At 46.8% G+C, this 57,671-nt stretch carries 53 protein-coding genes, 5 tRNA genes and 2 pseudogenes (1 of these 60 running past the window's edge); 27 read left to right on the forward strand and 33 right to left on the reverse strand.

Annotated features, from left to right (window positions below):
- Positions 1–787 precede the first annotated feature (787 nt).
- The 3 genes from Q0Z70_RS04015 to Q0Z70_RS04025 are packed head-to-tail and all read right to left on the reverse strand — an operon-like array spanning position 788 to position 5,420.
- On the reverse strand, positions 788–2,173 hold the full coding sequence (locus Q0Z70_RS04015; RefSeq protein WP_298072843.1) for a glycoside hydrolase family 57 protein: 1,386 nt from the start codon (positions 2,171–2,173) through the stop codon (positions 788–790).
- A gap of 17 nt (positions 2,174–2,190) precedes the next feature.
- Positions 2,191–3,459: a glycosyltransferase family 4 protein gene (locus Q0Z70_RS04020; protein ID WP_298072844.1), complete on the reverse strand. Its 1,269-nt coding sequence runs from the start codon at positions 3,457–3,459 to the stop codon at positions 2,191–2,193.
- Positions 3,456–5,420: a glycogen debranching enzyme N-terminal domain-containing protein gene (locus Q0Z70_RS04025; RefSeq protein WP_298072845.1), complete on the reverse strand. Its 1,965-nt coding sequence runs from the start codon at positions 5,418–5,420 to the stop codon at positions 3,456–3,458. Before Q0Z70_RS04025 ends, Q0Z70_RS04020 begins: the two co-directional genes overlap by 4 nt.
- A gap of 205 nt (positions 5,421–5,625) precedes the next feature.
- Here Q0Z70_RS04025 and Q0Z70_RS04030 point away from each other — a divergent pair, with 205 nt between their 5' ends.
- Complete coding sequence (locus tag Q0Z70_RS04030) at positions 5,626–6,324, forward strand: rhomboid family intramembrane serine protease (protein WP_298072846.1); 699 nt, start codon at positions 5,626–5,628, stop codon at positions 6,322–6,324.
- 140 nt (positions 6,325–6,464) lie between these two features.
- On the opposite strand, the gene ispF is transcribed toward Q0Z70_RS04030, so the two are convergent.
- Genes ispF through Q0Z70_RS04045 form a run of 3 tightly spaced genes read right to left on the reverse strand, consistent with a single transcriptional unit; the run spans position 6,465 to position 8,236 of the window.
- Complete coding sequence (ispF, locus tag Q0Z70_RS04035) at positions 6,465–6,944, reverse strand: 2-C-methyl-D-erythritol 2,4-cyclodiphosphate synthase (protein ID WP_298072847.1); 480 nt, start codon at positions 6,942–6,944, stop codon at positions 6,465–6,467.
- Between the two features lie 18 nt (positions 6,945–6,962).
- Positions 6,963–7,580 (reverse strand): fumarylacetoacetate hydrolase family protein, encoded by a 618-nt coding sequence (locus Q0Z70_RS04040; protein ID WP_298072848.1) that lies wholly within the window; start codon positions 7,578–7,580, stop codon positions 6,963–6,965.
- Positions 7,580–8,236 carry a redox-sensing transcriptional repressor Rex gene (locus Q0Z70_RS04045; protein WP_298072849.1) on the reverse strand — a complete coding sequence of 219 codons (657 nt, stop codon included), beginning with the start codon at positions 8,234–8,236 and terminating at the stop codon, positions 7,580–7,582. Before Q0Z70_RS04045 ends, Q0Z70_RS04040 begins: the two co-directional genes overlap by 1 nt.
- 158 nt (positions 8,237–8,394) lie before the next feature.
- Here Q0Z70_RS04045 and Q0Z70_RS04050 point away from each other — a divergent pair, with 158 nt between their 5' ends.
- From Q0Z70_RS04050 to Q0Z70_RS04065, 4 genes are all read left to right on the forward strand, one after another.
- Positions 8,395–8,754, forward strand: a complete 360-nt coding sequence (locus Q0Z70_RS04050) for a translation initiation factor (protein WP_298072850.1) — start codon at positions 8,395–8,397, stop codon at positions 8,752–8,754.
- Positions 8,755–8,876: 122 nt separating this feature from the next.
- On the forward strand, positions 8,877–9,755 hold the full coding sequence (locus tag Q0Z70_RS04055) for a lysophospholipid acyltransferase family protein (RefSeq protein ID WP_298072851.1): 879 nt from the start codon (positions 8,877–8,879) through the stop codon (positions 9,753–9,755).
- Positions 9,756–9,788: 33 nt separating this feature from the next.
- On the forward strand, positions 9,789–10,811 hold the full coding sequence (locus Q0Z70_RS04060) for a stealth family protein (protein ID WP_298072852.1): 1,023 nt from the start codon (positions 9,789–9,791) through the stop codon (positions 10,809–10,811).
- Positions 10,808–11,689 (forward strand): glycosyltransferase family 92 protein, encoded by an 882-nt coding sequence (locus Q0Z70_RS04065; protein WP_298072853.1) that lies wholly within the window; start codon positions 10,808–10,810, stop codon positions 11,687–11,689. Before Q0Z70_RS04060 ends, Q0Z70_RS04065 begins: the two co-directional genes overlap by 4 nt.
- Positions 11,690–11,693: 4 nt before the next feature.
- On the opposite strand, the gene Q0Z70_RS04070 is transcribed toward Q0Z70_RS04065, so the two are convergent.
- The 3 genes from Q0Z70_RS04070 to Q0Z70_RS04080 are packed head-to-tail and all read right to left on the reverse strand — an operon-like array spanning position 11,694 to position 14,574.
- A complete protein-coding gene (locus Q0Z70_RS04070; RefSeq protein WP_298072854.1) occupies positions 11,694–12,626 on the reverse strand; it encodes a stealth family protein in 933 nt (310 codons plus the stop codon).
- A gap of 34 nt (positions 12,627–12,660) precedes the next feature.
- A complete protein-coding gene (locus tag Q0Z70_RS04075) occupies positions 12,661–13,806 on the reverse strand; it encodes a glycosyltransferase family 4 protein (protein ID WP_298072855.1) in 1,146 nt (381 codons plus the stop codon).
- A gap of 24 nt (positions 13,807–13,830) precedes the next feature.
- Complete coding sequence (locus tag Q0Z70_RS04080; protein ID WP_298072856.1) at positions 13,831–14,574, reverse strand: glycosyltransferase; 744 nt, start codon at positions 14,572–14,574, stop codon at positions 13,831–13,833.
- Between the two features lie 344 nt (positions 14,575–14,918).
- Between Q0Z70_RS04080 and Q0Z70_RS04085 the strand changes: the two genes are divergently transcribed.
- Entirely contained in the window at positions 14,919–15,608 is a 690-nt protein-coding gene (locus Q0Z70_RS04085; protein WP_298072857.1) for a transposase, read from the forward strand.
- Between the two features lie 235 nt (positions 15,609–15,843).
- Here Q0Z70_RS04085 and Q0Z70_RS04090 read toward each other — a convergent pair whose 3' ends face one another.
- Positions 15,844–16,101 (reverse strand): hypothetical protein, encoded by a 258-nt coding sequence (locus Q0Z70_RS04090; RefSeq protein ID WP_298072858.1) that lies wholly within the window; start codon positions 16,099–16,101, stop codon positions 15,844–15,846.
- Between the two features lie 62 nt (positions 16,102–16,163).
- On the opposite strand from Q0Z70_RS04090, the pseudogene Q0Z70_RS04095 reads away from it, so the two are divergent.
- Positions 16,164–16,490: pseudogene (locus Q0Z70_RS04095) on the forward strand (transposase); the annotation flags it as partial.
- 209 nt (positions 16,491–16,699) lie between these two features.
- On the opposite strand, the pseudogene Q0Z70_RS04100 reads toward Q0Z70_RS04095, so the two are convergent.
- The 8 genes and pseudogenes from Q0Z70_RS04100 to prmC all read right to left on the reverse strand — a co-directional run.
- A pseudogene (locus Q0Z70_RS04100) lies at positions 16,700–16,981 on the reverse strand (transposase); the annotation flags it as partial.
- Between the two features lie 333 nt (positions 16,982–17,314).
- Positions 17,315–17,399: transfer RNA gene (locus Q0Z70_RS04105), tRNA-Leu, on the reverse strand.
- Between the two features lie 10 nt (positions 17,400–17,409).
- Positions 17,410–17,484, reverse strand: a tRNA-Gly gene (locus Q0Z70_RS04110).
- Positions 17,485–17,635: 151 nt separating this feature from the next.
- Complete coding sequence (gene argH / locus Q0Z70_RS04115; RefSeq protein WP_298072859.1) at positions 17,636–18,979, reverse strand: argininosuccinate lyase; 1,344 nt, start codon at positions 18,977–18,979, stop codon at positions 17,636–17,638.
- Between the two features lie 24 nt (positions 18,980–19,003).
- A complete protein-coding gene (locus tag Q0Z70_RS04120; protein WP_298072860.1) occupies positions 19,004–19,414 on the reverse strand; it encodes an SRPBCC family protein in 411 nt (136 codons plus the stop codon).
- A gap of 92 nt (positions 19,415–19,506) precedes the next feature.
- Complete coding sequence (pyrE, locus tag Q0Z70_RS04125; RefSeq protein WP_298072861.1) at positions 19,507–20,145, reverse strand: orotate phosphoribosyltransferase; 639 nt, start codon at positions 20,143–20,145, stop codon at positions 19,507–19,509.
- A gap of 88 nt (positions 20,146–20,233) precedes the next feature.
- Positions 20,234–20,710 (reverse strand): regulatory protein RecX, encoded by a 477-nt coding sequence (locus tag Q0Z70_RS04130; protein ID WP_298072862.1) that lies wholly within the window; start codon positions 20,708–20,710, stop codon positions 20,234–20,236.
- Positions 20,711–20,712: 2 nt separating this feature from the next.
- Positions 20,713–21,552, reverse strand: coding sequence for a peptide chain release factor N(5)-glutamine methyltransferase (prmC, locus tag Q0Z70_RS04135; protein ID WP_298072896.1), 840 nt, complete (start codon positions 21,550–21,552; stop codon positions 20,713–20,715).
- 85 nt (positions 21,553–21,637) lie between these two features.
- On the opposite strand from prmC, the gene ribD reads away from it, so the two are divergent.
- From ribD to murI, 7 genes are all read left to right on the forward strand, one after another.
- Positions 21,638–22,663: a bifunctional diaminohydroxyphosphoribosylaminopyrimidine deaminase/5-amino-6-(5-phosphoribosylamino)uracil reductase RibD gene (gene ribD / locus Q0Z70_RS04140; RefSeq protein WP_298072863.1), complete on the forward strand. Its 1,026-nt coding sequence runs from the start codon at positions 21,638–21,640 to the stop codon at positions 22,661–22,663.
- Between the two features lie 126 nt (positions 22,664–22,789).
- Positions 22,790–24,106, forward strand: coding sequence for a DUF6242 domain-containing protein (locus Q0Z70_RS04145; protein WP_298072864.1), 1,317 nt, complete (start codon positions 22,790–22,792; stop codon positions 24,104–24,106).
- 21 nt (positions 24,107–24,127) lie between these two features.
- Positions 24,128–24,862: an isoprenyl transferase gene (locus Q0Z70_RS04150; RefSeq protein WP_298072865.1), complete on the forward strand. Its 735-nt coding sequence runs from the start codon at positions 24,128–24,130 to the stop codon at positions 24,860–24,862.
- A gap of 40 nt (positions 24,863–24,902) precedes the next feature.
- Complete coding sequence (bamA, locus tag Q0Z70_RS04155) at positions 24,903–27,527, forward strand: outer membrane protein assembly factor BamA (protein WP_298072866.1); 2,625 nt, start codon at positions 24,903–24,905, stop codon at positions 27,525–27,527.
- A 27-nt stretch (positions 27,528–27,554) separates the two neighbouring features.
- Entirely contained in the window at positions 27,555–28,070 is a 516-nt protein-coding gene (locus Q0Z70_RS04160) for an OmpH family outer membrane protein (RefSeq protein WP_298072867.1), read from the forward strand.
- A 61-nt stretch (positions 28,071–28,131) separates the two neighbouring features.
- Positions 28,132–28,638 (forward strand): OmpH family outer membrane protein, encoded by a 507-nt coding sequence (locus Q0Z70_RS04165; protein ID WP_298072868.1) that lies wholly within the window; start codon positions 28,132–28,134, stop codon positions 28,636–28,638.
- A 147-nt stretch (positions 28,639–28,785) separates the two neighbouring features.
- Positions 28,786–29,631 (forward strand): glutamate racemase, encoded by an 846-nt coding sequence (gene murI, locus Q0Z70_RS04170; protein ID WP_298072869.1) that lies wholly within the window; start codon positions 28,786–28,788, stop codon positions 29,629–29,631.
- 41 nt (positions 29,632–29,672) lie between these two features.
- Here murI and Q0Z70_RS04175 read toward each other — a convergent pair whose 3' ends face one another.
- On the reverse strand, positions 29,673–30,641 hold the full coding sequence (locus Q0Z70_RS04175; protein ID WP_298072870.1) for a M23 family metallopeptidase: 969 nt from the start codon (positions 30,639–30,641) through the stop codon (positions 29,673–29,675).
- A gap of 211 nt (positions 30,642–30,852) precedes the next feature.
- Between Q0Z70_RS04175 and alaS the strand changes: the two genes are divergently transcribed.
- From alaS to Q0Z70_RS04190, 3 genes are all read left to right on the forward strand, one after another.
- Positions 30,853–33,471 carry an alanine--tRNA ligase gene (alaS, locus tag Q0Z70_RS04180; protein ID WP_298072871.1) on the forward strand — a complete coding sequence of 873 codons (2,619 nt, stop codon included), beginning with the start codon at positions 30,853–30,855 and terminating at the stop codon, positions 33,469–33,471.
- 334 nt (positions 33,472–33,805) lie between these two features.
- Complete coding sequence (locus tag Q0Z70_RS04185) at positions 33,806–33,982, forward strand: hypothetical protein (RefSeq protein WP_298072872.1); 177 nt, start codon at positions 33,806–33,808, stop codon at positions 33,980–33,982.
- A gap of 124 nt (positions 33,983–34,106) precedes the next feature.
- Positions 34,107–34,183, forward strand: a tRNA-Met gene (locus Q0Z70_RS04190).
- Positions 34,184–34,431: 248 nt separating this feature from the next.
- Here Q0Z70_RS04190 and Q0Z70_RS04195 read toward each other — a convergent pair.
- The 10 genes from Q0Z70_RS04195 to Q0Z70_RS04240 all read right to left on the reverse strand — a co-directional run bounded on the left by Q0Z70_RS04195 (position 34,432) and on the right by Q0Z70_RS04240 (position 45,550).
- Positions 34,432–35,094 carry a hypothetical protein gene (locus Q0Z70_RS04195; RefSeq protein ID WP_298072873.1) on the reverse strand — a complete coding sequence of 221 codons (663 nt, stop codon included), beginning with the start codon at positions 35,092–35,094 and terminating at the stop codon, positions 34,432–34,434.
- A 42-nt stretch (positions 35,095–35,136) separates the two neighbouring features.
- On the reverse strand, positions 35,137–35,559 hold the full coding sequence (locus tag Q0Z70_RS04200; protein ID WP_298072874.1) for a hypothetical protein: 423 nt from the start codon (positions 35,557–35,559) through the stop codon (positions 35,137–35,139).
- Positions 35,560–36,168: 609 nt separating this feature from the next.
- Positions 36,169–37,806 (reverse strand): fumarate hydratase, encoded by a 1,638-nt coding sequence (locus Q0Z70_RS04205; protein ID WP_298072875.1) that lies wholly within the window; start codon positions 37,804–37,806, stop codon positions 36,169–36,171.
- Between the two features lie 123 nt (positions 37,807–37,929).
- A complete protein-coding gene (locus tag Q0Z70_RS04210) occupies positions 37,930–39,921 on the reverse strand; it encodes a DUF4954 family protein (protein ID WP_298072876.1) in 1,992 nt (663 codons plus the stop codon).
- 131 nt (positions 39,922–40,052) lie between these two features.
- Positions 40,053–41,315, reverse strand: a complete 1,263-nt coding sequence (hflX, locus tag Q0Z70_RS04215; protein WP_298072877.1) for a GTPase HflX — start codon at positions 41,313–41,315, stop codon at positions 40,053–40,055.
- A gap of 612 nt (positions 41,316–41,927) precedes the next feature.
- The gene (locus Q0Z70_RS04220; protein WP_298072878.1) at positions 41,928–42,581 is read right to left on the reverse strand and encodes a MarC family protein; all 654 of its coding nucleotides are present in this window, start codon (positions 42,579–42,581) and stop codon (positions 41,928–41,930) included.
- Positions 42,582–42,631: 50 nt separating this feature from the next.
- Positions 42,632–43,330 carry a YjjG family noncanonical pyrimidine nucleotidase gene (locus Q0Z70_RS04225; protein WP_298072879.1) on the reverse strand — a complete coding sequence of 233 codons (699 nt, stop codon included), beginning with the start codon at positions 43,328–43,330 and terminating at the stop codon, positions 42,632–42,634.
- A gap of 129 nt (positions 43,331–43,459) precedes the next feature.
- Entirely contained in the window at positions 43,460–44,320 is an 861-nt protein-coding gene (locus tag Q0Z70_RS04230; protein WP_298072880.1) for a hypothetical protein, read from the reverse strand.
- Between the two features lie 17 nt (positions 44,321–44,337).
- Entirely contained in the window at positions 44,338–45,024 is a 687-nt protein-coding gene (rsmI, locus tag Q0Z70_RS04235; RefSeq protein ID WP_298072881.1) for a 16S rRNA (cytidine(1402)-2'-O)-methyltransferase, read from the reverse strand.
- Between the two features lie 7 nt (positions 45,025–45,031).
- A complete protein-coding gene (locus tag Q0Z70_RS04240; RefSeq protein ID WP_298072882.1) occupies positions 45,032–45,550 on the reverse strand; it encodes a hypothetical protein in 519 nt (172 codons plus the stop codon).
- Between the two features lie 107 nt (positions 45,551–45,657).
- Here Q0Z70_RS04240 and Q0Z70_RS04245 point away from each other — a divergent pair, with 107 nt between their 5' ends.
- The 3 genes from Q0Z70_RS04245 to Q0Z70_RS04255 all read left to right on the forward strand — a co-directional run bounded on the left by Q0Z70_RS04245 (position 45,658) and on the right by Q0Z70_RS04255 (position 47,545).
- Positions 45,658–46,254, forward strand: a complete 597-nt coding sequence (locus Q0Z70_RS04245; protein ID WP_298072883.1) for a thymidine kinase — start codon at positions 45,658–45,660, stop codon at positions 46,252–46,254.
- An 18-nt stretch (positions 46,255–46,272) separates the two neighbouring features.
- Complete coding sequence (locus Q0Z70_RS04250) at positions 46,273–47,403, forward strand: AI-2E family transporter (protein ID WP_298072884.1); 1,131 nt, start codon at positions 46,273–46,275, stop codon at positions 47,401–47,403.
- 69 nt (positions 47,404–47,472) lie between these two features.
- Positions 47,473–47,545 (forward strand) — tRNA-Lys (locus Q0Z70_RS04255).
- Positions 47,546–47,612: 67 nt separating this feature from the next.
- On the opposite strand, the gene Q0Z70_RS04260 is transcribed toward Q0Z70_RS04255, so the two are convergent.
- Positions 47,613–47,683, reverse strand: a tRNA-Gln gene (locus tag Q0Z70_RS04260).
- 224 nt (positions 47,684–47,907) lie between these two features.
- Here Q0Z70_RS04260 and rsfS point away from each other — a divergent pair.
- Genes rsfS through Q0Z70_RS04275 form a run of 3 tightly spaced genes read left to right on the forward strand, consistent with a single transcriptional unit; the run spans position 47,908 to position 51,237 of the window.
- Positions 47,908–48,267 (forward strand): ribosome silencing factor, encoded by a 360-nt coding sequence (gene rsfS / locus Q0Z70_RS04265; RefSeq protein WP_298072885.1) that lies wholly within the window; start codon positions 47,908–47,910, stop codon positions 48,265–48,267.
- Positions 48,268–48,276: 9 nt separating this feature from the next.
- On the forward strand, positions 48,277–50,385 hold the full coding sequence (gene ftsH / locus Q0Z70_RS04270; RefSeq protein WP_298072886.1) for an ATP-dependent zinc metalloprotease FtsH: 2,109 nt from the start codon (positions 48,277–48,279) through the stop codon (positions 50,383–50,385).
- Positions 50,386–50,397: 12 nt separating this feature from the next.
- A complete protein-coding gene (locus Q0Z70_RS04275) occupies positions 50,398–51,237 on the forward strand; it encodes a phosphatidate cytidylyltransferase (RefSeq protein ID WP_298072887.1) in 840 nt (279 codons plus the stop codon).
- Between the two features lie 100 nt (positions 51,238–51,337).
- Here Q0Z70_RS04275 and Q0Z70_RS04280 read toward each other — a convergent pair whose 3' ends face one another.
- The 3 genes from Q0Z70_RS04280 to surE form a co-directional block, all read right to left on the reverse strand.
- Positions 51,338–52,099, reverse strand: coding sequence for a NigD-like protein (locus Q0Z70_RS04280; RefSeq protein WP_298072888.1), 762 nt, complete (start codon positions 52,097–52,099; stop codon positions 51,338–51,340).
- A gap of 97 nt (positions 52,100–52,196) precedes the next feature.
- Positions 52,197–53,354 carry a lipid-A-disaccharide synthase gene (gene lpxB / locus Q0Z70_RS04285; protein ID WP_298072889.1) on the reverse strand — a complete coding sequence of 386 codons (1,158 nt, stop codon included), beginning with the start codon at positions 53,352–53,354 and terminating at the stop codon, positions 52,197–52,199.
- A 4-nt stretch (positions 53,355–53,358) separates the two neighbouring features.
- Positions 53,359–54,123, reverse strand: a complete 765-nt coding sequence (gene surE / locus Q0Z70_RS04290; protein WP_298072890.1) for a 5'/3'-nucleotidase SurE — start codon at positions 54,121–54,123, stop codon at positions 53,359–53,361.
- Positions 54,124–54,678: 555 nt separating this feature from the next.
- Between surE and Q0Z70_RS04295 the strand changes: the two genes are divergently transcribed.
- The 4 genes in view from Q0Z70_RS04295 to Q0Z70_RS04310 are tightly spaced (at most 38 nt apart) and all read left to right on the forward strand, a layout consistent with a single transcriptional unit that may run on beyond the window.
- Positions 54,679–55,443 carry an AAA family ATPase gene (locus tag Q0Z70_RS04295; RefSeq protein ID WP_298072891.1) on the forward strand — a complete coding sequence of 255 codons (765 nt, stop codon included), beginning with the start codon at positions 54,679–54,681 and terminating at the stop codon, positions 55,441–55,443.
- Between the two features lie 20 nt (positions 55,444–55,463).
- Positions 55,464–56,354: a ParB/RepB/Spo0J family partition protein gene (locus Q0Z70_RS04300; protein WP_298072892.1), complete on the forward strand. Its 891-nt coding sequence runs from the start codon at positions 55,464–55,466 to the stop codon at positions 56,352–56,354.
- Positions 56,351–57,190, forward strand: a complete 840-nt coding sequence (locus tag Q0Z70_RS04305) for a DUF5683 domain-containing protein (RefSeq protein ID WP_298072893.1) — start codon at positions 56,351–56,353, stop codon at positions 57,188–57,190. The genes Q0Z70_RS04300 and Q0Z70_RS04305 overlap by 4 nt, the downstream gene beginning before the upstream one ends.
- A gap of 38 nt (positions 57,191–57,228) precedes the next feature.
- Positions 57,229–57,671, forward strand: the 5' portion of a protein-coding gene (locus tag Q0Z70_RS04310; RefSeq protein WP_298072894.1) for a lytic transglycosylase domain-containing protein. Its footprint extends 838 nt past the window's final position; only the first 443 of its 1,281 coding nucleotides appear in the window; the start codon lies at positions 57,229–57,231; its stop codon lies off the right edge, out of view.

The following is a 57,671-nucleotide window of genomic DNA, read 5'->3' on the forward strand; positions in this document are numbered from 1 at the left end:
GACTAACCTTGCTGAACTGTAATAAATAATTTATTTTTGTCCAATAACTGTAACGGTTATTCAGGACTAGTCAAATCACTTTGGAAATAATCCGGGAGGGGGGGGCTCAAAATAGTCCTGTCAACAAAATCGCCTGATTATCAATGGATATTGTTGACAGGACTGAGTCTTTGGTAAACATTTCCGTGAAAAAATAAAAAATACCTTGCCTTTAAAGGCAGCCTATTTTTTATTGTATTTCATAAAGTTTTCACAGCTGCTGTCACTGTCGTCGTAACTTACTGATAATGAAGCGATATTGTTGACAGGACTGTTATACCCGTGCCAAAACCTCGTTTTTCTTCCTCTTTTTTTCACGGGCAATTCATTCCGTCCTGACGCCGTGTTTGCTGACCCTCTGACGAAGTGCTTCGTCCCCTCTTCAGAAAGCACTGCATGACACCCTCACGCAGCACTGCGTCGGAACTTCAGGAAGTGCTGCATGGCAGCGGAAGGAAATAGACATTTCATTGTCGATTCATTGTCAGCTATCCCAGTCTGTTGTTACATTGAAAAGAAACCCGCCATTGAAGTGAACTTTATCAAGGACGGGCAACTTGCTGTCTTTTGATTTTATGTCGAATTCTCGTTACTTTAGTATTCTAAAGAGTAGCTTTGGAACGCTAAACATCTACATGACAGCCGTAAAGTGACACTCGGTATGCGGCCTTCCTCCGGTTGATAAAAAAGACGGTCAGTGTTTGCACACCGACCGTTCTTTATTCAGTTTGTCACGCAAGCCCCATTCTTAGGCTTCCGTTTTCTTTGTAGCTTTCTTTGCCGTAGCGGCTTTTATGGCAGGCTTCTTGGGAGCCGCTTTTTTCACAGGTTTTTCTTCTACAACCTTACCCAGCTTAGCATGAGCTTCTTCGAGTTCTTTGTTCAGTCCCTCGATTTCGTCTCCCTGATTTTTGATTGTAGTCAATAAAGCATTCAGTTCCTCGTTGTCGATGTCTACCGGATACAAGGAATCCACACGTTTGATAAAGTCACCCAAAATATTCATGTAGTTGGTGAATGCATCATACGGAGACTCGTATATGCCGCGATAAAGGGAAAGGCTGGAGCGCTTCGTCGTCATAAAGCGGAAGTTATTACTGGCCTGAAGATAGTCCCAGTCCTGCTTAATGCGACGATCATCACAAAGGTGTACACGTTCGGCCACACTATACAGCTTGTTGAATGCCTCACGCTGCATCACATTACCCAACCAGCAGCTGGTGTCTCTTTCTTCGTCGACCCATGACAAGGGATAAGATACATCGAGCTGAGATACGGATTTCAGCTTCGTCACAACCTCCGTCGGCGTAGAGAATGTGATACCCTTTTCCTTTGCACAAGCCGGCAACGCCTTGAGGAACTCCAGAATATTGGAAGACAACGGCTGATACTTACCCAACGCACAAAGTTCCATGAAGATATTGATGACCTGCTCTTCTTGTGGCAAAGAGTCGATCCAAGAGATATACTTATCAGCAAACAGCGGATATTCGCTCCAATCTGAGTTAGAGAAACGAAGGCTGATATCGTCCGAGAGTTTGAAATCGCGCAACAGAAGCTTCAGGTTCGGGTTCATGCTGCAGTGGTAGAGATAGTGCGGACTCTTCCAGCCCAAGATGTGCTTGGCACCCTCGGTCAACATGCCCTTGAAACCCATATCGGCTACCATAGCACCGATTTCATCGTTATAGATCAAGCTTGAATTGCGGAACACTTTAGGAGTCTTACCAAACATCTGTTTCATCTTGGCACTTTGGCGAAGCACTTCTTCACGGAAGCACTCTTCGTTGGCCAAAGAAGAAAGGCCGTGCGAATAAGGTTCGGCCAGGAACTCACAACAACCGGTATCATTGAGCTGATGCAACAAGTCGATAACATACGGAGTGTACATTTCCAACTGCTCCAAAGCTACACCTGAAATAGACAAAGCTACCTTAAAAGCACCGCCGGAATTCTTCGCCATGTCGATCAAGGTACTCAACGCGGGAATATATGAATGCTCAGCCACATCGCTGATGCTGGTCTCATTGGCATAGTCATCGTAGTAATAATGATCAGTGCCGATATCAAAGAAACGATAACGTTTCAACTGAATGATCTGATGTATTTCAAAATAAAGACAAATCGTTCTCATTTCCTATTCTTGTTTTGTTATTTACCATAGTTTCTTAATACATTCTCATAAAGGGCACGGATGCGCAAGCCTACCTTTTCCCAAGTGATTCCATCGACCTCTTTCTTGCCTTCTTCCTGAAGATAATGAAAAAGAGAGTGGTTCGTACAGATGGAATAAATGGCATCGGCCATAGCATGGATGTCCCAATAGTCAACTTTGATGACCTTGTCCAAAATCTCACCACAACCCGACTGCTTGGAGATAATGGAAGGCGTGCCACACTGCATTGCCTCCAACGGAGCAATGCCAAAAGGCTCCGACACAGACGGCATCACAAATACATCGCTGTTCTTATAAACTTCATATACCTGTCTTCCTTTCATAAAACCCGGAAAATGAAATCTGTCCGCAATACCACGTTCTGCAGCCAAATTAATCATTGCGTTCAGCATATCACCCGAACCAGCCATAACGAATCGGATGTTACGGGTACGTTTCAACACCATGGCTGCCGCTTCCACGAAATATTCCGGCCCTTTCTGCATAGTAATACGTCCCAGGAAAGTGACGATCTTCTCTTTTGAATGATCGGGACGTGGGATGTCCTCTAAATCCTGAGAAAGAGGATATACCGCATTGTGCATGGCAAATACTTTACGCGGATCCTGATGGTATTCATTAATAACCGTGCGGCGAGTCAATTCGGACACGCACATAATACAGTCGGCATAGTCCATACCGTTCTTCTCAATGGAATAGACCGTCGGATTCACTTTACCACGAGAGCGGTCGAAATCCGTAGCATGTACATGGATGCACAATGGACGTCCACTTACCATCTTGGCGTGTACGCCAGCCGGATAAGTCAGCCAGTCGTGCGCATGAATAATGTCAAACTGCTCCTTACGGGCTATCACACCGGCTATAATGGAAAAATTGTTGATTTCTTCATGCAGATTGCCCGGATATCCTCCTGCAAACTCCATACATCCCAAGTCATTGACATGCATATAAGAGAAATCTGCATAAATATGGTCACGATAAGCATAATATTCTTCCGGCGTCATCTGTCCGTAAAGGCGAGACTTCAGGTAATCGTAGTTCACATCCCGCCATACGACCGGAACCTGATTCATACCCACAATCTTGAGGAAACGTTCTTCCTCGCCTGAAGGCTTAGGCATGCAGAACGTCGTTTCAACGTCCCCCTGCAAACTCAATCCTTTGGTTATTCCATAGGAAGCAACCGCCAGACCACCGTAGATTTTGGGAGGAAATTCCCATCCAAACATTAACACTTTCATTTGCGTTCCTCCTCTTTCTGTATTTGTTCATACTTATACAACAAACTCAATATACGCAGAATTTCGGCCACATTCATAGCAAACGAAATAGCACCGCGCCCCACAAAAGGCGGGTTACCGTCGAACAACTCCGGCAAGGTGCTGATACAGTGGCGTTCCATTTCGTCGTCCATACCAATAAGGTGTCTTTCGACAAACGAAATGCCACTCAACTTGTGGACGCGCAGATAAGCTTCCATATAGAAGCCCAGCAACCACGGCCATGCCGTTCCTTGATGATAAGCATAGTCACGCTGCATCTGAGGGCCTACATAATTCGGATTGTACCCGCCACTTTTGGGACTCAGTGTACGAAGGCCCTTGGGAGTAAGCAATTCTTTGGTTACAATATCCAGTACCTGACGCTTTTGTACGCGGTCCAACGGAGAGTAGTCGAAAGCAACCGTGAAGATCATGTTCGGACGAACGCTCCAGTCCATCATGTAACCGTCTACATAGTCGAACAAATAACCATATTCATTACGGAAAACCTCGATAAACGATTTCCCAGTCACTTCAGCCTGTTCATCAAGTGCATTAGCCAAAACCTCATTCCCACCTTCGCGAACCATATCGGCTACGAAGCGCAAAGCATTGTACCAAAGAGCATTGATCTCAACTACATATCCTGTACGCGGAACTACCGGCAGACCATTGGCCGTAGAATTCATCCAAGTTACCGGATGTTCCGTGCCATTGGTATAAAGCAGCCCGTTATCGTGCAGGAACAGGTTGTCATGCCTACGGCCTCGGATGTATTCCAACAAATCTTCCAAAAGCTGGCCGTACATCTGACGACAACGCTCACGCGAAGTAAACTTGGCATATTGTTGTAACGTCCAGATGGCCCATAACAAGACATCGGGATGTTCCATTTCATAAATCTTGTACGTAGAGGTCTCCCCAATCATATATTGACGCAATGCTTTTTCGGCCGTCTTCATCACATCTTCGAATTCATCCTGCTCGTCAATAGCCAACGTCAGACCTGGTAAAGCAATGAACAAATCACGGGCACGACATTTAAACCAAGGATAGCCTGCCAATACATAGTGCTCGCCTCCTTGTTTGTTGTGGAACTGATGAGCGGAGTTTTTCAGACAATGGAAGAAGCTGTCACGCGGAGTACGGTCAGCCACTTCCGTTTCAAATACTTGTTTCAACTTGCGGGTATCTGTTTCAGATATACCGGCAGAAAAGACAATACTCTCGCCTTTCTTAATATCCACTTCAAAATAACCGGGTACGTAAAGGTCTTCATTGAAATCGTAGCCACGTTCCTGTTCTTTAGGATACTCAATTCCCCTGTACCAATCAGGTTGGAAATGGAACTCGTTTTTCTTGTTCAACTGCATGAATAACTCTGGATAACCGGGATACATGCAGGTCTTGATACCATTCTCCACCAACTGATAGTCACGGCTGGCTTGGGAATTCTCATGCGTGTATTCGCGTACACTACGAAAAGCCAAGAAAGGCCGGAAGCGCAAGGTCGTAGCCGAATGGGCATCAACCAAAGTGTAACGTATCAGAATGCGGCTCTCGTGATGTACGAAAATCTTCTCCTTACGGAGAACAACACCTCCCACACGGTAAGTTGTCGCCGGGATATGCTCACAGTCGAACTCACGGATATATTTATGTCCGTTGGGACTGAAATGATTACCTTGATACTTGTGCAATCCCAGGTTAAACTCTGCACCATGCTGAATTACCGTTTCATCCAAAGAAGAGAGTAACACATGATTCTCATCATCCAAGTTGGGTACCGGAATTACCAACAAACCATGATATTTGCGTGTGTTACAATCCACAATCGTTGTACAATGATAGGCGCCTGATTTATTTGTACGGAGTATTTCACGAGGGAGCGACTCCTCCAAATTAATCATCAGCGTCTTGTCAAATCGTAAATAACTCATAGTTGTGCATTATTTAAATTAAAGATTAAAAAAATCGGTTTCACTATGCACTACAGCTATCTGCTATCTGTAGCCATGTCAAAAATACGAATTAATGTATATACCCAAAATAAAAAAAGCTTTTTTTTTCGATTTTCGAGCAAATAATCGTAGTATTGCATCCAATTAGCACATGCCACTTATCAAAAAGCTATTTGAGCGACTTATGAAACGAGATATACGAAGAATTTTCCTGGCTGCCGTAATTCCTCTTTTCTTCCTGTTCATCCTGTATATGTTAAAGATTTTAGAAGTAGGAATGGACTGGAATTTCACGCGCTTGGGTATCTATCCTATGGAAAAACGAGGACTCTTCGGCATCTTTGCCCATCCACTTGTGCACAGCAACTTCAAGCATCTGGCCGCCAATACACTTCCACTGTTTTTCCTGTCCTGGTGTTTGTTTTATTTCTATCGTAGTATCGCCCCATATATATTTTTCTTAATATGGATTGGCAGTGGTATTTTCACCTTCCTTTTCGGCAAGAGTGGATGGCACATCGGATCCAGCGGGCTCATCTATGGTCTGGCTTTCTTTTTGTTTTTCAGCGGCATTTTCCGTAAACACGCGCCTCTCATAGCCCTCTCGTTGTTGATTACATTCCTTTACGGCGGATTAGTATGGAATATGTTCCCCCAGTTTGCCAAGGTCACTACTTCATGGGAAGGCCACATGGGTGGAGCTATAGCAGGTATGCTGTGCGCCGTCGGCTTCATAAAATATGGTCCGCAACAGCCCGATCCCTTTGCCGACGAAGAAAACGAAGAAGGCACTATTGTCGATGAGACAAATTCAGACGAAAAAGAAAGGATTGATTCTACAAAGACAGAAAGGCCTGATAATAAAGATTTAAAAATAGAATAGCAATGTGCGTGCGATCATCAACAAGCACGATCTGAATTACAAAATGAGGCAACTATATGAATGCCCCCAAAATAAAAACGCCTTTCTCGGATTAGAGCATCGCTGCCATACGCTGATACAGGTATTCAAGCAATACATACTTAAAGTTTTTCCACCAGCACCGTCGCATAAGCCGAAATGCCTTCCTCGCGGCCAGTGAAACCCAGCTTCTCGGTTGTAGTAGCTTTGATAGACACGTCGTCCGCATCCACACCCATCACACGAGCCAAAGTCTGCTGCATCTCAGGGATATGCGCTTTCAACTTGGGGCGTTCAGCACAGACGGTGGCGTCAATGTTGCTTACCTTATAACCCTTTGTGAGAATTAGATCCACGGTCTTCTTCAGTAACACTTTACTATCAATGTTCTTGAACTCACCTGCCGTATCAGGGAAATGATAGCCAATGTCACGCATATTAGCGGCTCCCAACAAGGCATCGCAAATGGCATGTATCAACACATCAGCATCGCTGTGTCCCAAAAGCCCCATCTCGTGCTCCAAACGGATGCCACCCAACCACAATTCACGGCCTTCCACCAACCGGTGAACATCGAAACCGAAACCTACACGTATTTTCATTAAATCGTCTGTCTATTATTATCGGATATGGAAATCAAGCAGTTTTTTGCCGCCCAGATAGCCCTGCAGATGCTGCCCGATACTCACAGAACCTACGCCCATAGGCGTACCTGTAAAGAGCAGGTCGCCGATCTTCAACGTCATGAAACGACTTACGTAAGCAATGATGTCGTCCACACGGAACAGCATATCGGCAGTACATCCTTGTTGCACCGTTTTCCCATCAATATCGAGATGGAATTTCAACCGTTGCACATCGCTTTCGCCCTCGACTAACGGCACAAAATCACCAATAGCAGCCGAACCATCGAAACCCTTGCAGAGTTCCCATGGATTACCTGCCTCACGGAAGCGACGCTGCATATCGCGAGCGGTAAAGTCAATACCTACTGTCACTGCATCATAATAGCGGTGAGCGAAACGTGGCGCAATACATTTACCCAAACGACAGATGCGTACCACCACTTCAGTTTCATAATGTACCTCATTCGAAAAATCAGGAAGGAAAAAAGGTTTGCCGTTCTTCAGGATAGCCGAGTCGGGCTTCAGAAAAATCACCGGTTCCTTGTTTTCCTGTTTATGCCCCAGCTCCCGGTTGTGCAAGGCATAGTTCATTCCTACAGCTATAATCTTCATTACTTGATTTCGTTATAGTTAAGGCGGTTGAACATTACCGCCAGATGGGCATAAAGTGAAGTGTTCTGCACGACAATGGACTCTGGCACACGGATTCGGAAAGGCGTAAAGTTCCACACGGCCTTAATGCCGCCCTCCACCATATAATCCGTTATTTGCTGAGCTATCTCGATAGGTACCGTCAGTACCCCAATATTCACATCGTACTCCTGCATCTTCCGAGGAAAATCGTCGGTATGAAAGATAGGGATGCCATTCAGTTTCGACCCCACCAGCAAAGGATTGACATCAAAGGCTGCCACAATCTCAAGCCCAAAGTGACGTAGCCCTGAGTCATGAAGCAAGGCACCACCCAGACTTCCTACGCCAAACAGAAAAGCCTTGTGTAAATTAGTGAAACCCAAAAAATCTTCCAGCACAGCAATTAACGTATCTATCTCATACCCCACTCGCGTACGTCCCGAAATATTGACATACGAAAGATCCTTAGCTATCTGCGAGGCGTCAATATTAATTTCTTTAGATATTTGAGTTGAGGAGACAAAACGTTCTCCTTTCTGTTTCAGCAACTTGACATTAGAAAGATACCACGGAAGGCGTCGCAACGTCGGCTCCGGCACCCGCAAGGACTCTTTATTCTGCAACAAACTGCTCATCGTTTTCTATAAATTTATCAGATTGTAACGGACAAAAGTACTGTTTTTTTTCCAATGTCCGAGAGAATGCACAGAAAAGCTTAACATAAATTCTACGTCAGATTGGAAGTTTCATCTCAAAACCGTACTTTTGATGCGAACTTATAATCACCCTTATCATGGCAAAAAGCAGCAAACATAACGATTGGAAGGAGCGTTTGAATGTGGTCTACTCCACTAACCCTAATTTCCAATACGGAACAATGAATACAGATGAGACCGAGACCCTCTCTCCCAATCAACAAAAATTACGGGTACAACTTGATAGTAAGAACCGTAGTGGCAAAGTAGTGACCCTCATTACCGGCTTTGTGGGCACCGACGATGACTTAAAAGAATTAGGACGAATGTTAAAGAACAAATGTGGCGTAGGTGGCAGTGCCAAGGACGGCAAAGTCATCGTACAAGGCGACTTCAAACAAAAAATTATCGAATTACTGAAACAAGAAGGATACACACAAACAAAACCCGTGGGATAACAGTACCAACAATAACATGGAATCACCTTAATGGCGCATTCCATCACTTAAGTTTTTCCCATTCTGCATATTCTTCGTATATTTGCAACGTATTTTCAGTAAAGCAATAATGAACACATATTATGGTATATCGTTTGCTTCATTTTTTTCTAAAGCTACTGTCATACATTCCTTTCCGTATGCTTTACATCCTGTCAGACGGTTTGTTCTACCCGTTATATTACCTTGTTCGCTACCGTCGTAGGATTGTACGAAAGAACCTAACGGAATCTTTCCCAGAAAAGAGTTTGCCTGAAATCAGGCAGATAGAAAAAAAATTCTATCACTTTTTCATCGACATGATGCTCGAAAGTTGTAAACTGGCCTCCATTTCCTCTCAAGAATTAAAACATAGAATGCAGTTCACAAATACCGAAGCTGTAAATTCAATGTTGAGACAAGGTAAATCCATTTCTATCTACATAGGGCACTACGGAAATTGGGAATGGGTTTCTTCCATGCCCTTGTGGTTGGAAAAGAGTGCAACAGGTATCCAGATTTACCACAAGTTACGCAACAAAAACATGGAACGTCTGATGCTGCATATCCGTGAGCGTATGGGAGGTATCTGCGTTGAAATGTACAAGACAGCCCGCTACATCACCGAACTGGCCACCCACCACAAGGTTTGTATCATCGGATTTATAGCTGACCAGTCACCTAAGAAGAGGGAAGTACACCATTTTCTCCCCTTCTTGCATCACAAGACCCCCGTCCTAACAGGTTCGGAAAAAATCACAAAACACTACGGATTCGAATCCTTTTACCTAAATGTTAAAAGAATCCGGCGAGGATATTATGAAGCCGCTTTCATCCGTCTTCACGAACATCCACAATCACTACCCGATTTCGAATTGACAGCTCTCTATTTCCAGCAACTGGAGCAAACCATTCTGCAACAACCGGAACTATACTTGTGGACACACAAGCGTTTCAAGCATGCTGAGAAGCTGGACACATAAACATTGAATCATTTTTAAGAAGTTCTTATGAATATGGATATTGATTTTGTAATCACCTGGGTTGACATGAACGATCCAAAATGGCAAGCGGATTTTATGAAATACTCGGAGAACAAGGACAATACAAAGAACGGAGTCTCCGAAGCTCGCTTTCGCGATTACGGCCTCTTGAAATACTGGTTTCGCGGAGTGGAAAAGTTTGCTCCATGGGTTCGAAAGATACACTTCGTGACCAGCGGACAGAAACCCGAATGGCTCGACGAAAACAACCCGAAGCTCAATCTTGTAAGTCACAAGGATTATATTCCTAAACCATTCCTGCCTACTTATAATTCCGTGGTGATAGAACGATATCTGCATAAAATTCCCGATTTAGCAGAGCACTTTGTCTATTTCAATGACGACTTTTACATTACGAATACCATTGGAATAGAACGTTTCTTCAAGAATGGGTTGCCCTGCGACATTGCCACTTTCTTATACAATCCCTCATGGTCACAATGGTACAAAAGAATTAAGAACAACTTGAGAATCATCAACCGACACTTCGACAAAAAAGAGGTAATGGCTCGCTTCCACGACAAATGGTTCGATAAAAGCTATGGTTCAAAAGCTTGGTGGAACTATATTTTAAAACCCTATGGCAAATTTATTACCCTCCGTACACCACATAATGCACAGCCTTATCTGAAAACCACTTTTGAGGAAGTATGGGCCGTAGCCGAGAAAGAACTGACCGAAACATCCGTCAACCGATTCCGTGCTTTGACTGATTATACGCCGGAACTGTTCCGCACTTGGCAAATCTGTCGAGGGAACTTTGAACCTTACAACACGTACAGCGATACCAAAATGCTCCCCCTTATGATACACCCCAAACAAGCAGTAAAAGCGATTTATGAACAAACCTATTCACTGATTTGCCTGAACGACAACGTACATATCCGCAACTATGCACAAGTGATGGAGAATATCCGAAATGCTTTCGAACATATTTTGCCTGAGAAATCAAGCTTTGAACATGAATATTCCCAACCAATCATCGATCAACCATGAATAAAGTTCTTGCAGAAATTATAGCAGGAGTCATCCCTCACAAAATGACCCGGAACAGATGGCGCGGTCTTTTGCGTTACGGACTTTTCAATGCAATCAGACTGAAATATCGGATGAAGCATGATCATACCTCACCACAATATTACTTGGCGGTTTGTGCCATAGCTAAAAATGAAGGGCCTTATTTCAAGGAATGGATAGAATGGCATCACAAACAGGGCGTTGAAAAGTTTTACATCTACGATAATGAAAGTACAGATTGCACAAAAGAAGTACTTCTCCCCTATATTGAGTCGGGACTGGTAGAATACACCTACTTTCCGGGATATAGGCGACAGCTTGCCGCTTATGATGATTGCTTGGAAAGGCACCGTTTAGCTTCACGTTGGATAGCCTTCATTGATTTGGACGAATTCATTGTTCCCATACAAGACCCTACAATCCCCGCATTCCTACACCGGTTTGAGGACTTCCCCGCCGTCGAAATTAATTGGCTAATTTACGGTAGTAGTGGAGCTGAGAAGAAGATGCCCGGCACCATGATGGAGCGGTTCAAATGGCATTCGATTCCGAGCCATCTCTTAAATCGGCACGTAAAAAGCATAGTCAATCCACGACGAGTCTTTACGATGATTGGCTGCCATGAAGCCGCACAGATAAAGGGGAATGCGGCCGACTCACATGGCAATCCGATTAGAAAACACTTTCGGGAACGCGAACCACAACAAGACATTATCCGCATTAACCATTACGCGGTCAGGTCTTATGAAGAATTCAGGGAAAAACAGGTTCGAGGCAGAGCCAGCGGCACCCAAAAAACAGTTCCGAGGGAATATTTTGACAAGTATGACCTCAACGATATCCAAGAAAAAGCCTGAACCGCTATTGCTCAAACGGAGATTTCTCAGGGAAACGTTTCTCCAGAAAAACCGCAACTCTTCTCCGGTCATTGTCATTGGCATACTGAGAATCATTCATGCAGAACAGCATCGGATTATATTTCTCCAATTTTCCGTAATGTTTCAGATTGTCTATATGAAATCGAAAGGATGTTTTTTGAGTAATATAATGCAAATGTCCCCGTTTTTCAGCCAAAGCAGCATAATAAAACAGGCTTCTTTGAATATCGTTTGCACACCTTACGTGATTGGGATAGGTTTTCTCTATTGCATCTCTGAAAACATCCTCTACGTACCGTAAATCACTCCTCCGATACGCATCTATATTATGATGCGCCTTTCCACCATAGTAACGACCATATCTTTCTTCCACCAACTTAGCGGCATTGTGTATAATCAAGTTGTAGTTACTCAAACTTTTGTGCAATATACGTTCTTTACATAGCAGAATCCATTTTCTGAAAGGCCGGCGGTTGAATCGAATAATCGGCAGCCCATCTTGTGCAAAGAAATCTTCAGGGGAGACAGGCCTGTTGATAAACATATCGTCATTCGCATACAGAAAATATTCGGAAAGTCCCGGTATCTGACACAGGAAATGCTCAATCAGGGAAGAGTTGAAACAAGGCAAACAGGCAACTGGCATAATCTCTGTATGATCCACAATCCGCACTTTCGGATTGGAAGTGTCCAGCCATACCGGTGTCTGTCGGTCTGTAACGATAAACACCTTTCGTATCCAAGGCGCATACCGATAGACCGAGCGCAGACTGTACTTCAATTCATCATGATTGGCATACCGCCCTTCACAATTGACAGCCGAGCCTTCTTCCGTGCGACCGATAACAGCATTATGTTTTGCCCGCCACTCCGGGTCATTTCCATCCACCCAAAGATATACTAAATCTATATCCATCTGTTTGTATCCTCGATTTTATCAATTTTGTGCCTTAACCCATCCCGTTCTCTTCCATTATCTCCCGAAACCTGCGACTCCATGCTGACCAACTGAGTTTCTTCTTATAAAGGTGTAAACCACCTTCATGCAAAGCCTGCAATGCCTCAACATTGAGGTTACGCTTGATGCAATCCGCAAAGTCAGCGGCAGTGCTATGCAGGGGCAATTTATAACCGTTCATTCCATCGACAACGTAATCGCCCGTGCCGCCCGTATCATACGTAAAGATAGGCACGCCATAGGCTGATGCTTCACAATAGACAATCGCCGAACACTCTGCCTGCGTAGGTAGCAGAAAAAGAGTAGTCTTCTTCCAAAGTTGTACATAGCGGCGATATTCTTCCGGGTTATTCTTGTTGAGAAAACCAACGTAATCTATGTAGGGCAATCCCGCATACTTTGAAGGCAGATTTCTGATACCGGCAATCACCAACCGGGCTTTGACACCCTGTTCGTTAAGCAACCGAACGGTCTCAACAGCCACATCGCCTCCCTTGCGCTGCCACTCCACCCCTGAGAAAAAGATATTAACGGTTTCTCCAGCGGTGTAGCTCAGTTCGTTTGACATCAGGTCAATATCGTCAATGTTTGCCCCAAACTCTATCACATAGGTCTTTTGAGGATTATAATCGTAATCATTCACCACAGAAGCGGCTGCCCAATGCGATGAGCGCAAGTTTAGTGTGGCACAATGGATGCCCGCCCGTTCGCACTCTTCCCCATGTTCTATGGTCTTGAGGGAGAGCTTTTTCTTCCAATAATAGCCTACCATCAGCCGATGGGTCGTATCTGTATAGAAGATGATGGGAATATTTTTAGGAAGGTAAGGGAGCAGGCCTGAGTTGCAAGGTACAAACAGGTAGTCGCATCCCTTATACAGTTCCTTGTCAATACTGCGTGCACTGAGCTTGCAATAGTCCCGATTATATGCTATTTTGATATGCCGATACCGAAGTTTAGAGAAAACCCGATATAGAAGTTTCATCACTCCATTGGGGCGTGAACATATCCACTTTACCTCATAGCCGGCATTTTCGATTCCTTCCCGAATTTTGAAGATTGTACCACTCCATGCTTTACGATCAATAAACGGGTTTTTCTCAAATATAAACCCGATGATTTTCTTTCTCTTTTCCATCTCAAAATTCACGGCATTTCTTTTCTATTTGATTTGTTGACTGATTTCAGGATACAGCTTCAGAATGTTCGCCAGTACTGCAGCGTTCCGATCTGTTCCCGATTTGAAATTCGCAGTCTTCAAAGACAATTCACGCGGCTTATGCAATCCCCGTGGCTTATTGTACCCGAACGGAACAGGAACAATCGGAGTACCATTGGCCACCGCTGCCGCCCAAAACCAGATATCATCGGTCGTCGGGGCAATTTGGGTAAATAAATCTACGTTTAGCATATCAGATTTCAAAGAATGAGGTGGATACAACACTCCGCCCACACCGGTCTGTATATTCATAAAGCCGGAATGGATTCTCTTCAACACAAAGCTGTACCATCTATATTTGCTCCATTTGCGGTAAGGCAGACCCGGCTTCATACGTTTGGCACGGTGCGCCAATACGGCCTTGGGCAACTGTTCATGCAGACGCAACAAAGACCGCAACATGTGTTTGTGATATGCCACATCATCATCCACCGTCACAATTACCGCATCGGGGAAATCCGACAATGCAGGGATTAGTTTACGGTACGAACGGATATCCCGATCGTAATTCCGTATCTCAAAAATAGGATTCCGGTCAGCAAGTCCAAGCAACTCCTGCGGAATTCCACTTCCATCAAATTGTGAATAGGTAAGATAAAGCACAACCTTATCGGGAAGGACAGAACCGTCCAAAATAGATTGAATGGCCCGTACCGCATACGGTATCGCTGCCGGGAATGAAGTCATGGACACAACGACTTTTTGTTTTGGCCTGCTCGGATTCATATTCTTCTACCAATTAATTCTCCGCAAGGGAATGCGCAAAGATAATACAATAAACGAGAAACAGAGCTATCTACAGGAGGAATTATTCTCGTCAACCCAATTCCTTAACAGGCAAAAAAGAGGGTGACCCAAAAGCCATTCGAAATGGTTCAAAAGGTTACCCTCTTTTCATTGCATCCTGAAACTTCTTCAGGATATATAAATTAACGGTTATCCTCTTGAAGATAAAGAAGATAACCGTTGTTTTTATGGTAAATGTTTATTATATTTAAAGTGTGAAACAAAAAAACAATCAATCATTTACCATGAGTGCAAAGATAGTACATAAATCCTACAATCAAAACGACAGCCTTCTTTTTCCTCCGTCACTGGGCGAACTCATTCCTGAGAATCATCCCGTAAGGACGGTCAGCGCGATAATAGACAGACTGGACATCTCCGGCATAGAGTCGACCTACAAGGGCGGGGGCACGAGCAGCTTCCATCCGCGAATGCTGCTGAAGGTGATCGTGTGTTCCTACATGTGCAACGTCTACTCCGGTCGCAGGATGGAGAGCCTGTTGCACGAGAACGTGAATTACATGTGGCTGTCGGGGATGTCCAGTCCGGATTTCCTTACGATAAACCGCTTCCGCAGCGAGCGGCTGTGCGACGGTCGCTTTGAGGAGCTGTTCCCTCAAACGGTGGTTCTGGTGAACGGGGAGGGTCTGGTGTCGCTGAAGGTCCAGTACATAGACGGGACGAAGATAGAGTCAGCGGCGAACAAGTACACCTTCGTGTGGAAGGGCAGCGTCGAGAAGAACAAGGCGAGGCTGGAGGCGAAAGTTGACGCGGTACTGAAGACGGCGGAGTCTGTCCTCGCCGGCGAGGATGCGGAATGTACGAAAGAGGAGCCTTGCGTAGAGGGGCTTCCGAAACGAACCGGAAGGATACTCCGAAAGATGGACGGGCAGGGCATCAGCGACAGGAAGCTACGCAGGAGCGTGAAGAAGTGAAGGACGAGTCCCTTCCGAAGCTGAAGTCGTACGAGAGGCATCTGGAGACCATGGGAGAGAGGAACAGTTACAGCAAGACGGATCTGATACCACCTTTATGAGGATGAAGGAGGATGCGATGAGAAACGGACAGACCAAGCCGGGATACAACATGCAGATAGCGACGGAGAACCGGTTCATCACCAACTACGGCATCTACTGGAGGCCTACGGACTAGGGTACGATGATACCGTTTCTAGCCTCCTTCAGGGAGAGATACGGGACGCAGAGCGAAGAGGTCGTGGCTGACTCCGGATACGGCAGCGAGGAGAACTACGCGTACATGGCGGACAGCGGCATGGATGCGTATGTCAAGTACCCGATGTTCCACGCCGAGATAAGATGCAGGTATGCCGACAATGCCTTCCTCGTCCGGAACATGTACTACAATGCGGCGGAGGGCTACTATGTATGCCCCATGGGACAGCACATGGAGAGGTGCGGCACACGACACCCCGTTTCAGATCCCGGCTATAGGTCGGAAGTGGCCGTGTACAGGTTCTCAACTGCAAGGGATGCCCGTTCAGGGGAATGTGCTACAAAGGAAGGCCTGACAGGAGAACCGTGGAGGTTAACCACATGGCCAACGGGTTCAAGAGACAGGCAAGGGAGCTGCTCACCAGCGAACGCGGGATGATGCACCGCAGCAACCGTCCCGTCGAACCTGAGGCCGTCTTCGGGGACATCAAGTTCAACCACGGCTTCAAGCGGTTCCGCCTCAGGTTGAACAGGAAAGTAAGGGTCGAGTTCGGCCTCGTCGCGCTTGCCCACAATCTCAGGAAGTGCGCGGTGATCCGCACGGGCAGGACGAAGGAGCAGAATCCAGCTTTGGCAACCGCATAGGAGACCTGCGTGGGCCATCTACGGCCGCACATGACGGGGATAAGTCAAAAACACTCCACGGACAAAACAAAGAAATCGGCTGCAATCAAAAAAGTGCAACCGATTATCTCTCTGCCTAAAAAAAAGAGGCCGTCCTCAAACTTCACTTTTGGGTTGGCCTCCTTTTTATATCAAAACCTATAAGATAATTTAACGTGAGTTCGACGAATTCAAAACAATGCAAGCTGTGTGTCAATCGTTCTCATGACATTGATACACGGCTTCTTTGGAAAACAGCAATATGCGGCAATTGCACTCAAGAGGTTGACAATAAAATTATCAAAGGTTCCATGCCTTGAATGTTCCACTTGTGCTATATTTTTGAGTTCGTCATTGACGGTTTCGATAATGACCCGTTTCCTGAGAAGTAATTTGTCTGAAAGTGACATCAGTGCTCTTTTCATATTGCTTTTTAACTTGGTTATAAGTTGTATGCCGTCCACGAATAATCTGAATTAGTCAAGACTTAATCTGACAGTTTGTTTACTATCGGACAAAAACTGTCAGATTAAGTCTTGACTAATTCATGAACCTCGACAAATACCTCGATTTTTCGTTCAAGATGCGTAATAACCTATTTGAAATGTGGCAGTTACAAGGATTGGAAGGAAAAAGGCGATTGCAAAATCTCGTTTTTCCAGAAGGATTTGTGTACGACAAAAATAAGGACGATATTGAACCTATCAGAGTGAATGGGTTCTTTCTCTTAAATTATTCATTTTCAATAGATAACAGAGATAAAAAAGAAGAGACAAACCGCCAAAATGACGATTTGTCCCTTAGAGTACTCGAAGCGGGACTTGAACCCGCACAGCCGCAATGGCCAAGGGATTTTAAGTCCCTCGTGTCTACCGATTCCACCATTCGAGCATCCCATTGAAGCGGAAAACGAGACTTAAACTCGCGCTTCCAACCGTGGCAGAGTTGTGCGCTCTTGCCAACCGAGCTGTTCCGCAGAATTGTTTGGAAGAACGAAGCAAAGATAAGCAGTTTCAGCATTACAGCCAAACATTTACACAAAAAAGAAGGTTTTCTACAAGAAAATCACCGTCTGTAGAAAACCTTCGCGATACTGTTACTTTACAAGTACCACACAGGCATCACTTTCAACCGTGCCCCAGCAAGCTCTTTTCAGCCTGCTCCATCGCGGAAAAGTTAAAGCCCTCGATTACTTGCTCCATCAGCCGGGTTATGCGGTCGTTGCACAGATTGCCGATACTTCCCTCGTGCGTGTGGCGCACCTCCTTGCAGGGAGTGAAGCGGTGAGCCTCAATGTCGAGTCCCACCTTCTTGTAGGCGTCACGGAAAGGCATGCCTTCACGTGCCAGGCGGTTGACTTCTTCCACACTGAAGATGAGCGAATAGCGGTCGTCGTCGAGGATATGTTCGTTCACCTTGATTTCGTTCACGATGTAGGTGGTCATTTGCAAGCAGTCCTTCAGCTCCCGAAAAGCAGGAAGAAAGACTTCCTTGATGATCTGCAAGTCGCGAAAGTAGCCCGAAGGCAGATTATTCGCAATCATCATAATCTGCTGGGGCAGTGATTGGAGTTTGTTGCACTTGGCACGGATTAGTTCAAAGACATCGGGATTCTTCTTGTGGGGCATGATGCTGGAGCCGGTGGTACATTCGTCGGGCAGCTTAACGAAGCCGAAGTTCTGGCTATTGAACAGGCAGGCGTCGAAGGCCAGCTTAGACAGGGTTCCAGCGATGGTAGCCAACGCAAAAGCCACGTTACGTTCCATCTTGCCACGACCCATTTGGGCATAAACCACGTTGTAGTTCATCGAATCGAAGCCCAGCAAACGGGTGGTCATCGTGCGGTCGAGTGGAAAGGACGAGCCGTAGCCGGCAGCCGATCCAAGAGGATTGCGGTTGCACATGCGGAAAGCAGCTTGCAAGAACATCATGTCGTCCACGAGGCTCTCGGCATAGGCGCCGAACCACAGGCCGAAGGACGAAGGCATAGCTATCTGCAAATGGGTATAACCGGGCATGAGGACGTCCTTGTAGCGATCGCTCTGACGGATAAGCACGCCGAAAAGCTGTTCAACGGCTTCGGTGATGTCCCTAATCTGCTCCCGGGTAAAGAGTTTCAGGTCGAGCAGCACCTGGTCGTTGCGCGAACGGCCGCTATGAATCTTTTTGCCTACATCGCCCAACTTGCGGGTAAGCATGAGCTCTACCTGTGAATGAACGTCTTCGACGCCATCCTCGATAACGAACTCACCCCGTTCAGCCTGGGCGTAAATTTGCTTCAGTTCAGCCAAGAGCTGCTCCAATTCGTCTTTTTCAAGCAATCCGATACTCTGAAGCATGGAGATGTGAGCCATGGAGCCCAGCACGTCGTGCTTGGCCAAATAGAGGTCCATTTCGCGGTCGCGCCCCACAGTGAAGCGCTCGATATCCTTGTTTACCTGTACTGATTTTTCCCAAAGTTTCTGTGCCATATCATTCTCCTCCACACAAATCTGTTAATATTGTATCAGGGCCAACATGTCGGCCATCTTCTCCAACCCTTCCTGCAAGGGCTTTTGCACCATGACCTTCATAAAGGGGTTGAGCTCCATACCGATGGTAAGCTTTATCTTGCACTCGGCTTCGCCTGTGGACACAATCTGAATCCACAGGTTGAAGGGCAGCGGCGAAGTGGTAGTACCGAACTTGATGCACTTCTCGGGTTCGCGCTCCACAATTTCCAGCGTAACGGTTCCCACAGGAGAGATCTCGACACTGAGGGTATCCGCCGTAAACTCCAGGTTCTTCACTTTGTCTTCGGGCAGGCGGCTCTTAATCTTCTCCAGATTGCTCAAATCGGATAATTTGCCATAAACGGCACTTTGGGAGGCAGGAATTACTTTCACTCTACTCTCAAACTTCATCATATATTTTCAACTTAAATAAAGACAAAAAGAACCTTTCAGGCAGAATTGCCCGAACGGTTCTTTCTTTAACTATCACCATAAAACAAGATTTCTTACTTCCCGGCATCCCAGTGTGCAGGATCTTTTCTCCATTCTTCTAACGTAGGAATATCGCCATCTTCAATGTAGCCGGTACGCAAAGCGACTTCGAGTACAGCTTCATAGTTGGTCAGTGTAACCAAAGGCACTTTTGCTTCCTTGAAGGCTTTTTCAGAGATGGGGAAGCCGTAAGTATAAGAAGCTACTATACCAATCACCTCACAACCGTCACGACGAATGGCCTCAACAGCCTTCAGGCTGCTACCACCCGTCGAAATGAGATCTTCAACGACAACGACTTTCATACCGGGACGAAGCTCGCCCTCGATCAGGTTCTCCAATCCATGGTCTTTAGGAGTGGAGCGTACATATACAAACGGAAGGTTCAGCGTGTCGGCCACCAAAGCACCCTGAGGAATGGCGCCCGTAGCTACTCCAGCGATAGCATCCACCTGTCCGAAACGTTCCAAAATGAGTCGCGTAATTTCAATCTTTACAAAATTGCGAAGAGAAGGATAAGAAAGGGTCTTGCGGTTATCACAATAGAAAGGCGATTTCCAACCTGAAGCCCAAGTAAAAGGATTAGCCGGTTGTATCTTTACAGCTTTGATTTTCAGCAATTTCTCTGCAAACAATTTTTCTAAATTTCTCATAGCAAACTATTCTTACGATCAAATATGGTACAAAAATACGGAATCGGAATGAAAGTAAAAAATGAAAAGATACATATTTTTTGTCCATCTATTCATTTTCCTCAGAAATATCCATACAACGGCGTACATCCTCTATCGTAAACCCGCGCCCTAAGGCAAAACGGACAAGTTTACCTTCCAACTCGCGGACATTGGCAGCACGCACTGTCTTCCGCTTGGCAGTCAGCAGGGCCCGAAGTCCCGATAAATAATCGGATTCATCGATCACCTCGTCCAGCAATGGTGCATAAACCGTAGATGGCAAATGCTTGGTCTTCAATGCCAATCCAATCTTCACCTTCCCCCAGCGGGCAAAAAGATACTTGTCGCGGATGAAAGCCCGACAATAACGCTCTTCATCGAGAAAACGTTCGCTTTCCAAAGTGGCAATAATCTCTTCTGCGGTTTCACGCTCTACTCCCCAACGGAAAAGCTTTTCTTCCACATCCACCCGACAACGCTCTGCTACGGAGCAATAGGCGGAAAGACGCGTCAAAGCTTCCTTTACATCCATTTCCTTATTCATCTCTATTTCTCAGCAATTACAAAACGATCATTTTGTGACAAATCTTTTTCCACACGCACCCTGACATATCCCATCACACGAAGCATATCCACCACCTCGCGGCCATAAGCTCTATTGATTTCAAAATAAAGCCGGCCGCCCCGGTTCAGCATACCGCGCCCCAAGGTGGCTATGCAACGGTAAAAGCGCAAGGGATCGTCATCGGGCACAAACAGAGCGAGGGATGGTTCCCACTGAAGTACATTGGGCTTCATATTTACCTTTTCGGCCTCGGTGACATAGGGCGGATTGCTTACGATGACATCATAACATGATCCGGCTTCGTCCATCCGGCAGGTGAGTACGTCACACTCCACAAAACGCACGTCCGCCTGAAGCTTGCGGGCATTGGCACGTGCCACGCCGAGGGCTTCGGGAGACACGTCCCAAGCCGTCACCGAGGTATCGGGAAGCTCTTTGGCCAGCGAAATGGCAATGCAACCGCTACCAGTCCCCACATCCAATATCCGTGCATTCGCAGGTATTTCCTTCAGCATCAGTTCCACCAGTTCCTCCGTCTCAGGACGCGGGATGAGCACACCAGGTGCAACCAAAAACTCTCTTCCGAGGAAAAAAGTACGGCCTTCGATGTACTGTAAAGGTTCAAATCGGGACAAACGTTGCAGAATGTCTTCCAGTTCTTGTTCTTTTTTTGGAGATAAAACTATATCTTTGCCCACATAATAGTCGGTCGGCGCCTGTCCCAACAGATCACAACACACGAAACGTGAAAGGGCGGAAACTTCTTCTGCCGTATAATAAGGCTGAAGACGGCTACGGATATGGGCAACGATCTTATTCATCATTAATTATTAAAACACCCCAAGGGATAAAGAAGTCTTTTAAACTAAACTGCAAAAGTACACATTATCCCCTAAAAAGAAGTATATGGAAGACGAAAAATACATGCGACGCTGCATCCAGCTGGCATACAACGGGCTCTGCAACACAGCCCCCAACCCGATGGTAGGAGCAGTCATTGTACACAATGAACAAATCATAGGAGAAGGATATCACGTGCGTTGCGGACAGACACACGCCGAAGTGAACGCCATCCGCTCCGTCAAGAACCCCGATTTATTGAAGGAATCGACTATATACGTCAGCCTGGAGCCATGTGCCCATTATGGCAAAACGCCTCCCTGCGCTGATTTAATCATAGAAAAACAGATACCACGCATCGTTATCGGATGTCAAGACCCGTTTGCGAAAGTAGCAGGGAAAGGCATACAGAAGCTGCGCGATGCCGGCCGCGAGGTTATTGTAGGGGTACTCGAAGAAGAATGCCTGCAATTGAACCGCCGTTTCATCACTTTCCACACCCGAAAGCGTCCTTTTATCACCCTGAAATGGGCAGAGTCGGCCGACGGCTTTATTGACCGGCTAAGGACGGAAGGCACCCCGACCATACTCTCCAGTCCATTGACCGGCATGCTGGTTCACAAACTGAGGACGGAACATGCCGCCATCCTCATAGGCACTGACACCGCACGGCTCGACAACCCCCGACTTAACGTGCGCCACTGGTATGGTTCCACCCCCGTGCGCATCACCATCGACCGACACCATCGTCTGTCCCAAGACCTAAACCTGTTCGACGGTTCACAGCCCACATTGGTATATGTAAAAGAAAACTTATCCGAAATATTGAAAGATTTGTACGAACGCCAGTTACAATCTCTTTTGGTGGAAGGAGGACGCCAACTTCTCCAGTCGTTTATCAACGCTGGCTTATGGGACGAAATCATTGTAGAAGAAACGCCCCTGATACTGGGCGAAGGCGTGAAAGCTCCCCAGTTATCCCCGCAGAACATCTACCGCAGGGAATGCCATTTTAGGCGAGGATACCGTCATTACTTCGCACAGGAAAAACATCTGACGGGAACAGGTACTCCTACCCGACAAGGCCTCTAACGCTGAACCATTTTATCGACAAAAAGGCTCATATTATCTATAATTTTATATAAAACTTCTCCGTAAAGGTAATTATAGAAAAAAATGTTCCTATTTTTGCAGTTTGAATAAACAATATAACAACAAATGAGATTAAAACTGTTATCCGTTATCATAAATTTTCTTATTGTATCTATTGTCATCAGTTCGTGTCTGAGTTCAGATAACAATTATGAATACAGCACCGATGCTACCGTTCACGCATTCAAGCTCGACACTATTTATGGCGTAAACTATAAATTCGAAATAGACCAAATTCAGCGACTCATCTATAATCGCGACTCCCTCCCCATGAGTGCTGATACCCTTATAGACAGCATCAAAATCACTACATTTACAACGACAAGCGGCATTATCATGTCGGGTACGCCTGACACGCTGTTCAATACGGACAACTACCAGAACCTGCTTCCCGCCATGAACTCGGAAAGCGGATTGCAATTCAAGGTGATAGCAGCAGACGGCATCACAAGCCGCCTCTACAGGCTAATTATCAATGTCCACAAGGAAGATCCAGACTCGCTTGTATGGCACAAAATGGCTTCGGCTCCTGCTATCACAACGACAGAACAAGGTCTGAAATCGATTGTATTAAATGACGAATTGTTTGTCTTCAATGCCCCCAATGCCGGTTACAAGACATCCATTGTCCCCAGTGAATACAGCTGGCAGAGTATTACGCCCAACCTGCCAACCAACACTAAACTCAACACTCTCACCAACTTTCAAGGAAAACTTTGGGTAAATACAGAAGAGGGAGCTGTTTACTCTTCGACAAATGGTATCAACTGGCAAAAGCAGGAAGCTTTGAGCGGGCATATCGTAAATCTGTTGACTGCTTTTCCCGCCAACGAAATCAGCAGAACTCCTACCCAACTGAGCGCTATTATGAAGAGCGAAATCGACGGAAAGAAATACTTTTGTATCACTGAAGGCGCCACATGGGTTCAGCAGGACGAAGTACCCGAAGACTTCCCAACCGCTGACTATTCCGCTTGCACCTTGACTACATCGAACGGTCTGAACAAGGCATTCTTGGTAGGCAACGTGTCACAAGATAACAATGAACAAACCGTACCCTGGTCGTCTATGACTGGTTATGGCTGGGTAAATCTGATCACTACGACCACTTCACATTGTCCTGCCTTGACTAATCCCAGCATCATCTATTATGACGATGCACTCTACATCATGGGAGGCAAACTGGAAGCTTTTTATAAATCGGCAACAGGCGGTATCGCATGGGAAAAGCAGAGGAAAAAATTCTTATTCCCCACAGAATTCGCATCGAAAGGCACCTCATACACAATCTCAGTAGACAAAAACAATTTCATTTGGATCATATGGGGAGGTGCCACAAACGAAGTATGGCGCGGTTGCCTCAACAAATTAAAGAAATACTAATATCGCTTTATAGATATAAAGATGTCATATAGAGAACAAATCGACCTTGATCGGGTGCCACAGCATGTAACCATCATCATGGATGGAAACGGAAGATGGGCCAAGCAACGCGGACACGAACGTAGTTTTGGTCACCAAGCCGGTGCAGAAACTGTGCACATCATAGCCGAAGAAGCAGCAAGGATGGGTGTCAAATATTTGACTCTCTACACATTCTCTACCGAAAATTGGAACCGTCCTGAAGCAGAAATCAGTGCACTAATGGAACTGCTGTTCAATTCCATTGAGGAAGAAACGTTCATGAAAAACAACATTAGTTTCCGTGTGATTGGTGACATCGCCAAACTGCCTGCCAATGTACAAAACCGTTTGAACAGTTGTATCGAACATACATCGGCCAATACAGGCATGTGCCTCGTCCTGGCCTTAAGCTATTCCTCTCGTTGGGAGCTAACCGAAGCAACACGGCAAATAGCCGAAAAGATTAAAAACGGTATTCTATCTCCAGAACAAATAGATGATCGTACCATCAGCCGGCATTTGGCTACCAACTTCATGCCCGACCCCGACTTACTGATACGGACAGGGGGTGAAATCCGCTTGAGCAATTATCTGTTGTGGCAATGTGCCTATTCGGAACTCTACTTCTGCGACACCTATTGGCCCGACTTTCACGAAGAAGAATTCTGTCGCGCCATCTGTGACTATCAGAAACGTGAAAGAAGATTTGGTAAAACCAGTGAACAAATCAGTTGAAACCATAAATAGAATATAGTAATCTGTAATCAGTGAAATAATGCATTATCGTATCTTCTCCATATTCGTAACAGCCCTTCTCCTCATTAGTTGCCTGCCGACAGCATTTGCGCAAGACAACCAATCAGAAAAACCCGTTGTGCTCTATGGCACCCCGAAGAAATATGAAATAGCAGACATCAAAGTGGAAGGCGCCGAAAATTATGAAGATTATGTCATCATCAACCTGTCCGGCCTCTCAAAAGGACAGCTGATCACCATCCCTGGCGATGAAATCACCCAAGCCTGTAAACGCTATTGGCGTCACGGACTTTTCTCTGACGTATCTATCACATGCGACAAGGTGGAAGGCGATAAGGCATGGCTCACCATCCACGTGGTGATGCGTCCGCGTGTATCGGAGATTCATTTTCATGGCATCAAGAAGTCTGAACGCGAAGACTTGGAGGCCAAAATCGGAATGATCAAGGGGAATCAGATCACTCCCAATCAGATAGACCGTGCCAAAACCCTGATAGATCGCTATTTCGACGACAAGGGTTTTAAAAACGCAGAAGTCATCATCAATCAAAAAGATGATAAGAATAATGAAAATCAAGTGATTGTCGACATTGAAATCGACAAAAAAGAGAAAGTAAAGGTACACAAGATTACAATCGAAGGAAACAACGCCATCACCGTCAAGAAACTGAAACGCGTGATGAAGAAGACCAACGAAAAGGGCAAGCTGTTGAACCTGTTCCGCACCAAGAAGTTCGTAGAGGAAAACTACGAGGCAGACAAACAACTCATCATCGACAAGTATAACGAGCTGGGTTATCGTGATGCCATAATTGTGACCGATAGTGTGACACCTTATGATGAAAAGACCGTCAACGTTTACCTGCAAATCGAAGAAGGGCAGAAATACTACCTGCGTAACGTGACATGGGTGGGCAACACGCTTTATCCATCTGAACAGTTGGACTACTTGCTTCGCATGAAAAAAGGCGACGTCTACAACCAGAAGTTACTCGAAGAGCGTACATCAACCGATGAAGATGCCATCGGGAATTTGTATTACAACAACGGTTATCTGTTCTACAGTCTCGATCCTGTAGAAGTAAATATCGTAGGCGACTCCATCGACCTTGAAATGCGTATCTACGAAGGGCGTCAGGCTACCATCAATAAGATTATCATCAGCGGTAACGACCGTGTTTACGAGAATATTGTACGCCGCGAACTTCGTACCCGTCCGGGCGACCTCTTCAGCCGTGAGGAATTGATGCGTTCCCTGCGTGAAATACAACAGATGGGACATTTTGACCCAGAGCAACTTCAACCGGACATTAAGCCGCGTCCTGAAGACGGTACGGTAGACATCGGCTATCCGCTTGTTTCCAAAGCCAACGACCAGGTGGAATTCTCGGCAGGTTGGGGACAGACTGGTGTTATCGGTAAACTTAGCCTGAAATTTACCAACTTCTCGCTGGCTAACTTGCTACACCCAGGTGAGAACTATCGAGGCATCCTGCCGCAAGGTGACGGACAGACACTGACTATCAGCGGCCAAACCAACGCTAAATACTACCAGTCGTATAGTGTATCATTCTACGACCCGTGGTTCGGCGGCAAGCGTCCGAATGCTTTCTCCGTGTCAGCCTTCTATTCTCGCCAGACAGATATCAGTAGCCGCTACTATAACGATGCTTACTATAACAGCTACTACAACAGCCTCTATAGCGGCATGTATGGCTATGGTCTCTACAACTATGGTAACTATACGAACTATGAGAACTATTATGATCCTGACAAGTCGGTTCAAATGTATGGTTTAGCTGTCATGTTTGGTAAGCGTCTGAAGTGGCCCGATGACTACTTCCAGTTCACCGCCGAGCTTTCTTATCAACGTTATATTTTGAAAGACTGGCAATACTTCCCTGTAACCAACGGAAAGTGTAACGATTTGAGTATCAACCTGACCCTTTCGCGAAGCTCTATTGACAGCCCGATTTATCCGCGCCAAGGATCTGAATTCTCGCTCTCAGTACAGTTTACACCGCCTTACTCTCTGTTTAACGGAATAGACTATAGCAAATACAACCTGAACAATCAGGATGACATCAACAAGATGCACAAGTGGGTAGAATATCACAAATGGAAATTCAAATCGAAAGTGTACATCCCGTTGATGGACCCATACAACGTGAAGCGTACACCTGTTCTTATGGGTCGTGTTGAATTTGGTTTGCTGGGCCATTATGATAAGCATAAGAAGTCACCGTTTGGCACCTTCGAAGTGGGTGGCGACGGTATGACCGGCTATTCCTACTACGCGACCGAAACGATTGCCCTGCGTGGCTACGAAAACGGTTCATTAGCTTCTTATGGGAATGAAGGTTATGCCTATACTCGCCTTGGCCTTGAGTTGCGCTACCCGCTGATGCTCGAAACCAGTACCAGCATTTATGCCCTGACTTTTGTCGAAGCCGGTAATGCTTGGCAAAAAGTAAACGACTTCAATCCCTTCGAACTGAAACGCTCGGCTGGTGTCGGTGTCCGCATTTTCCTCCCGATGGTAGGTATGATGGGTATCGACTGGGCTTATGGTTTCGACAAAGTACGTGGTTCAAGTTCGTATGGCGGAAGCCAGTTCCACTTCATCCTGGGACAAGAATTCTAACATTAGTTTCACCAAAACCAATAAGTTATGAAGAAGAGTGTTTTTACCCTGTTGCTACTGACCATCTTCAGTGTGACAACCTATGCGCAGAAGTTTGCGTTGATTGACATGGAATATATCCTGGAGAATATTCCTGCTTACGAAAATGCCAACCAACAACTGGAACAAGCCAGCAAACAATGGCAGGCAGAAATAGAAAAAGCGGGACAGGAAGCTAAAAGTTTATATGAGAGTTATCAGGCTGCAGCCAAGAACCTGACGGAAACACAACGCACCCAGAAAGAGAATGAAATCGTAGAAAAAGAGAAGTCTTTGGCTGAACTCCGCCACAAATATTTTGGTCCCGAAGGCGAACTTTATAAGAAACGCGAAGCCTTAATAGGCCCGATTCAAGATCAAATCTACAACGCTGTCAAAGAAATCGCAACCCAACGAGGATATGCAGTTGTAACCGACCGTGCATCGGCCTCCAGCATCATATTTGCCTCTCCTGAAATCGATATCAGCAACGAAGTGCTGGCAAGGTTAGGATATTCCAATTAAAATCAATATATTTGCACGGAAGTCAACAAAAGGAATAATAATCAATTTAAAAATAAACATTATGCTTAAAAAAATCGCACTCATCGCAGTTATGTTCATCCTCCCCTTGGGAGCAATGGCACAAGCAAAATTCGGCCACATGAATTCGCAGGAAATCATCACCGTGATGCCTGAATTCACTAAAGCACAGGCCGACTTGGATGCATTGTCAAAACAATATCGTGAAGAAATGCAACGTTCGGAAGAAGAATTCAACAGAAAGTATCAGGAACTGCTTCAACAACAGGATTCTCTACCTAAAAACATTTTGGAAAGACGTTCAAAAGAAGTGCAGGACATGGCACAACGCCAGCAACAATTCCAACAGGAAGCCTATCAAGCAATGGAAAAGGCTCAGCAAGAAGCTATGGTTCCCATCTATAAGAAACTGGACGATGCTGTTCAAGCTGTAGGTAAAGCAGAAGACGTTGTCTATATCTTCGATATCGCCCGTACACCGGTTGCTTACATCGGCGCAGGAAGTATTGATCTGACCGCGAAGGTAAAAGCCCAACTCGGAATAAAATAATCACAACTTATAAACCAATCGATCCCGAAATGCATCCTATGTATTTTCGGGATTTTTTTGGGCATTATGCAAAATAGCCTCCCGTAACAACCTTGATATTCGAATAAAATCAGTAAGTTTGTGAATAGATTACTCAAAAAACGAGGCATGAAACATATATTACCATCCCAACCGGGCCCTATCGGCGTTTTCGACTCCGGTTATGGCGGACTGACCATCTTGAGCAAATTCAAAGAAATACTTCCGCAGAACGACTTCATCTACCTGGGCGACAACGCTCGGACGCCTTACGGAACGCGTTCCTTCGAAATCGTATATGAATTCACATTACAAGCTGTAACACGTCTCTTTGAACTGGGTTGTCATCTGGTCATATTGGCCTGCAACACTGCTTCAGCCAAAGCTTTGCGAAGCATACAAATCAATAATTTACCCCAGCTCGACCCAAACCGGCGTGTATTGGGTGTCATCCGCCCCACCGTAGAGTGTATCGGCAGTATTACCCAAAGTAAGCATGTCGGCATCCTGGCCACCTCCGGCACTATCAAATCGGAATCGTATATCATGGAAGTACATAAGCTTTTCCCGGAAATCAAGGTAACAGGACAAGCGTGTCCCATGTGGGTTCCACTTGTTGAATACAACGAAGCCCAAGCACCGGGTGCCGACTACTTCGTGAAGAAATACATCGACGAGCTGCTTGCCAAAGACAATCGGATTGACACAATCATCTTAGGGTGTACTCATTATCCTCTGCTTTTGCCCAAAATAAAGCAATATGTACCAGAAAGTATCCACATTGTTTCGCAAGGTGAGTTAGTAGCCAACAGTTTGCTGGATTACCTCAAACGCCATCCCGAAATGAACGAACGATGCACACATGGAGGAACTTGTACTTACTTTACCACAGAAGCTGAAGAGAAATTTGCCGACTCCGCATCGGCCTTCCTTAATGAACCGATTCAAGTCAGTCATCTGGACCTTAATGATTAGCATTGCAAAATGCAACGTATCTATATTGATACTTTACAGAATTAGTCAAGTACCTTACCATGATTTGTTGCAATCTGTATCATGCGGTCATAGTCCTCGGAGCTCAGATCCATAAAGTAATAATTGACCGGATTAACCACCTGCCCTTTGACGTGGACCTCGTAATGTAGGTGCGGGCCGGTACTTTTACCTGTACTGCCCACTCCGCCTATCACCTCTCCACGCACCACCTTCTTGCCCAGTTTAGTACGGAAATCCTTCAAATGGGCATACCACGTCTGATAACCAAAACCATGATCAATGATAATCGTATTGCCATATCCCGTCTGCCAACCCATCTTTACCACCGTACCATCGCCCGTCGCATAAACGTCTGTGCCAGGATGGGCAGAGAAGTCCATACCCGAATGGAATTTGGTCGTGCCATATATCGGATCGATACGTGTACCATAGCCCGAAGCCGTCTGTTTCAAGTCTTTATTGGAAATTGGTTGTATGGCCGGAATACAGCGAAGCATCTCGTCGTGCTGCTTACACATGCGAACCACATCATCGAACGAATGCGACTGAATGTAGAGTTGCTTCGCGAGCATATCCATCTTCTGTGTGGTATGTACCACCAGCTTCGAGTTGGCCATCTTCATCAGGTGTTCGTAACGGTTAGTCCCCCCATAACCTCCCTGACGGATAGCTGTCGGCACGGGGTCAGCCATGAAGATAACTCTATAAAGATTATCATCACGTTGCTGAATGTCCTGCAACACGCCCATAGCCTCATCCATCCGACGCGAGAGTACATTATACTGCGCCTGCAACTGGCTGTTCTCCATCCTCAATTCCTTTTCCGAAGGTGAACCGAAAATTAGAAGAAGCACCATGAAACTGCCCGCTCCCAATCCCATGCCAATGAAAAGACGGCGCAGATAACTCATTACCCGCTGCTTCAACGTAGGGTAAATGCGGTCGTAAGTCTGCGTTTGCGGATTGTATATGTAGTAAACTTTGCGCATCTTTTTGGAAATATTTCATTAGCCCATGCGGCAAAAGTAATAAAAACGAGCTATCTTTGCACAGTTTTTTTGAGTTTTTAAGTTATTGAGCTTTTGTACATTCCGCTTTTTCCAACAAGCAGGATGTCCCCACCTTACAAAAGACAGCAAGGACAAGCATAAGTTAACTTGAAAAACCTCAGCATTCTGAAACTTAAAAAATAGATAGTATATGTTGACTGCAAACGAAATCAGAGACTCGTTTAAGAATTTCTTCGAAAGCAAAGGGCACCACATCGTCCCTTCCGCTCCCATGGTGATTAAGGACGACCCTACGCTAATGTTTACCAACGCAGGTATGAACCAGTTCAAAGACATCATTTTGGGCAATCATCCCGTCAAATATAAGAAAGTGGCTGACTCACAGAAGTGTCTGCGCGTAAGCGGAAAGCACAACGACCTGGAAGAAGTAGGTCATGACACATACCACCATACCATGTTCGAGATGCTGGGCAACTGGTCGTTTGGCGACTACTTCAAGAAGGAAGCCATCTCCTGGGCTTGGGAATACTTGGTGGATGTGCTGAAGATCAATCCTGAGAACCTCTACGCCACCGTCTTCGAAGGAAGCCCTGAAGAAGGCTTGAGCCGCGACGACGAAGCTGCTTCCTACTGGGAACAGTTCCTGCCGAAGGATCACATCATCAACGGCAACAAGCACGACAACTTCTGGGAAATGGGTGATACAGGTCCCTGCGGCCCGTGCTCGGAAATCCACATCGACCTCCGTTCCGAAGAAGAAAAGAGACAAATGCCTGGCCGCGACATGGTGAACCAAGGCCATCCACAGGTCATCGAGATATGGAATCTCGTGTTCATGCAGTTCAACCGCAAGGCCGACGGCAGCCTCGAAGGCCTGCCTGCAAAGGTAATTGATACCGGCATGGGCTTCGAGCGTCTTTGTATGGCTATACAAGGCAAGACTTCCAACTACGATACCGACGTCTTCCAGCCGCTTATCCAGGCCATCGCAATCATGACCGGTGCCAAGTATGGCGAAGACCAGCAGAAGGACGTAGCTATGCGCGTCATTGCCGACCATATCCGCACCATCGCCTTCTCCATCACCGACGGACAGCTGCCCAGCAACGCTAAGGCAGGCTACGTCATCCGCCGCATCCTGCGCCGTGCCGTCCGTTACGGCTACACTTTCTTAGGACAGAAACAGTCGTTCATGTACAAGCTGCTGCCCGTGCTGATAGACAACATGGGCGTCGCCTATCCCGAACTGAATGCCCAGAAAGGCCTCATCGTCAAGGTCATCAAGGAAGAGGAGGAAGCCTTCCTGCGTACATTGGAGACAGGTATTCGCCTGCTCGAAAAGACTATGACCGAAGCCAAAGCTGCCGGCAAGACCGAAATCAGCGGCAAGGATGCCTTTACGCTGTACGACACCTTCGGCTTTCCGCTCGACCTGACCGAACTGATTCTCCGAGAGAACGGCATGACGGCTGACACGAAGGAATTTGACACCGAGATGCAGCAGCAGAAACAACGTGCCCGCAACGCCGCCGCCGTAGAGACCGGCGACTGGATTACACTGAAGGAAGGCATCACCGAATTTGTAGGTTACGACTATACAGAATATGAAACCAGCATCCTGCGCTACCGTCAGGTAAAACAGAAAAACCAGACACTTTACCAGATTGTACTGGATAAGACGCCGTTTTACGCTGAAAGCGGTGGTCAGGTAGGCGATACGGGTGTATTGGTGAGCGAATTCGAGACCATCGACATCATCGACACCAAGAAGGAAAACAATCTGCCCATCCATTTGGCCAAGAAGCTGCCCGAACACCTCGATGCACCGATGATGGCCTGCGTAGATACCGACAAACGCGCTGCCTGTGCCGCCAACCACTCGTGTACGCACCTGCTGGACGAGGCACTGCGTACTGTGCTGGGCGATCACGTAGAGCAGAAAGGTTCGCTGGTGACGCCGGACTCCCTGCGTTTCGACTTCTCGCATTTCCAGAAAGTGACCGACGAGCAACTGCGTCAGGTTGAGCACTTAGTCAACGCCAAGATCCGCGCCAATATTCCTTTGAACGAATACCGCAACATTCCTATCGAGAAAGCCAAGGAACTGGGTGCCATCGCCCTCTTCGGTGAGAAGTACGGCGACCACGTCCGCGTCATCCAGTTCGGCTCTTCCATCGAGTTCTGTGGTGGTACGCACGTAGCCGCTACCGGAAACATCGGCATGGTAAAAATCATTTCCGAAAGCTCCGTAGCAGCCGGTGTACGCCGTATCGAGGCTTATACAGGCGCCCGTGTAGAAGGACTGGTTGACACCCTGCAAGATACCATCCGCAACCTGAGAGCCCTCTTCAATAACGCCCCCGACCTGGGCGAAACCGTCCGCAAATACATCGAGGAGAATGCAGGGCTGAAGAAGCAGGTAGAGGAGTTCATGAAGGAAAAAGAAGCCTTGCTGAAAAACAAACTGCTGCAGAGCATCAAGGAGGTAAACGGTGTGAAACTCATCAAGTTCTGCGCTCCCCTGCCCGCCGAAACGGTGAAGAACATCGCCTTCCAGCTACGCAGCCAAATTACGGAGAACCTCTTCTTCGTGGCTGGCACCGAGTTCGAAGGCAAGCCGATGCTCACCGTCATGCTGAGCGACAACTTGGTAGCCAACGGCCTGAAAGCCGGCACCTTGGTGAAGGAAGCAGCCAAACTGATTTTGGGCGGTGGCGGCGGTCAGCCTCACTTCGCAACGGCCGGTGGCAAAAATCCCGATGGCCTGAGCGCAGCGGTCGACAAGATTGTAGAACTGGCAGGACTCTGATGCACCAACCGCATCGGCAGGTTGCCGGCCTGAACTAAGAAAAGGATGTGTTCCACATATACGGAACACATCCTTTTTTCTTTCACTACCTATCTCCGTCGGTTTCTTTGTTGTTTTAATTACCGATGCCATGCACCGGCTTCCCCTACACGAACCAACCAGTTCAAAGGCAATATACCGCCAGTTCAAAGGCGTTGAACTAACAGTTCAAACGGAGTGAACTGGCAGTTTAAACAGGTTAAACCGACAGTTTAAAGATGGTAAACTGACAGTTTATTTTTATTAAGCAGGAATAAACTGATAACTTTTTATAAATCAGACGTATGCAATTTAGGTGAGTTTACTGTTCCAAATCACCAATCCACCCGTCGGCATTCAGTACCTGAACCGTAACGCGCGGACGGCTGGCGAACATGTCAAGAAGAGCGGTCGCAAAGGAGTACGCTCACTCTACAAATGCCATGATTGCGGCAAGGGCTTTATCGGAAAGAAATATCTTGATAATGAATAATTGAAAGATGCATCTCCATTCCTATCATTTTGCGCCCTAAAACACAAAAAGGAAGAAAAAAGAAAGAAATAATTTGAAGGTTTAAATAAAAGTCATATCTTTGCATCCGCAATTGAGAAACGATGGCGGGATAGCTCAGCTGGTTAGAGCGCATGATTCATAATCATGAGGTCCCCGGTTCAATCCCGGGTCCCGCTACCACAAAAAGTTCAGACTGTTGAGTGACTTCCACACTTGACAGTCTTTTTTATTTCCTATTGGCAAAAAGGAGCAATGTAAAAGTCAAAAAACGACACGAAAAATCCCTGCATGGTTTGAAGAACCGGATACCCCCAATCCGAGAACCGATCTCTTACCAACTACAAACTTGTAGCTGCCCAACTGCGAACTTGTACCCGAGCGACTGTAAAACTTACAGTCGGGCAACTGTAAGTTTGTAGCCGGTAAGATTATTTTTTGCTATCAGCTTCCATTTCTATCTCATAATGATAATGCATCTTTATATGATTTGTAAGTAGTTTATTCAATTCATCAATAAGAGAGATATCGCGACTCTCATTCTTGTCTGAAATAGTTGCCAATACATTCTGATAATCTTCTATGAACTTTTTCGTATCAGAAATCAAACTGATAAACTTTTCAAGAGAAATTTTTTCATTTGTCGATGGAGATGGCGAATGTTTTTCCACACTGTCAAGGAAGTTTGTATAAGCTACAGAGTAGTTGCTTTGTGCAAAAGACTTTGCGCTTATAATGGATTCCAAAATCATATCTTTAGAATTTTGATGGTACCAGTTATGCTTAGTTGTAGAAATACTTTTCCGTATCCCATTTAGGTCTTCCAAATCCCAATAGCCGGTTTGCCCATACCAATTTCCCAAAAACTTAAGACTTATAAGTTTCCAACCAAAGAATTCTATATATTCTTTAGACGTCAACTGCTGTATGTTAATCCCATAGCTTATGTTACCATTATAATCATTAATTATTTTATCGGATAGCAGGAATTGGTATTTTGGTAATTCTTTTAGTAATTCTTCTGGTGCTATTAGGTCTACCGAAATATTATTTTCTATTATTTGTACTCCAAAAAAATGCGGTTTAAATTCCATATGCTTATATTATATGATTAATATACATTTTAATATTGACTGCTATTGTCTTACACAATCTCTTGTACTTTCAACGGTTTGCAGGTCATCATCCATAAATTCCATAATAAGTTTGGTATCCGATATAGATTTAACTCTCAAATAAAAAGGTTCATCATCGTAAGTGCCATCATCTTCATAATATTGATAGCACGTCAATATATTGTTTTTAGAGTTAAAAGTGTATTTGTGTTTCTCTTCATAATATACTGCTGATGGGTAATCTGAAAAATAGCAATAGTCTTTTTCAACTATAAAATAGGGATAACCATCAGTATAAGGATCATACCATATCCCTTGCAATAGTTCTATTGTTGATTTACCACCGTTACTTTCTTCTTCACCGTCATCGCTACTGCAAGAAGCCAAGTTCACACACATTACTACGGCCAATAAAGCCATTCCTAAAGATCTAAAAGTTTTCATCTTTCTTTTCTATTTATGCTTTTCAGTACCCTTAAAAAGCTGTTTTATTAAATAGAAAAAGGTGTGGGCACTTATTTGTTTATCCTATGTTCAGGCTCTCGCATTGCCTTTGGTACGGATAAAACAATAGCGACCCACACCAATTTTGACAATATCCAAGGCCTTATAGAAAATAAGGTAGGTTATATCAAATGATGGGGTGCTATTGCTATCATCTTCGTACCTTTGTCAAATTTGCGAGATTTGAACATAGAAGATAATCTCAATAACACCTTTCGTTAATAATATGTCCTTCCAGCGTCCTAACTCAATAGCCGGCTGAAATTGCTGCAAAGTTAGCGAATGGTTTTGAATAGTCAAATTAAAAATGCTGATAAATGCAAAAAGAGGACAGAGAAAAATCTGTCAGAGTTCCAATGGGCCAACGTAAAAAGAAGCAACAATCATACATTTAATTAAGCAACGGCGTATGTACGGTGAAATTGATACCGCACACACGCCGTCCTGCCTTGCATACACATTCGGTAAAAGGGAGTTTCTCCCTGTGTCTTAATTCCTCAAATTCATATACCTATGTGTCCGTAATTAGCCGGCTTCAGCGACCGTCACTTATTTGCAGCAGCGGGGTTTCAGTTGCTTGAAGAAGTCGTTGCCCTTGTCGTCCACGAGGATAAAGGCAGGGAAGTCTTCCACTTCAATCTTCCAAATGGCTTCCATACCCAGTTCGGGATATTCCACGCACTCGATGCTCTTGATATTGTTTTGTGCCAGGATGGCTGCAGGGCCACCGATGGATCCGAGGTAGAAGCCGCCGTGCTCCTTGCAGGCATCGGTTACGGCCTGGCTTCGGTTACCTTTGGCCAGCATAATCATGCTGCCGCCATGACTCTGGAACAAATCGACATAAGGATCCATACGGCCGGCCGTTGTGGGCCCCATGGAACCACAGGCCATACCTTTTGGAGTCTTGGCCGGTCCGGCATAGTAGATGGGATGATCCTTGATGTACTGGGGCAGGTCTTCACCGCGATCCAGACGTTCTTTTAGCTTGGCGTGTGCAATGTCGCGGCCCACGATGATAGTACCGTTCAAACTCAGGCGCGTAGCTACGGGATATTTGGTCAGTTCTTTCAGAATATCGGCCATCGGCTGGTTCAGGTCGATGCGTACAGCGTCACCTTCGCCTGCCTGACGCAAAGCTTCGGGAATCAGTTCACCCGGATGGCTGTCCAGCTTCTCAATCCAGATGCCGTCCTTATTGATCTTGCATCGGATGTTGCGGTCGGCCGAGCACGATACGCCCAGCCCTACGGGGCACGATGCCCCATGACGCGGCAGACGGATGATGCGCACGTCGTGTGCGTAGTACTTGCCGCCGAACTGTGCGCCCAGGCCGATGTTGTGAGCCTCTTCGAGAACCTTCTTCTCCAGCTCGATGTCGCGAAAAGCGCGGCCGTATTCGTTGCCCGTCGTAGGCAGGTTGTCATAGAAGCGGGTGGAAGCGAGCTTCACGGTCAGCAGATTCTTCTCGGCCGACGTACCGCCGATAACGAAGGCAATGTGGTAGGGAGGACAAGCCGCCGTACCCAGCGTCTTCATCTTTTCTACGAGGAATGGAACCAACGTTTCGGGGTTCAAGATGGCTTTCGTCTCCTGATAGAGGTAAGTCTTGTTGGCCGAACCGCCGCCTTTAGTCACACAGAGGAACTCGTACTCCATGCCTTCGGTAGCTTCTATATCAATCTGTGCGGGCAGGTTGCACTTGGTATTCACCTCCTCGTACATGGTGAGCGGAGCGTTCTGCGAGTAGCGCAGGTTTTCCTCGGTATAAGTCTTGTACACACCCAGCGACAGAGCTTCCTCGTCGCAGTAGCCCGTCCATACCTGTTGGCCTTTCTCGCCGTGAATGATGGCCGTACCGGTGTCCTGGCAGAAGGGGAGCAGACCTTTGGCGGCCACCTCGGCATTGCGCAGGAAAGTCAGTGCCACGTACTTGTCGTTGTCGCTGGCTTTGGGATCGCTCAGGATCTTGGCCACCTGCTCGTTGTGCGAGCGGCGCAACATGAACGACACATCGCGGAAGGCAGCGTTGGCCATGGCGGTCAATCCTTCCTTCTCAATCTTCAGGATGGGTTTCCCTTCAAATTCGCTTACAGACACATAGTCCTTGGTAAGCAGATAATACTCAGTCGTATCCTTTCCCTTTTCGAACATGGGCTGATACTTGAACGGAGGTGTTGTTGCCATAATTACAATTTGTTTAATAAGTTGTTCAATCTTGATTGCCACAAAGGTAAGAAGTATTATCGAAATATTTCTTTAATTGAAAGCCTTTTCTTCGACGGGAATAGAGGTTTTTTAGAAATAATTTCAGCTGCCTACCCTTTTCATCCGCTCTATCAGTTCGTCGCCCAGCGCATTCTTCATCTCGATATGTTTCAGCACAGCGGTAACAAACGGATTGCTTTCGAAGTCGCCGCGCACCTGCTCGAAGTCCATTTCCTTCTCCAGCCGCGAACCGTCGGCTCCGAAGCCCGTCATGGAAGCCAGGGAAAATTCTTTCTTGGCATCTTCATAGACCATACGATCGAGACCGATGGCCGCCTCTTTCCACTTCTCTACAATACGGATAATGTCGGCAGCAGTCATCTCTTCGGGCAGTACGCCGTAGAATTCCTTTAGTTTCTCGTAAGCCCAAGTCCATTCGTAAGTATAATAATTGCGGTGCATTCGTTCGAACTCCGCATTGATTTCCCTCAGTTTATTCACCGTTTTGCTCTCAATATTCGCAATCAACGCGTCCACCTCACTCTTCGGTGCTATCAAGCCCGATATGTCTACCCACTCGCCGCTGCCGATGGATGTATCGGGACAAAGGCGGGCACGGATTTCGTCGTCATTGCGGAAGTCGATGCCTTCGAGGCGCTTAATGACGGAATTGCCCAAGAACTTATGGATAGCGATTTCGTAGAACCTGATGCCGTTCACCAACGACGAGTTACGTATCTTGGCACTATGGTAAGAGTAAATGTCAGACAACTCGCCACTGGCGTGGCGCAGGTTGAGAAGCGTCTCACGTCCCTTGAACATCTTCTGTACGGTGTAGGGACTCAACAAGTTGTAGTTGATGAAGTCCAGCTTGTTAGGATCCTTGCGTCCGTCACGCTTGGGCCACTTCTGCGCGTCGCGGATGGTTCCTACACTTCGCAGGTTGACACCCGGAACCAGATAAGTCGTGTTGTTCTGCTCTATCAGATAGGAGAAAGGTAGATTCGACGTATCGGAATGATTGACATGACGCCCCATGACCAACGAGAAAGCCCCTACACGGGCCGGCCAAAGGATATAGGAGTCGGACGTGGTTTTGGCACCGCGTTCCAATGTGCCCTGATGGATGGGACCGAGCTTATACATGTGGTTACTCTGGTTGGAACCCGAACCGGCGTTCATAAACGAGAACATTCCCGCAATGAGCAGCGTCGACTTGTGGTGAGTCACGGTGAAAGGACCGGCAAAAATAGCACAGGCTTCTCCGTTTTCTCCCTGACAATTACTGAAAAACAGGGAATCCGAAGCCGAGTAATTGTGCCCCAACTTGCAGGCCTGCCCCACGAAGCAACGGGTCAACATGGTGCCGTCGTCCACATGCGAACCGCTGGAAAGGATAAAATCATCGCAGATGACCCCGTCGCCCACCTGCACAGGTGCCGTCTCGTTGCTGTTGATGCTGCCGTTGGACAATCTGCAGGCACCCGAAATATGGGCATAGTCTCCGATACGGACGTTCTTCACCGACCCTGTATTCAGAATGGTCACATGGTTGCCAATGGTTCCCACCGCTGAAGCATGTTTGCTGGAATAGTAATCGGCAATCTCTTTCAAGCGGGCAATCAGTTCGGGGCGATGTCGGTAGAGTGCCATAATGTAGGCCAGATGGGCGGAAAGCTTATCGTTGATCAGCACTTCACGTCCACCTGTTTCATTCAGCACAGACACCTCCACCCCATTACCGAACTTCGACACCTCGTCCACTAAGATAATATCCACATTCTCGATGAACGTGTCGTGCCCGATTTCGTAGTTGGCAATATAGTTCTGGATGTTCTCGATGCAGCAGTTGTCGCCCACCGTCACGTTGTGCAACGTCACGTATCGCAGGCCGGAATGCTTGCGGATACCTCCCGGCAGCGTAAACTCCGCCTGAAAAGTTCCTAACTTTACTTCTCCTGAAAAACGCGTATGATATACGAACTCCGTTGAGAAGTCTTCTGATACACGTATCTTCTCCCAATCGTCTGCCAAACAAGACTGTTCCTTTAGCCGAAGTATTTCGTCCTCGGTCAGTTTTCTGTATTGTTCCATCTTATTTCAGTTTTATAATCATCTATAAACAATAAAACGCAAACGGACAGGCCGATAAGCAGCCGCATCCATCCACGTTTCATAGAGATTTCTATATAGAAATCCTCCGAAGAGGTTTCCTACCATACTATTTACAATTCCCCGTTCTCGTCGTATGCCTGATAGAGGAAGTCATTATACGGATACTTCTGTACATGCAGTTCTTTCACACGCTGATAAACCATCGTTTTCATTTCCTCGATGTGAGTCTTCTCACGTGCCGAAATAAACATGCAGTTGTCCTCCAGCTTCGCCATCCAAGTCTTCATCAGTTCCTCCAGCGACAGGTTTTCCTTGGTACGCGGAGTCAGGTCGTCCTCATCCTTCTTCGCATACGTATAGGCATCTATCTTGTTGAATACCAAAACCATCGGCTTGCCTGCGGCTCCGATGTCGGCCAAGGTCTTGTTCACCACCTCAATCTGTTCCTCAAAGTCGGGATGCGATATATCTACGATGTGCAACAGCAGGTCTGCCTCCCGCACCTCGTCCAGTGTAGACTTAAAGGAGTCCACCAAGTCGGTGGGTAACTTGCGGATGAACCCTACCGTATCGCTGAGCAGGAACGGCAGGTTGTCGATAATCACCTTGCGCACCGTTGTATCGAGCGTGGCAAACAGCTTGTTCTCGGCAAACACTTCACTCTTGGCCAGCAGGTTCATCAGCGTGGACTTACCCACATTGGTATATCCTACCAAAGCCACACGGATCAAACGCCCTCGGTTCTTGCGCTGCGTAGTCTTCTGCCTGTCAATCTCAGCCAAACGTTCCTTCAGCAAGGACATGCGGTTCAGGATGATACGACGGTCCATCTCGAGCTGGGTTTCACCAGGGCCGCGAAGTCCCACCGACCCCTTACCGCCGCCGGCACCGGAACCACCTCCCTGACGTTCCAAGTGTGTCCAAAGTCGTTGCAGGCGCGGCAGCATGTATTTGTATTGTGCCAGCTCCACCTGCGTCTTGGCATTGGCTGTCTGTGCACGCATGGCAAAGATGTCGAGGATAAGCGATGTACGGTCCAGTATCTTCACTTTCAGCTCCGCCTCGATGTTACGAATCTGTTTGGCCGAGAGTTCGTCATCGAAGATAACCATACCGATTTCTCTTTCCCCCTCCTTTTCGTCCTTGATATATTGTTTTATTTCGTCCAGCTTACCCTTCCCGACATACGTCACCGAGTTAGCCTGATCCAGTTTTTGTGTAAACCGTTTCACCACTTCCGCCCCGGCTGTCTCAGCCAAGAAAGCCAGTTCGTCCAGATACTCATTCGTCTTCCGCTCGTCCTGCGTTTTCGTAATGAGTCCCACCAGCACCGCAGTTTCCACCTGCACTTCGGAAATTACAAATTCTTTCATTGCCATTGTCGATACTTTCTACATCCTATTTTCCATATCGGTGGCAAATATAAAGATTTATTGGGAATAAATATCGAACGATCATAAAAAAAAAAGGGAGGACAACAAACATCCTCCCTTTTTATCAGCTATCTTGTCTATGAAAGCTCCCAAATCACTTTGGAAATAATCCGGGAGGGGTTCAAAATAGTCCTGTCACATCAAGTATCAGATTTTCAATAAATTAGTGCGACACCTTAGTACCTTTGGTAAACATTTCCGTGAAAAAATAAAAAATACCTTTCCTTTAAAGGCAGCCTATTTTTTATTTTATTTCAAAAAAGTTTGCACAGCCCTGTCACTGTCGCAGCAACCAGCTGTATATCAGCAAATTGGTGCGACAGGACTGTTTTATTCGTGCCAAAACCCCGTTTTTCTTCCGTCTTTTTTCACGGGCAAATCCTTCCGTCCTGACGCCGTGCTTGCTGACCCTCTGACGAAGTGCTTTGTCACCTTCTCAGAAAGCACTGCATGACACCCTCACGCAGCACTGCATCGGGACTTCAGGAAGTGCTGCGTGGCAGCGGAAGGAAATAGAAATTTCATTGTCGATTCATTGTTTATACCGATAACTTACTGCGGAGCAATAATTCCTGTTTTCAGAATATCCACCAAAATAGGCTTCATTCCGCTTACAAAACATTCTACGGCTATCACCATCAGGATAAGACCCATGAGACGCATCATAACATTGTTGCCCGTCTCTCCCAACACATTAACCAGGCGTGTGGAAGCACGAAGAATAAAGTAAGTCAGCAAATAGATAAAAGCAATGGAACCAATCAGGACGCTTTTCAGTTCAAAAGTGTGGGCATCCTGCATCAGGACAATGGCATTGGCAATGGCTCCCGGACCACAGAGCATCGGAATGCCCAAAGGCGTGATGGAAATATCGTTCGCATACGTTTTGATTTCTTCATCATTCAGCTTCATCGGCGTATAACGCGCTTGCAGCATGTCAAAACCAATCTTAAAAATAATGACTCCTCCCGCTATGCGGAAACCGTCGGTAGAAATGCCAAAGAACCAGAAAAGGAACTGTCCGGCAAAAGCAAAGACCATGATAATGATAAAAGCAGTCAACGTGGCACGGGTAACCACACTGCGTCTTTCCTTGTAGGTCATTCCCTGCGTCATGGTCAGAAACACAGGCATGGTGCCCAACGGATTGGTCAACGTAAAGAAAGAAGTAAGGCACAAAAGTGCAAAAGGTAAAATTGTATCCATAATATCAGTTATTAACAATCATCCGAACAATATCGGCCAACGACGAACGATCATAAGATTGTAAGCAATTCTTTCAAATCCTTGATGTGATAAGTCGGCTTAAAAGGCAATTCATTCCGCCCTTCTACATCAAAAAACACCTGATGCATACCCACGCCATAGGCTCCGGCAACATCATTTTCCCAATTATCACCCACCATCAACGAATCTTCCAAGTACGACTGGGTGGCCGAAAGAGCAAAATGAAATATCGGAGCATGAGGCTTCAAGACACCTATATCATCAGAGAGGACTACTTTTCGGAAATAGCCGTCGATACCTGCCGAACGCATCTTATGGCATTGCAACTCCTGAAAACCGTTCGACAAGATATAAAGATTGTAGCGCCCTGACAAATAGTCGAGCACCTCGCGGGCATGAGGCATCAGCTTTGCTTTTGTAGGAATCACCGAAAAGAAATCATCTGAAAAACGTTTTGCCAATTCCGCATCCCCGCATCCTACTTGCTCCAGCGGATAAAGAAAACGCCGGCGGTTCAGTTCCTCTTTCGTGATCTTTCCCTGTCCATACTCTTCCCACAGTTCTAAATTCCGCTTCTGATAAAGTTTGTAGAAATGGATAAAGGAGGGGAAAAAACGGTCATACGCATACTTGTGATACATTTCCTGAAACGTATCATAGGCATTTGCCGAAAAGGCCCATAACGTATCATCCAAATCGAAAAAGATGTTCTTATATTTCCGGGACATGGGACAAAGATTAAGGTTCAAAAGAACTGCCAAAAAAACGCAGGCTTATGCTGAAGGTCATCGGGAACATTTCTCGTACCTCTCTGCAAAAGCCTGCGTTTACATCACCATCGACTTACGATCTACCGCTTATTTCACCTGAATCACAAGGTATTTGGAAATGCTCCAGAACTCTTGCGGATTGATAATCTTCAGCGTAAGCTGGTTCTTATCATCTTTCTCGAACGCATAGGAACCGGTGGGATGGTTGGTCAAAATATCAGCCGAACGGGAGTACAGCTTGATTTCCTTTGCTGTACGGATATCGACTTCCGTAAAATAGTCTTTGTTTACTTCAGCATCCTGCAACACTTCGCCTTTTTTGAGAATGTTCTGGTCTTTCAATTCCTTCTTGGTTCCGAAGACAAACCAGGCCGTATGCAACGCCTTGTCCTGTTGGGAGACGGTCTTGGCTTTGGCTTCGTTTTCTGCTGTAAGCTGTTCTTTCTGCGTCGTCAGGTTAGTAACCGCAGCATCCAGTTCCTGAATGCGAATATTTTTCGATGCCAGCTCTGCCTGCAATTCCTCAATCCGCTGGGCTTTGTCTGCCAATTCCTGCGTTAATTGTTCAACTGCACGTTTCAGCTGTGCCGAGTTTGCCTTGCTGTTCTTCAACATCTGTTGCAGTTTCTCAATCTGCTGCTTGTTTTCTTCCATCTGTTTGCGGATGAATTCTATGTCGGAAGCCATCTGCTGACGGGCATTCAACGAGCCTTCTGCAACCGAACCACGCTGCAAGTCCACCCGATTTTCCGCAGCATTAATCTGCCGGAAACCTTCAGAAATATCATTGAACGTGCCCATCATCTCGTCTAACTCTGCATCACGCTGGCCCAATGCCACTTTCAAAGAATCATTCTCGGCCCTTAACTTGTCTTTGCTCTCACCTGTAAAATTGTCGCATGAAGCCGCAACGGCCGCACATACAACCCAAAAAGCTAATTTTTTCATACGATTTGTCTTTACGTTTAAAGTTGATTTTCTTTGTCTATTCCTGCTATCACGATTACGATTTCGCCGCGAGGTTCATTCGCCGCATAATGGGCGGCCAAATCACTCAAGGTTCCACGTACCGTTTCTTCATGCACCTTTGATATTTCTCTTGAGACAGAAGCCTGCCGTTCTGCCCCAAAACATTCGGCGAACTGGGTCAAAGTCTTCACCAAACGATAAGGCGATTCATAAAACACGACCGTTCGCGACTCGTTAACCAACGCTTTCAGACGCGTCAAACGTCCTTTTTTCTGGGGCAAAAAGCCCTCAAAACAAAAGCGGTCGCACGGTAACCCCGATGCAACCAAGGCCGGTACAAAAGCGGTAGCCCCCGGAAGACACTCCACTTCCACTCCATTCCTTGCACATTCACGTGCCATCAGAAAGCCCGGATCGGAGATGCCCGGCGTACCGGCATCTGATATCAATGCCACCGTTTCGCCTCCCTTTATACGATTAACCACACTTTCAACCGTCCTATGTTCGTTGAACTTATGATGAGATAGCATTGCATTCTTTATCCCAAAATGCTTCAGCAGAATACCGGATGTACGCGTATCTTCTGCCAAAATGAGATCGGCCTCTTTCAAGATACGGATAGCTCTGAAAGTCATATCTTCCAGATTACCTACCGGTGTGGGGACAATGTACAGCTTTCCCATAGTCCGTTCAATTGAAATACTTACGCAAAAGTTCGACAAAAGCCACTACAGCCTCGTTCTCCTCGTCCACATGTATTTCCTTTTGAAACATAGCCCAGGCTTCCTCAAAGGATGCGGCGGCATTCAACTCTGCAAATACCCGATTCATCCGTGCGGCATCTCCGCCAAACAATTCACGGGTAAATCGAAACGAATCGTTCAGGCTGACAGCATGACGCAAATCACTCGCAGACTTTATCCGCTCGCCCAATATGCCAGACGGAGAGAGTTGCTCTTCAGACAGGTGCATCGAAGCCGATGGAGATTCCGCGATTTTCACTTCCTGCCCGACGGATATAGGTTCTCTTTCTTCTACCTCCTGCCTTACGATAGCTTCGGAAGCCTCCTGAGCCCCTGTTCCGGGCTGCAACAATTTGTTCAATTCCGCAAATTTATTCTGCAGCTCACCCAAACGCTGTTCCATGCGTCCGATACTCCCTTTCAGGACATCCATTTCCGCCTTTATATCATCTAACAGTTTCTGCATATCCTTCGTCGTAACTTATTAATGGGACAAATGTAGAAATAAATAATGAAAAAACACGAGGAAGCGAACAAAATGATTACTTTTGTACGGATTATAACGACAAAGATATGAACGTTTTTTCAGAAGATCATATACAGGAAACCAGCAAACGAGGACGGATTGAAGTTATCTGTGGCTCTATGTTCTCAGGTAAGACAGAAGAACTTATCCGGCGGCTGAGACGGGCTAAGTTTGCCAAACAGCGGGTAGAGATATTCAAACCTGCCATTGACACACGCTATTCGGAAGCTGAAGTAGTGTCGCATGACAGCAATTCCATCGCCTCAACTCCTATTGATTCGTCAGCTACTATCCTGCTTCTTGCATCTGAAATGGATGTAGTCGGTATAGATGAGGCCCAATTCTTTGACAACGGCCTGATAGATGTCTGCACCCAACTGGCCAATAATGGAATCCGAGTCATTATCGCAGGTCTCGACATGGATTTCCGAGGCATTCCGTTCGGCCCCATGCCCGGTCTCTGCGCCATAGCCGATGAAGTGACCAAAGTACATGCCATTTGTGTCAAATGCGGCCAACTGGCCTCCTTCTCACATCGCACCGTAAAAAATGACAAGCAAGTGCTCCTCGGAGAAACGTCTCAATATGAACCTCTATGCCGCACGTGCTATTTGAAAGCCATCCACGAAGACAGCAAAAAATGAAAAAAGGATTCGCGCATTATGGAACGTAAGAAAATCACTTTCGACAGCTTTATACGCGGTATCATCATTTGCGGTATTGTCATTGCCGTTCTGATGCTTTTGAAAAGACTTAGCAGCGTATTGCTTCCCTTTTTCATTGCATGGCTGGCCGCTTATTTGATTTATCCGTTAGTAACTTTCTTTCAGTATCGGCTGAAGTTAAAGAACAGAATTCTTTCTATATTTTGCGCCCTTCTCTTATTGGCAGCTATAGGGACAACGGCTTTCTATCTATTGGTTCCCCCGATGGTACAAGAATTCAGTCGAGTCAAAGATCTGCTGATAGCTTATTTCACAGACAATACCTATGGTAGCAACGTGCCACGAAGCATATCAGATTTTCTACGGGAAAACATAGATCCGGCATTACTTAAACAGCTTTTTCAAGAGAAAAATCTATTGAATATGTTGAAAGAAGCCGTACCTCCTCTATGGTCATTGGTCACAGGCTCCATTAATCTAATATACGGGGTATTCACGGTTTTCATTATCTTACTGTACATCGTATTCATATTGTTAGATTATGAAAGCATTTCCGAAGGTTGGGCACGTTTACTTCCGGCAAAATACCGCCCCCTTTTGACAGGCATTATGAACGATGTCAAAGAAGGTATGAACAAGTACTTTCGCGGTCAGGCATTTGTGGCATTATGTGTAGGCATTTTATTCAGTATTGGCTTCCTCATCATTGATTTTCCTTTAGCCATCGGTTTGGGACTCTTTATAGGGGTTCTTAACCTGGTTCCTTATCTGCAACTTATCGGTTTTATCCCAACGATTATATTGGCAATCTTGAAAGCTGCCGACACAGGAGGGAACTTTTGGATCATATTGGCTGCGGCACTTGCCGTATTTGCCGTTGTACAAGCCATTCAAGACGGCTTCATTGTACCGCGCGTAATGGGCAAGATAACGGGCCTGAACCCGGCTATCATCCTACTTTCGCTTTCCATATGGGGTTCGCTGATGGGAGTGTTAGGCATGATTATCGCTTTACCCTTAACCACACTTATGCTTTCTTATTACCAGAAGTTTATTATCAACCGGGAGAAAATTGAACATTCAGAAAATACTGAATATCAGTCCAATGAACAAAATCCAATAAAATAAATACAAATAAACGCTTGTCATTTGAAAAAGAATACCTACCTTTACACCCGCTTAACAGCATCAAGGTTTGATTCGCTAGCTCAGCAGGTAGAGCACAACACTTTTAATGTTGGGGTCTTGGGTTCGAGCCCCAAGCGGATCACGCGAACAAAAAGCAAAATAACAAAAAGAAGCCGACCTACAAGAGTTCTTTAGGTCGGCTTCTTCTGTTGGGCTACCTGGATTCGAACCAGGAATGACAGGACCAGAATCTGTAGTGTTACCATTACACCATAGCCCAATATATCTCAGTCCCCATTTTGCGGTTGCAAAGGTACGTTTTTTTTGTGAAGCGCAAATATTTTGAGAGATTTTTTTGCAGAAAAGATTGATAAATGGCCTTTCTTTCTACAAAACAATTGTATCACTAAAAAAAACTAAAATCTAAATACTTTTCACATTTTACGTGTTACATACAAGAAAACGGCGTATATTTGCCGATTGTTTTAGTATAATAATGTATAAATGGACGAAACAAAAAAACTGATTAAACAAATCACTGAAGGAATCCAAAATAAAAAAGGGGAAAAAATCGTCATTGCAGACCTGACGCAAATAGATGACACCATCTGCAACTACTTTATCATCTGCCAAGGGAACTCACCCAGCCAAGTTACCGCCATCGTAGAGTCTGTTAAAGACTTCGCACGCAAGGGAGCCAACGCCAAGTCCTATGCGATAGACGGCCTGAAAAATGCTCAATGGGTGGCCATGGACTATGCGGATGTATTGGTGCATGTATTCTTACCCGAAGTGCGCAATTATTACAATCTGGAAAACCTTTGGGCAGATGCCAAACTTACTGAAATACCCGACTTAGACTAACAAACGAATATGTACAACAATAACATCAATAAAAAGAACACCGGCAACGGCAACAATAAGATGAACTTGCCTAAGTTCAACCTGAACTGGCTGTACATGATTCTCTTGATGATGCTGGCCGGACTGTGGCTGACCAACAAGAACGGTGCCAGCAGCAAGAATGTCTCCTACGACGAATTCCAGAGCTACGTGCAAAAGGGCTACATCAGCCGCGTGACGGGCTTTGATGACAATTCGGTAGAAGCCTACATCAAGCCACAACACGTAGGCAACGTGTTCGGTATCGACTCCACCCGTGTAGGACGCAATCCGATGATTTTCACCGAAGCGCCCTCGCGCGAAAGCCTGGGTGACTTCCTTCAGAAAGAAAAGGACGAAAACCACTTTGACGGAGCTATCACTTACGAAAAGAAAGGCAACTACATGAGCCTCATCCTGTGGAATGTGGTGCCTATCCTGCTGATTGTTGCCTTCTGGATCTACTTGTCGCGCCGCTGGAGCGGTGGCGGAGGCATGGGCGGCGGTGGAGGCATCTTCAGTGTCGGCAAGTCGAAAGCACAACTGTTCGAAAAGGGATCGAACATCAAGGTGACATTCAAGGACGTAGCCGGTTTGGCCGAAGCCAAGCAGGAAGTGGAAGAAATCGTAGAGTTCCTCAAAGAACCGCAGAAATATACCGACTTAGGAGGGAAAATACCCAAGGGCGCCTTGCTGGTAGGACCTCCGGGTACGGGTAAAACATTGCTGGCCAAGGCTGTAGCAGGCGAAGCAAACGTGCCTTTCTTTTCGCTGGCAGGTTCAGACTTCGTGGAGATGTTCGTCGGCGTAGGTGCTTCACGTGTGCGCGACCTTTTCCGTCAGGCCAAGGAAAAAGCTCCCTGCATCGTGTTTATCGACGAAATCGACGCCGTGGGACGTGCCCGTTCAAAAGCGGCTGCCATGGGTGGCAACGACGAGCGTGAGAATACGTTGAACCAATTGCTGACCGAAATGGACGGATTCGGCTCAAATAGTGGTATCATCATTCTGGCCGCCACCAACCGCGTAGACGTGTTGGACAAGGCTCTGCTGCGTGCAGGTCGCTTTGATCGTCAAATACACGTCGACCTACCCGACCTGAACGAGCGTAAAGAAGTGTTCGGCGTACACCTGCGTCCCATCAAGATAGACGAGACGGTAGACATTGACCTGCTGGCCCGTCAGACGCCTGGCTTTTCGGGTGCGGACATCGCCAACGTGTGCAACGAAGCCGCCCTGATAGCTGCCCGTCACGGCAAAAAGTTCGTAGGCAAGCAGGATTTCCTCGATGCCGTAGACCGCATCGTAGGAGGTTTGGAAAAGAAAACCAAGATTACAACCGAAGAGGAGCGCCGCTCCATTGCCATCCATGAGGCAGGACACGCCAGCATCTCCTGGTTATTGCAATATGCCAACCCGCTTATCAAGGTGACTATCGTGCCACGCGGACGTGCTTTGGGTGCCGCCTGGTACCTGCCCGAAGAACGACAAATCACGACCAAAGAGCAAATGTTGGACGAAATGTGCGCCACACTGGGTGGACGCGCTGCCGAAGCCCTCTTCCTCGGCCGCATTTCGACAGGTGCCATGAACGATTTGGAACGTGTAACGAAGCAGGCTTATGGCATGACAGCCTACTTAGGCATGAGCGATAAACTGCCTAACCTGTGCTACTACAACAACGAAGAATACTCTTTCAACCGTCCCTATAGTGAGAAGACCGCCGAACTTATCGACGAAGAGGTGAAGCGCATGGTGAACGAGCAGTATGAACGTGCCAAGCAAATCTTGTCTGAACACAAGGAAGGACACAATAAGCTGGCTCAGCTACTTATCGAAAAGGAAGTCATCTTTGCCGAAGACGTGGAGCAAATCTTCGGCAAACGCCCCTGGGCTTCACGCTCGGAGGAAATCATCACCGCCAACAAAACTTCCAAAGAGCTGAAAGAAGCAGCCGAAGAGGAAAGCAAACGCGCCGAGCAAGCCGTGCTGGAAGTGAAAGAACAGAAAAAGGGAAACGTCTCTGAACCTGCCGAAGGGAAAGCACAGGCAGAAAGCAAAGCGGATGAAAAGAAAGGGGAACAACCCACAGAGACATAAAGGAGGTAAGCCATGCAAAGCAATCTCGTGAAAAGAACCATTACAGGCGTCTTGTTCATCATCGTACTGGTAGGCTGCATCCTATACAGCCCCCTTTCTTTCGGACTTCTGTTCACCCTCATCGCAGCCCTGAGTGTGCATGAATTCGGCCACTTGGTCAATGCAGGCGGCGAAGTAAAAATCAATCGCACCATCACTTCGCTGGGCGGAGCTTACCTTTGTCTGGCCCTGATGGGATTCTGCACACAGGCTACTGACGCACGTGTTTTTCTGCCTTACTTAGCCCTATTGCTCTACCTGATGATCACAGAACTCTACCTGAAGCACAAGAATCCGTTAGCCAACTGGGCTTTCTCCATGATGAGCCAGCTCTATGTAGCCCTGCCTTTCGCCTTGCTCAACGTGTTGGCTTTCCACAACGACCCGGTGGCAAGCAGCGTAAGTTACAACCCTATTCTGCCGCTCTCCATCTTTGTCTTCATCTGGCTGAGTGATACGGGTGCCTATTGCGTCGGTTCGCTGATAGGAAAGCATCGTCTTTTCGAGCGTATCTCACCCAAAAAGTCCTGGGAAGGGAGCATCGGAGGAGCAGTCTTCTCCATCGCATCTTCATTTATCTTCGCCCATTACTACGACTTTATGTCCGTAAGTCAATGGGCCGGGCTGTCAGTCGTCGTTGTCGTGTTCGGCACATGGGGCGACCTGACCGAGTCGCTTATGAAGCGCCAACTGGGCATTAAGGACTCGGGCAATATCCTCCCCGGTCATGGAGGCATGCTCGACCGATTCGACAGTGCCTTGATGGCTATCCCCGCCGCTGTCTGCTATCTGTTTGCATTGACACTTTTCTAAGATTTTCCACCTTGGGAAATCCCCATAAAACAAGGCCCCGAAAGCTGGACATACATCCGCTTTCGGGGCCTCCGACTTTACATACTAATTTAAAAAGACATTATTTCAACTGTACCTTCAACAGGTCTACATTACGTTGCAAGCCTTTCTCCGAGCTGCCTTCGCCTTCATTGCCAGACGAAACAAAGTCGAATGCCACTTCCACCTCACCATTGACCGAAGAATTAAGTTTCAGCTTGATACCTTTTGTGGTATCTGTGAAGTTCAAGCTGTTAAGGTTATAAGAAACAGCTCCCCAATTTCCATAACCCGTCACGTCGTCGTAATCGTTGTAACGCAACTCCAGATGAACATATCCGTCTTCACCATAGAGTTCAAAATCGTCTTGCGGACGCACAAGGCTGATGCGATGTTTCTCCTTGACAGGCAGGTTCTGAAGGAAGATAATATTCATGTATCCACCACTAATACTGATGTCACCCCGATAAATGGTAACAGGATCGTTGCCAAACTCCTCGTCCATCTCGGGCGTCAAAGTCTCCACCTGCTTGGTCAACACGTTTTGGATGCCTAAAATCTTGACCGCATGGTCGTAGCCTTCGTAGTTATCCCCCAAGGGATTGAAGTAAGTAATGACTCGCTGGCCGTCGACAGGCGCATACCAACCCATATCGGTATTGACAGGCCAAAGCGTGCCCCAAACATCACAATCCAGATAGAAAGCGCCTCCACCCACACGAACCGTCGCCCATAAAGGAGGCGTAAAATCCCCTATTGAATAGCTATCATCATCGTCGCACGACTGGAAAACGGGCGACAAAGCCAAGCATAACAACAGGATAAACCAATATACCTTTTTCATAATCCTCACAATTATCTTCTGATTTCTGACAAGGAAACGGGCAGATCGCGCATTTACTGCATCGACTTGCCCGCTTTTAACATTTAATTTGAAATACTCAGGCCTGAGTAAATCGATCCTTTGCCAACATCGAACGGATGAGACGGGCTGCCTTGGCAGGAGCGCCTGGTTCGCCCAAACGCCTGCTCACGTCGTCGTAACCCGCCAGCATCTCCCTGCGCCAGCCTTCGTCAGTAAGGATACGCCCCAGTTCCGCCTTTATCTGCTCTACCTTCATCGTGTCGGCTACCAGCTCGCGCACCACTTCACGCCCTGCTATCAGATTGACGAGCGAGATGTATTTCACCTTCAGAATATGCCGTTTCAGGAAGGCAGCGACGCGTCCGACGGGCGTATGATAGCACACCACCTGCGGCACGCGGAGGAGCGCTGTCTCGAGCGTGGCCGTGCCCGAAGTGACCAGCGCCGCATCGGCATGACTCAGCAATTCATAAGTCTGATCGAAGACGACCTTTACTTCTGCATTTCCTATGTAGGCGCGATAGTAGTCGTCATCAATGCCGGGTGCACCTGCCAGCACCAGCTGATAGCCGCCGAAAGTAGAGGCTGCCTGTATCATGTCGGGCAGGTTGTCTTTGATTTCCTGCTTACGGCTACCAGCCAGCAAAGCGATGACGGGCTTGGCCTGCAGGCCGTTGCGTTCGAAGAAATTCGATCGCGTCTCCCGATAGGATGCGCGGAAGGCAGCCACCTCGTCCTGCGTGGGGTTGCCCACGTAGTGGATGGGGTATTGGTGCTTTCCCTCAAAGAAATCGACCTCGAAAGGCAGGATGGAGAAAAGTTCGTCCACGTCGCGCTTGATGTTTTTGATACGGAATTCCTTCCATGCCCATATCTTAGGGGCAATGTAATAGTAGACAGGGATGCGCGTGCGGGCATGGATATACTTGGCGATGCTGAGATTAAAGCCGGGGTAGTCCACCAGTATCAAAGCGTCGGGCTGCCACTTCACAATATCCTGCTTGCAGAAGGTCATGTTGGCAAAGATGGCACGCAGGTGGAGCAGGACGGGGATAAAGCCCATATAGGCCAAATCGCGGTAGTGCTTCACAGGCGCACAACCACTCGCGACAGCCATCAAGTCGCCCCCAAAGAAACGGAACTCCGCCTGCGGGTCTTCACGACGCAAGGCAGTCATCAGGTGCGACGCATGGAGATCGCCCGAAGCTTCGCCGACAATCAGGTAGTATTTCATGCGGTCAGAACCAAGTCTTCAGCTCATCAATCAGGCCATAGGCCGTAACGTCCACCGTAGTAGGTGTAATAGCGACATAGCCGTTGGCCAATGCCCAGTGGTCGGTGTCCTCCTGGTCGGCATCTTCGTCCACGAACTCACCCGTCAACCAATAGAAATGACTATCGCCGCGATGGGCAAAGTTTTCCCATTCGTTAGTCCATTGTCCCTTTGTCTGGCGGCATATTCTGACACCTTTCAGTTCTTGCGTGTCGGGAAAGTTCACATTGAGGCAAGTCAGCGCAGGCAAACCTTTCTCCAATACCAGTCGTACAATGTCGCGGACATAAGGACCGGCAGCCGTAAAGTCTGCGTCAGGCTCGTGACTGCACAAAGAGAAACCAATGGAAGGCACGCCTTTGAGACATCCTTCGATAACTACGCCCATCGTGCCCGAATAGTGTACGCTCGTAGCCGAATTGTCGCCATGATTAATACCGCCCACTACGAGGTCAGGCTTTCGGTCAAGCACTGTCTCAAAAGCCAGCTTCACGCAGTCGGTAGGATTGCCGGAGCACTTATAAACCGTCAGACCTACGTCCTTGCGCACAAGGCTGTAGTGGATAGGTTCGTCTGTAGTCAATGCACAACCCGTGCCCGAACGGGACTTGTCGGGGGCCATCACTACAACTTCGCCCAACGGACGGAGAAATTTAATCAACTCACTGATTCCTTTCGCAACGATGCCGTCATCGTTCGATACCAATATCAAAGGTCTCTGATTTTCCATACTTTTACCAACATTTTTGTTAATTCCCGACAAAGGTAGCAACTTTAGAGGGGAAATAAAAAAAAGAGCTGTCAAACTTCCATAACGACAAAAATCTGACAAATTGGCGGTAACGCTTATTTTTACGGGAAACTTCAGATGCGGATATTTCTTTGGAAGTTTGTAGAGACGGTGTGGTAAAAAAGGGAAAACAATGCTTTCCTTTCTAAAAAGCACTGCTTTCCTCGGCAGAAAACAGTGCTTTCCGTAGCGAGGCAGATACGGCAATGGTTCCACTCTTGGCCTCCAAGTACCCAAAGGCGGAAAATAAATCTTAATCTTCTCCAAGCGACGACACAAAAGTCTAAGATTCTCAATATAATTATGTATATTTGCCGTCGGATTGAAAGGGGAACCACCCGGAAGAAAAAACGGAAGAAGAGGAAGGACAACCTGCCACCCGCAAGTTATTAACAAAAAGGACGACTTATCAACCGTTTTTGCAATCTCTTCCCTTTTCATGCTGGCATAATCAGAAATAATCGCTTATTTCGCTGCCGATAAATGATAGAGAATATGGGAAAAATTATTGCTTTGGCAAACCAAAAGGGAGGCGTGGGCAAGACTACCACTACCATCAACCTGGCAGCTTCGCTGGCCACCCTTGAAAAGAAAGTGCTCGTTGTGGATGCTGACCCCCAGGCCAACGCCTCATCCGGGCTGGGAGTGGACATCAAACAAGCCGAATGTACTATTTACGAGTGCATTATCGACCGTGCCGACGTACATGAAGCTATCCATGATACGGAGATAGACACGTTGAAAGTCATCTCTTCTCACATCAATCTCGTAGGTGCCGAAATCGAAATGCTCAATCTGAAAAACCGAGAACGGGTTCTGAAGGGAGTACTATCGCCGCTGAAAAGCGAATTTGATTATATTCTGATAGATTGTTCGCCGTCGTTGGGACTTATCACCGTCAACGCGCTCACCGCCGCCGATTCGGTCATCATCCCCGTACAAGCCGAATATTTCGCACTCGAAGGCATCAGCAAGCTGCTGAACACCATCAAGATCATCAAGTCGAGGCTCAACCCGACTCTGGAGATCGAAGGCTTCCTGCTGACGATGTACGACTCGCGCCTCCGGCAGGCCAATCAAATCTACGACGAAGTGAAACGCCACTTCCAGGAACTGGTGTTCAAGACCGTCATCCAGCGCAACGTGAAACTGAGCGAAGCGCCCAGTTACGGCTTGCCCACCATCCTCTACGACGCAGACTCCACCGGTGCCAAGAACCACATGGCACTGGCCAAGGAGCTGATAGAAAGAGAAAAATAAAGAAAAGGAAACCGACAGATATGGCACAAAAAAGAAATGCATTAGGACGCGGCCTGGACGCACTGCTCTCCATGGACGACGTGCAAACCGAAGGCTCCTCCTCGATCAGCGAAGTGGAACTATCCAAGATCAGCGTCAACCCCAACCAGCCTCGACGTGAGTTCGACCCTACCGCCCTGCAAGAATTGGCCGACTCCATCGCCGAGATTGGTATCATCCAGCCCGTTACGCTACGCAAGCTTTCGGACGACGAGTACCAGCTCATTGCCGGCGAACGACGTTTCCGTGCCTCGCAGATGGCAGGCCTCACCCGCATACCCGCCTATATCCGCACCGCTGACGATGAAAACGTCATGGAAATGGCCCTCATCGAGAACATCCAGCGCGAAGACCTGAACTCGGTGGAAATTGCTTTGGCTTACCAGCACCTGCTCGAACAGTACGACCTGACGCAGGAGCGCCTGAGCGAACGCGTAGGCAAGAAACGCACCACCATCGCCAACTACCTGCGTCTGCTGAAGCTGCCTGCACTCGTACAGATGGGATTGCAAAACAAGCAAATAGACATGGGGCACGCCCGCGCATTGGTGACGCTGAACGATCCCAAGCTGCAAGTAAAGATCTATGAAGAAATCTTGGAACATGGCTATTCTGTCCGCAAGGTGGAAGAAATCGTCAAGTCGCTGAGCGAAGGAGAAGCCGTGAAGAGCGGAGGGCGCAAGATAGCTCCCAAACGAGCCAAACTGCCCGAAGAATTCAATTTGTTGAAACGACAACTTTCAAACTTCTTTCACGCCAAAGTACAACTGACCTGTTCGGAAAAGGGAAAAGGGAAAATCAGCATCCCCTTCAGCAATGAAGAAGAATTAGAACGTATCATCGGCATCCTCGACACGCTGAAAAATAAATGACAAGAAGAAAACTCAAATATCAGATACTGACAGCCCTGCTGCTCTGTTTCCTACAGGTGGCAGGGATTGTCGTGTATGGACAAGATCGCCCTCGTGCCGCCCTTCGCAGATCGCACGAACTGCAGGCCGACACGATTCACAAGACACTCTCACCTCAGCAACAGGCATTGAAAACCGACACACTGGACGCTCTGGCAAAAGCTACGGCCGACAGCATTGCCAACGAAAACAAGAAAAAAATGCTCGAACTGACGGCCAGTCCAGACATCAAGCAAGAGAAAAATCCGACGGACAGCTTGAGCCGCGAGCTGAAACGCAAGCAATGGGTACCCGACCCGACTAAAGCAACTTGGCTGGCGCTGGTCATCCCCGGAGGCGGACAAATCTACAACCGCAAGTATTGGAAGCTGCCTATCGTTTACGGTGGATTTGCCGGTTGTGCCTACGCCCTGACATGGAACGGCAAGATGTACAAAGATTATCAAGCTGCCTATGTCGACGCCGTCAACGAAAAATGGGATTCCAACAGTATTACCGACCTGCTACCGCCGGGTTACATTGACCGTGTGTCGCACTCGCAAATCACAGAAACTCTGCGTAAACGCAAGGACACCTATCGCCGTTGGCGCGACTTGAGTATTTTCGCCTTTATCGGTGTCTATCTGATATCCGTGGTCGATGCTTATGTGGACGCCGAGTTGTCCAACTTTGACATTGGTCCTGAACTGAGTATGAAGGTGGAGCCTACCCTTATCGACAATCAGGTTGGAGGCCACTACAACCCAGCCACGCTGAAGGATAAGTCCGTAGGCGTGCAATGCAGCTTCCGTTTCTGAAAAATGAATACTCACCACCAAACCGATATAGAAAAAATATGAAGACATTGATTATAAGTTCCGCCTTGTTGTTCGCGACCTTCCTGACTACTCCCCTCTGCGCACAGGAAAGTGTCAACGTAGTCATCAACGAGAACGGAATCCAACGCGAAGAAACCATCGACCTGCCCCGAAGCATGACTTATCCGCTGGACAGCCTGTTGAACGATTGGAAGGCTAAGACTTACATCGATTTGGGAAAGGATTGCAGCACTTCGCACGAAAATCCACTGTTCAGCGACTCCATTTACATCAATCGCCTGTGGCGCATGCCGGTCATCATAGAGATGCCCTACAATGAAATTGTACGCAAGTTCATCGACATGTACGCTACTCGCCTGCGGGATCAGGTAGCCTTCATGCTCAGCGCCTGCAATTTTTACATGCCCATTTTCGAAAAGGCCCTTGATGCTTACGACCTGCCTCTCGAACTGAAATACCT

The sequence above is a fragment of the uncultured Bacteroides sp. genome, from assembly GCF_947632445.1.
GTDB lineage: Bacteria > Bacteroidota > Bacteroidia > Bacteroidales > Bacteroidaceae > Bacteroides.

Coding starts and splice junctions, on each gene's coding strand:
- prmC (WP_298072896.1), bottom strand. CDS start 21,552: ATGAATAAGATCGTTGCCCATATCCGTAGCCGTCTTCAGCCTTATTAT.
- rsmI (WP_298072881.1), bottom strand. CDS start 45,024: ATGGGAAAGCTGTACATTGTCCCCACACCGGTAGGTAATCTGGAAGAT.
- Q0Z70_RS04130 (WP_298072862.1), bottom strand. CDS start 20,710: ATGAATAAGGAAATGGATGTAAAGGAAGCTTTGACGCGTCTTTCCGCC.
- Q0Z70_RS04150 (WP_298072865.1), top strand. CDS start 24,128: ATGTCATATAGAGAACAAATCGACCTTGATCGGGTGCCACAGCATGTA.
- hflX (WP_298072877.1), bottom strand. CDS start 41,315: ATGAAAGAATTTGTAATTTCCGAAGTGCAGGTGGAAACTGCGGTGCTG.
- ribD (WP_298072863.1), top strand. CDS start 21,638: ATGGAAGACGAAAAATACATGCGACGCTGCATCCAGCTGGCATACAAC.
- Q0Z70_RS04275 (WP_298072887.1), top strand. CDS start 50,398: ATGCAAAGCAATCTCGTGAAAAGAACCATTACAGGCGTCTTGTTCATC.
- murI (WP_298072869.1), top strand. CDS start 28,786: ATGAAACATATATTACCATCCCAACCGGGCCCTATCGGCGTTTTCGAC.
- Q0Z70_RS04160 (WP_298072867.1), top strand. CDS start 27,555: ATGAAGAAGAGTGTTTTTACCCTGTTGCTACTGACCATCTTCAGTGTG.
- Q0Z70_RS04075 (WP_298072855.1), bottom strand. CDS start 13,806: ATGGAAAAGAGAAAGAAAATCATCGGGTTTATATTTGAGAAAAACCCG.
- rsfS (WP_298072885.1), top strand. CDS start 47,908: ATGGACGAAACAAAAAAACTGATTAAACAAATCACTGAAGGAATCCAA.
- Q0Z70_RS04030 (WP_298072846.1), top strand. CDS start 5,626: ATGAAACGAGATATACGAAGAATTTTCCTGGCTGCCGTAATTCCTCTT.
- Q0Z70_RS04240 (WP_298072882.1), bottom strand. CDS start 45,550: ATGCAGAAACTGTTAGATGATATAAAGGCGGAAATGGATGTCCTGAAA.
- Q0Z70_RS04205 (WP_298072875.1), bottom strand. CDS start 37,806: ATGGCAACAACACCTCCGTTCAAGTATCAGCCCATGTTCGAAAAGGGA.
- Q0Z70_RS04045 (WP_298072849.1), bottom strand. CDS start 8,236: ATGAGCAGTTTGTTGCAGAATAAAGAGTCCTTGCGGGTGCCGGAGCCG.
- Q0Z70_RS04245 (WP_298072883.1), top strand. CDS start 45,658: ATGAACGTTTTTTCAGAAGATCATATACAGGAAACCAGCAAACGAGGA.
- Q0Z70_RS04020 (WP_298072844.1), bottom strand. CDS start 3,459: ATGAAAGTGTTAATGTTTGGATGGGAATTTCCTCCCAAAATCTACGGT.
- Q0Z70_RS04305 (WP_298072893.1), top strand. CDS start 56,351: ATGACAAGAAGAAAACTCAAATATCAGATACTGACAGCCCTGCTGCTC.
- Q0Z70_RS04025 (WP_298072845.1), bottom strand. CDS start 5,420: ATGAGTTATTTACGATTTGACAAGACGCTGATGATTAATTTGGAGGAG.
- Q0Z70_RS04250 (WP_298072884.1), top strand. CDS start 46,273: ATGGAACGTAAGAAAATCACTTTCGACAGCTTTATACGCGGTATCATC.
- ispF (WP_298072847.1), bottom strand. CDS start 6,944: ATGAAAATACGTGTAGGTTTCGGTTTCGATGTTCACCGGTTGGTGGAA.
- pyrE (WP_298072861.1), bottom strand. CDS start 20,145: ATGAGAAATTTAGAAAAATTGTTTGCAGAGAAATTGCTGAAAATCAAA.
- Q0Z70_RS04050 (WP_298072850.1), top strand. CDS start 8,395: ATGGCAAAAAGCAGCAAACATAACGATTGGAAGGAGCGTTTGAATGTG.
- Q0Z70_RS04225 (WP_298072879.1), bottom strand. CDS start 43,330: ATGTCCCGGAAATATAAGAACATCTTTTTCGATTTGGATGATACGTTA.
- Q0Z70_RS04065 (WP_298072853.1), top strand. CDS start 10,808: ATGAATAAAGTTCTTGCAGAAATTATAGCAGGAGTCATCCCTCACAAA.
- Q0Z70_RS04230 (WP_298072880.1), bottom strand. CDS start 44,320: ATGAAAAAATTAGCTTTTTGGGTTGTATGTGCGGCCGTTGCGGCTTCA.
- alaS (WP_298072871.1), top strand. CDS start 30,853: ATGTTGACTGCAAACGAAATCAGAGACTCGTTTAAGAATTTCTTCGAA.
- Q0Z70_RS04120 (WP_298072860.1), bottom strand. CDS start 19,414: ATGATGAAGTTTGAGAGTAGAGTGAAAGTAATTCCTGCCTCCCAAAGT.
- Q0Z70_RS04145 (WP_298072864.1), top strand. CDS start 22,790: ATGAGATTAAAACTGTTATCCGTTATCATAAATTTTCTTATTGTATCT.
- Q0Z70_RS04040 (WP_298072848.1), bottom strand. CDS start 7,580: ATGAAGATTATAGCTGTAGGAATGAACTATGCCTTGCACAACCGGGAG.
- Q0Z70_RS04165 (WP_298072868.1), top strand. CDS start 28,132: ATGCTTAAAAAAATCGCACTCATCGCAGTTATGTTCATCCTCCCCTTG.
- Q0Z70_RS04080 (WP_298072856.1), bottom strand. CDS start 14,574: ATGACTTCATTCCCGGCAGCGATACCGTATGCGGTACGGGCCATTCAA.
- Q0Z70_RS04015 (WP_298072843.1), bottom strand. CDS start 2,173: ATGAGAACGATTTGTCTTTATTTTGAAATACATCAGATCATTCAGTTG.
- Q0Z70_RS04195 (WP_298072873.1), bottom strand. CDS start 35,094: ATGGAATTTAAACCGCATTTTTTTGGAGTACAAATAATAGAAAATAAT.
- bamA (WP_298072866.1), top strand. CDS start 24,903: ATGCATTATCGTATCTTCTCCATATTCGTAACAGCCCTTCTCCTCATT.
- Q0Z70_RS04295 (WP_298072891.1), top strand. CDS start 54,679: ATGGGAAAAATTATTGCTTTGGCAAACCAAAAGGGAGGCGTGGGCAAG.
- Q0Z70_RS04300 (WP_298072892.1), top strand. CDS start 55,464: ATGGCACAAAAAAGAAATGCATTAGGACGCGGCCTGGACGCACTGCTC.
- surE (WP_298072890.1), bottom strand. CDS start 54,123: ATGGAAAATCAGAGACCTTTGATATTGGTATCGAACGATGACGGCATC.
- Q0Z70_RS04210 (WP_298072876.1), bottom strand. CDS start 39,921: ATGGAACAATACAGAAAACTGACCGAGGACGAAATACTTCGGCTAAAG.
- Q0Z70_RS04280 (WP_298072888.1), bottom strand. CDS start 52,099: ATGAAAAAGGTATATTGGTTTATCCTGTTGTTATGCTTGGCTTTGTCG.
- Q0Z70_RS04055 (WP_298072851.1), top strand. CDS start 8,877: ATGGTATATCGTTTGCTTCATTTTTTTCTAAAGCTACTGTCATACATT.
- Q0Z70_RS04085 (WP_298072857.1), top strand. CDS start 14,919: ATGAGTGCAAAGATAGTACATAAATCCTACAATCAAAACGACAGCCTT.
- lpxB (WP_298072889.1), bottom strand. CDS start 53,354: ATGAAATACTACCTGATTGTCGGCGAAGCTTCGGGCGATCTCCATGCG.
- Q0Z70_RS04175 (WP_298072870.1), bottom strand. CDS start 30,641: ATGCGCAAAGTTTACTACATATACAATCCGCAAACGCAGACTTACGAC.
- argH (WP_298072859.1), bottom strand. CDS start 18,979: ATGGCACAGAAACTTTGGGAAAAATCAGTACAGGTAAACAAGGATATC.
- ftsH (WP_298072886.1), top strand. CDS start 48,277: ATGTACAACAATAACATCAATAAAAAGAACACCGGCAACGGCAACAAT.
- Q0Z70_RS04060 (WP_298072852.1), top strand. CDS start 9,789: ATGGATATTGATTTTGTAATCACCTGGGTTGACATGAACGATCCAAAA.
- Q0Z70_RS04200 (WP_298072874.1), bottom strand. CDS start 35,559: ATGAAAACTTTTAGATCTTTAGGAATGGCTTTATTGGCCGTAGTAATG.
- Q0Z70_RS04070 (WP_298072854.1), bottom strand. CDS start 12,626: ATGGATATAGATTTAGTATATCTTTGGGTGGATGGAAATGACCCGGAG.
- Q0Z70_RS04220 (WP_298072878.1), bottom strand. CDS start 42,581: ATGGATACAATTTTACCTTTTGCACTTTTGTGCCTTACTTCTTTCTTT.